Raw genomic sequence first — 56,530 nt, 5'->3', positions numbered from 1 at the left:
GGCTGGCTGATGGCCAAGAGCAGCAGCGCTGCCAAGGCCATGGGCCGTGGTCTGATTGCTTTTACCCCGTGGCTGATGCGCGGGCTGTCCATCGTGGGCACGGCTGCCATGTTCATGGTGGGCGGTAGCTTGCTGGTGCACGGCATAGAGCCTGTCGAACATTGGATAGAGCAGGTGATTGTGCCCACGGGCGGTATTGTTGCAGCGCTGGGACCGGTGTTGGTACATGTGCTGGTTGGGGCCGTCATTGGCGGTGCGGTTGTGGTGTGCATGGAGTTGTGGCACAAGCTGCGACCAGCCAGGGTGGCTCATCCGAATTGACGACTACCATCACTGCTGAAGCAAATTTTTGCGCTTCATCAGTGTCCTGGGCGGACGTGGCCGATGGGCAACGTCCGCTTTTTTCTTTGCGGTGTTGGTGTGCGGGTTGACCTGGGACAAACCCGTGTGGCAGTGGCTTTGCTTCAATGGATGCCAAGGGATGCAAAGCATTGCACTCACCCAATTCTTCAAGGAAAGAACCCATGAAAAAGACTCTGATCGCGATTGCTGCTGTTGCCAGCGCCCTGACGGCCGGTACCGCTTTTGCCCAATCTTCGTTTGACGGCTCCAGCCCTTGGCAGGTTCGCGTGCGCGCTCTGCATCTGGACAGCGACAACGGTGGCGCTGCCGGAGACGCAGGCGTGAGCATCAACAACAAGTGGATGCCTGAGCTGGACGTGTCCTACTTCTTCACGCCCAACATTGCGGCAGAGCTGGTGCTGACCTATCCCCAAAAGCATGATGTGCGCCTGAATGGCGGCAAGATCGGTTCGCTCAAGCATCTGCCCCCCACCTTGCTGGCGCAGTACCACTTCACCAACTTCGGGGCCTTCAAGCCTTATGTGGGGGCAGGCGTGAACTACACACGCTTCTCGAACGTGGACATCCTGGATGGTGCCGTGACCGTGAAGAAGAACAGCTTTGGCGGCGCGCTGCAGGTCGGCTTCGACTATGCGCTGGACAAGAACTGGTCGCTGAACTTCGACATCAAGAAGGTGTATCTGGGTACCAAGGTCACAGGTGCAGGCGTGTTTGAAAACACCAAGTTCAAGGTTGACCCATGGCTGGTGGGTGTGGGCGTGGGCTATCGCTTCTGATAGCTTCACGGCAAAGAGTGTTCTTGTCTGCGGCCTTCTTCCCGCAGGCGAGGCACGCACCGCAGGCTCTGCGGTGCATCGGAGTCAGCAGGTCGGCATGGCCTGATGACTTCGGAGGCTAGGGTGTATGTTTAGATCGGTATTCCGCCAGCGCGGGGTACCGATTTTTTTTGCTGAATTCTTTGGCCAATATTGACTTTGTCAGCATTGCTGCATGCGCATGCAGTAAAAGGATCGCTGGCTTCAGTCCTACTTCTGCCGATTGCCGGCCGCGCTAGGCTGAGGGCCTAAGAACGTGTTTACGATCTCCTTGCACTCCAACGCGGTAAGCACGTTCTAAAGCAGGCTTGGCAGTGATGGCGCGGGCAATGGCTGCATCGCGCGATCAGCTCATCAGGAGGATCAGCATGCGCGCGACACCGGACAGGCAGGCAGCATCGATAGAGTTTGCATCACGCGCAGGGCGCATTCCATTGCCTCTGGCGTCCTCGTTGAGACCTCCACCGCTTCAGGACGAGGGTTGCAGCTTCATGGACGCGTATGCCCCCCCGACGCATCTGCGCTATGAGCTGGCGCAGGGGCTGATGCAGCGGCAGGCGCAGATTTCTCCCAAGTTCCTATATGACGCGCATGGCTGCGCCCTGTTTGAGCAGATAACCGAGCTGCCCGAGTACTACCCCACAAGAACCGAGGCTGCCATCATGGCCCGCTACGACCTGGAGATCGCCCAGGCCATGGCGGGTTGCCAGGTGTTGATAGAGCTGGGAGCGGGCAATTGCGAAAAAGTGCGACGCCTGTGCCGCAGCGTGGGGCCGCAGCAGTTTCTGGGAGTGGATATTGCGGTCGAGTTTCTGCAGGCCGCTGTGGCCAGGCTGGAGCATGACTTCCCGCGACTTACGGCTCGTGCGGTTGCGGCGGATTTCACGGGGGACTGGCATTTGCCTTCAGGCGTGCCACAGACACGGCGTGAGCTGTTCTATCCTGGCTCCTCGATCGGCAACTTCGATACGCAGCAGGCTTTGCATATGCTCGGACATATGCATTCACTTCTGGGGGGCGACGGCGGGCTGCTGATTGGCATTGATCTGCCCAAGCCGGTACCGGTTCTGATAGCCGCTTACGACGATGAGCAGGGCGTCACAGCCGAATTCAATCTCAATGTGCTCAATCATGTGAACCGTCTGCTGGGCAGCGATTTCAATCTTCAGGACTGGGCGCATGAGGCGCGCTTCGACAGTCGGACATCGCGGATAGAGATGCATTTGCGCGCCCGTCGCCCCGTCATGGTGTGCTGGCCTCAGGGCCTGCGCTATTTTGCTCAGGGCGAGACCATCCATACGGAGAACAGCTACAAATACCCGCTGTCCGATTTCCTCTCCATGCTGGCATGCGCGGGATTTGCCGAACCCAGGGTCTGGACCGATGAGCAGCAATGGTTTGCCGTCATTCATGCCCAAGCCTGAAACCATGGTGCGGCCATTTTTCATGGCACCTGCTGCCAGGGACTGGATAGTGCTGGCGCAGCAGTTCGAGCGGGTGAGGGCCTGCACGCAAAAGCTGGCTGCGCCCTTGTCTGCAGAAGACGCCTGCGTGCAATCCATGCCGGACGCCAGTCCTGCCAAATGGCATCTGGCCCATACCAGCTGGTTCTTTGAAACCTTTGTACTGGCCGTGCACCAGCCAGGGCTTCAGGCTTTTGACGGCAGTTTTCGCATGCTGTTCAACTCCTACTACCAGCAGGTGGGTGAACGCCATCCCAGAGCCCAGCGGGGCTTGCTGACCAGACCGGCTCTGGCGCAGGTCATGGCCTATCGCGCTGTGGTGGATGAGCAGATGCTGGCGCTGATGGCCGCCATGAAAGAGAAAAGTCCGACGACGCAGCAGGTCGTTGCTCAGCTCGTCGCATTGGGCTTGCAGCACGAGCAGCAGCATCAGGAGTTGATGCTCACCGATATCAAGCATTTGCTTTCTTGTCACCCGCTCTGGCCTGCTTATGCGTCAGATGGGGTGGCAGAGGAGAATTGCGTGCAGGCCTATGCCGATCTCACATGGCTGCCACTTGAGGCGGGCATCTACAGCATAGGTCATGGCGGCGGCAGCTTTGCGTTTGACAATGAAATGCCCAGGCACAGTGTCTATGTGCAAGCTGCGCAGATTGCATCGAGGCCCGTGAACAATGGCGAGTTTCTGCGCTTTGTGCTGGATGGTGGCTACAGCCAGCCTCAATGGTGGTTGGCCGAAGGCTGGGACTGGTGCCAGGCCCAGCAACTGAGCCACCCCTGGTACTGGAGGCAAGCTGAGGATGCTGCGGGTGATGCGGGCTGGCAGGAGTTCAGCCTGTATGGCGTGACGGCTCTGCATGCGCTGAGGCCTGTCTGCCATATCTCCTATTTCGAGGCTGATGCCTATGCGCGCTGGGCCGGTGCGCGCCTGCCGACGGAGATGGAGTGGGAAGTGGCAATGGGCTTGCATGAATGGCCTGCGTCCCGGTCTGCGGGCCATGCCAGCCTGCACCCTGAAGCCACGGCCGGCTGTCATGGAGCGGCAATCGGCCAGGTCTGGGAGTGGACGCATTCGTCCTATGCTGCCTACCCGGGCTTTCGCGTGGCCGAGGGTGCCGTGGGTGAGTACAACGGGAAATTCATGGTCAACCAGTATGTGCTGCGCGGAGGTTCCTGCCTCACGCCTGCCGGTCATGCGCGGCTGACCTATCGCAACTTCTTTCCCGCAACGGCTCGCTGGCAGATGACGGGGCTGCGACTGGCGCGCGATGCCTGAAGTCGCGCGCCGGAGTCTCAGCCCGCTTCAGACCTGTTCCAACGCCTGGTTCAGGTCGGCCAGCAGATCGTCAATATGCTCGATGCCCACGGACAGGCGCACCATGCCTTCGGTCACGCCGGCCTTGGCCAGTTCGTCCGTATCCAGCTGACGGTGCGTGGTTGAAGCAGGGTGGGTGGCCAGCGACTTGGCATCGCCGATATTGACCAGGCGCGTGAACAGCTGCAGCGCATCCAGGAAACGCGCACCGGCCGCACGGCCTTCGCTGCCCTTGAGGCTGAACGACAGAATGCCCGATGCGCGGCCGCCAGACTGTTTTTGCACGATGGCGTGGTCGGGGTGGTCTTTCAGGCCTGCATAGCGCACCCATTCCACCTTGGGGTGTTTTTGCAGCGTTTCTGCAATCTTCTGCGTGTTTTCGCAGATGCGGTCCATGCGCAAGGCCAGGGTTTCGATGCCTTGCAGAATCTGGAAGGCGTTCTGCGGCGAGATGGCGGCGCCCATATTGCGCAGCGGAACGACGCGGGCGCGGCCGATGAAGGCGGCGGGGCCCAGTGCTTCAGTGTAGACCACGCCGTGATAGCTGACGTCGGGTTCGTTCAGGCGCTTGAAGCGGGCCTTGTGCTCCGCCCAGGGGAACTTGCCGCTGTCCACGATCGCCCCGCCAACGCTGGTGCCGTGGCCGCCCAGGTATTTGGTCAGCGAATGCACGACGATGTCAGCGCCATGCTCGAACGGGCGCAGCAGATAGGGAGAGGGCACGGTGTTGTCGACGATCAGCGGCACGCCGTGCCGGTGGGCCACATCGGCCAGAGCGCGGATATCGGTCACATTGCCCAGCGGGTTGCCGATGGACTCGATGAATACCGCCTTAGTCCTGGCGTCGATCAGCTTGCCGAAGCTGGCCGGGTCGCGTGGATCGGCAAAGCGCACCTCGATGCCTTGCTGCGGGAAGGTGTGGGCAAACAGGTTGTAGGTGCCGCCGTAGAGCGTGCTGGCCGACACGATGTTGTCACCCGTTTCGGCCAGGGTCTGGATGGCGGCGGTGATGGCTGCCATGCCCGATGCCACGGCCAGCGCTGCAATGCCGCCTTCGAGCGCCGCGACGCGCTTTTCCAGCACGTCGGTGGTGGGATTCATGATGCGCGTGTAGATATTGCCCGGGACCTTCAGATCAAACAGATCGGCGCCATGCTGGGCGCTGTCAAACGCGTAGGCCACCGTCTGGTAGATGGGCACGGCCACAGCCTTGGTGGTGGGGTCGGGGGAATAGCCGGCATGTACGGCGAGTGTCTCTATGCGCATGTGTGTGTCTCTTTGGCAAGTTATTCGAACGCCACAGCCAGAGCTTTGGCGTCATTGATTATGGGCAGGACGCTGACTCGGGAGAACGACCTAATGGCTATGTGCTTATGCCAGAGTGAAAGCGAGCGATGTATTGGAATATTGGAGATACTTCTCGCCGGAGAATGGACGACGTTGAATTCACAGTTTCCTGCGCGGAGAACCTCAATTGGGCCAGCCTGCAGATTTGTACTTTGCCTTGATTGCGCCGGCTTGCGTGGTGTTGTTCGGGTTTGCCTTGTTGGCTTGCTGGTATGTGCAGCGCCGACAGCCGCGTGCGCTGTTCCTGCTCTGGCTGGTGGGCGGTTATGTGCTGCTCGCGACAGCTCTGGCTGCGCAAAGCCTGATGAGCAATGCGCAACTGAGTCATTTCGCCCTGATGACGGCATGCCTGTATTTGCTGGGAACCTGGTCGCTGGCGCAGGGCATGTCCTTGCGGCTGGGGTCGGCAGGGGCAAGCGTGGCCGGCGGCCTGTTGATCGCTGTCGTCGCCCTGTCCGTGCTGTTCTATTTTTCCCGGATCGAGAATGATTTATGGGTCCGCGTGCAGTGCCTGGCTCTGGCCATGGCCTTGCAGCTGACCCTGGCCATGCCGGCGTTTCTCAAGGCCGATTCGTCAAAGGACTGGCTGGAGCGTGGCGTGCGCTGGGCCTATGGGCTCAACGTCTGCTATGCCTTGTTCAGGCCGGCGGCCGTAAGTCTGTTGCCCGTTCACGAAGTGCAGGAGCTGACCCGATCTGGATACTGGTTGCTCACCCAGGCCATAGCGCTTCTGTTTGCGATGTGGTTTGCCGTTGGATTGCTGGCCTGCTCGGTCAGGGATGTGATGACGACATTGCGCGAAGAGCGCAACCGTGACTCTTTGACGCGCCTGCTCAATCGCCGCGCCTTCATGGAGGCCGCAGAGTCGCGCTTGGCCGATCAGCGGCTGGTGCCCTGGGCCGTGGTTGCCGTGGACATCGATCATTTCAAATACATCAACGACAACTGGGGCCATGCGGCCGGCGATCAGGTGCTACAGCAACTGGCACAGTTGCTGACTCAGCAGGTCAGAGACTGCGATCTGGTTGCCCGCTTCGGCGGAGAGGAGTTTGTCTTGCTGCTCTCGCGAGTACAGCTGTTCGAAGCGCAGGCCATTGTGGAGCGTGTGCGTGAGCGCTTGCAAAGCCAGGTGCTCGGAGGATTGGCTGCGCAACTCAAGGTAACAGCCAGTTTCGGCATTGCTGCACTCAGTTCCGCACAGGATTTCGAGCAGGCACTGGCTCGGGCCGATGCGCTGCTATACCAGGCCAAGAAGGCAGGGCGGGATTGTGTCATGAGCTCTGCGCAGGACGAGAGCGAGCTGCAATGGAGAATGATTGCCTGAATCCCGCTGTCGGGCGCAGAGCTTATGGTGCTTTGACGATTGGCTTCTTTTCGCGATCTGAGGGCTGAACGTTTACGACCTCGGACTCCTGGGGCCGCGTCGGGGAAGGACTGGTTGTGTGCTTTCCCAGGCGGGAAGGCGGGCATAGATCACGACCGGAGCATGGGCGTCATTGGCGGCATAACGTCGCTGGGCCGGGCTGAGTTCTGTGGCAGCCCAGTTGGAGGTGGTGGTGCGCTTGGACTTGCGAAAGCTTTGCTGGAGCACCAGCGCTGCGGCAGCGCGCACACCCACTGATGGGCCATAGCCGAGCCGCTTGAAGCGGCTGTCAAGATCCTGAATATTGATCAGCGGCGCCCCCAGCCTGCGGGGCAGGGAGTGTTTATCGTTATCGAGCCCGAAGCCGACCTTGCAGATATGTTCTGCAGCCAGCACCATGCGCGACACTTCCAGAGCCATGGGCCTATGCAGTTGCAGCAGCCAGACCTGACTGGCCGTGGCAAGCTGCACCAGATGAGGGCCGCTGTCTTGCTGGCCAATATTGAAGATGGGTTTGCTTTCAGTGTCAAAGCCGAGCACGGGCTCGGCATTCATGGCCTTGAAGGCGGCTTCAAATTCGGTTTCGGACTGCGGTATGTGGATTGCATGTTCGGGCAATTCCAGAAACGGAGGGAGCAGGGCACTTTCGTCCTTGCTGGGTGCAATCAATCGGGGCATGTCGGTAATTACACACCAGCTTCGTGCTTATCCCCAGAACATGTGGTCTGGCCTGTGGGTAAATATCGGAATAGATGCGCAAAGCCTTGACTGGCAAGGCTTTGCCTGTTGCGCCTAAAAAACAGGCAAACGATTTAGCGACGCTGAAACACGGGCTTGCGCTTTTGCAAAAAGGCAGTCACGCCTTCGAGGCTGTTGCTGGAGCGGGCGCAGGCCAGCATGGCTTCGCGCTCGGCACCCAGTTGCTGCTGAAGATCTTGCCGATGTGCCGAGTCACAGAGGCTTTTGATGCCCGCCAAGGAGTTTGTGGGGCCGCCGGCAAGCTCTTCGGCCAGCGCGGTTGCCGCGGCCAGCAGCTGTTCGGGCTCGTGCAGCTCGTCGACCAGGCCCATGCGCAGACAGTCCTCGGCCGTGACGGCGCGGTTGCTCATCAGAATGTATTTGGCCCTGGCAGCACCGGCACGGCGGGTGAGATAGCCCGATACACCAAGATCCGGGCTCAGGCCGATGGCGGAGTACCCTCCGCGCAAAAACATGTGACGGCTGGCCAGTACCAGGTCCGCACACAGTGCGAGCCCGATGCCACCACCTCCGACAGGGCCTTGCACGGCACTGATGACTGGCAGCGGCAAGCTGGCCAGCTGATGCATGACAGGGTTGAGCACATCCAGCATGGCGCCGATCAGCGGTGCCAGTCGCTCGCGATGTTCGCCAAACTCGCTGATATCGCCCCCGACGCAGAATTGCTTACCGCTTGCGGAAATGAGCAGGGCACCGATATCCGCGTTGCAGGCCCGCCCTACCACCGCCTTCAGGCTGTGAGCCATGGCCGTACTGATCACGTTGCCCCGCTCGGGCTGGTTCAGAACCATATGACCTACGCCGTTGCGAACTTCCCAGAGAACCAGATCAGACATCAGGTGGCCTTTCTTTCATGATGGGCCCAGAACGGGGCCCGCAAGCTGGTCTTGAGGATCTTGCCTGCACCGGATAGCGGCATGGCCTCGACAAAGGAAACATCACGGGGACATTTGTAGCCGGCGATGCGCTCCTTGCAGAAATGGATCAGCTCCTGGGCTTCCAGGCTCTGTCCGGGCTTAAGCACGATGAAGACATGGACCTGCTCGCCCCAATGTTCATGGGGAATGCCTATGACGGCGCACGAGGCCACGGCAGGATGGGTGGCAATAACGCTCTCCACTTCAATGCTGTAGACGTTCTCGCCACCGGTAATGATCATGTCCTTGATGCGGTCCACGACAAAGACGTAGCCTTCGTCATCCATGCGGCCGCCATCGCCCGTATGCATCCAGCCATCACGGATGGCGGCTTCGGTTTCGGCAGGCTTGTTCCAGTAGCCCAGCATCACTCCGGGGCCCCGAACCGCAATCTCACCGACCTCGCCACGCGGCACCTCTCGCCCTTCGGGATCGACGATGCGCACCTCAGTGCAGGCCGTGGCGCGTCCGGCGCTGCGGTGGCGGCCCTTGGCCCGGCCTGGTTCGCGGTGCATCTCGGGGGAAAGAATGGTGGCGATGGGGGATACCTCCGTCATGCCATAGGCCTGCACAAAATCCACGTCGGGGATGGTCCGCATGGCCCGGTCCAGCAGGCCCTCGGAGATGGGTGAGGCTCCATAAGCCATCTGACGCAGCGACTTCAGATCATATTTGTGCAGATCGGGGTGGTCCACCAGCATTTGAATCATGGTGGGCACCAGCAGCGTATCGGTCACGCCGGTGCTGGCGATGGCCTGCAGTACCGCGAGAGGATCGAAGCGCGGCACCATGACATGGCAGCCGCCTGCGGCGAACAGGGCATTCATGAACGCACCGTCAGCCAGATGGAACATGGGGGCTGCGTGCAGGCCAATGCTGCCTGCGCGCACGATCTGTGACGACACGCTCGAGATGGCATTGGTATAGAGATTGCGATGGCAGAGCATGACCCCCTTGGGGGAGCCCGTGGTACCACCGGTATAGAAGACGCCGGCCAGATCGTCGCCGTTGCGCATGGCGTCTTCAACCGGGCTGCTGTCTACCACCAGCGCTTCATAGGAGAGCATGTTCTGCGGGGCAGGACCATCGCCCAGGTGGATCAGCGTTTGCAGAGAGCGGGATAGCTTGAGGAGTTCCGGTGTCAAAGGCGCAAAACTGTCATCCACCAGCAGAATGCGGGTGTCGCAATCATCGAGGGAGTAGGCGATCTCGTTGGCGCTCCAGCGGATATTGATGGGATTGACGGCCGCGCCTGCCCAGTAGCAGGCCATGTAGTACTCCAGATACCAGTCTGAGTTGAGGCTCAGAATCCCGACCCGGTCCCCGGCCTGGGTGCCCAGCGCTTGCAGCGCACCGGCGAAGCGGGCGACTCGCTCCCCTAGCTGCGCAAAACTGCGTTTGCGACCGTTGTAGATGCTGGCTGTGGCATGAGGCGTCTGCTGCACGGCGCGACGCAAGCTTTGCGTGAGATACATGACTGGCCTTTCTTGAAACAGAGAAAGCGATCAATGCGAGAGCTATTGGGCGAAAAGGCGTCTGGCGATCAGGTCCTTCATGATTTCGTTAGCGCCTCCGTAGATCTTCTGGATCCGGGCATCGGTGTACAGCCGCGCGATGGGATATTCCTCCATATACCCGTAGCCGCCGAACAGCTGCAGGCATTCATCCATCACCTTGCACTGCTGCTCGCTGCACCACCACTTGGCCATATAGGCGGCCTCGTTATCCAGAGTGCCGTCGAGCAGGCGCTGTATGCAGTCGTTGACAAAGCTGCGCACCACATGGGCCGTGGTGGCGCATTCGGCCAGCTTGAAGCGCGTGTTCTGGAAATCTGCAATCGTCTGGCCGAATGCCTTGCGTTGCTGGGTGTAGTCCACGGTCAGTGCAACAGCCATCTCGATGGCTGCAGCGGCGCTGACCCCCAGCAGCATGCGTTCATAGGGCAATTGGCTCATCAGCTGCTTGAAGCCTTGCCCCTCGGTGCCTCCCAGCAGGTGGCTGGCGGGTATGCGCAGGTCTTCAAAGAACAGCTCGGCGGTGTCCGAAATATGCTGGCCGATCTTGCCTAGCCTGCGACCCACGCGAAAGCCGGGCAGGTTTTCCGTCTCCAGCACCACCAGCGATACGCCGCCGCTTCCGGCATCTCCGGTGCGCACGGCCACCACCAGCAAATTGGCCGTGTAGCCATTGGTGATGAAGGTCTTGGAGCCATTGATGACGTAGTGCTCGCCATCGCGCTGGGCCCGTGTGCGCATGGCCTTGAGGTCGGAGCCCACGCTGGGTTCGGTCATGGCAATGCCGGCCAGCAATTCGCCGCTGCAAAGCCTGGGCAACCAGCGCTGCTTTTGTTCTTCAGTTCCATAGGCCAGCAGGTAGTGCGAGGCGATGGTGTGCACGCTGGTGATGGCATGTACTTCGGCCTTGGTCAGCTCTTCCTGAACCACCAACTGGTAGGCCAGATTGCCGCCACCGCCGCCCCATTGCTCGTCCATCTCGGGCAGCAGAAAGCCATGCGCGCCAAAGCCGCGCCAGATCTCGCGCGGCACATAGCCCTGAGCGCGCCAGGCGGGTACATGGGGTGTCAGTTCGCGCACTATGTAGCGGCGCACCTGCTCTCTGAAAGCATCGATATCTGCATTCATCCAGGCATGTTGAAAGGGTTTGGGCAGCAGCATGTTCAGACCCCGGTCAGGCCGCCGGTACACATCAAGGTCTGGCCGCTGATGTAGTCCGACTCGGGTTGGCAAAAGAGGTAGACGGCACCCGCCGCTTCGTCGGGCGTGCCAGCGCGACCCAGGGGAATCGTCTGTTCCATGGCTGCCATCAGGCCGGGGTTCACGCCTACCTTGATGTCGCGGCCTTCGATGTGGGCCGTCTCGCCATTGGCGGCGGAGTTGGTCAGCCTGGTCTTGATGAGTCCGAATGCCACGCAGTTCACATTGACGTTCATGCGTCCCCACTCTTTGGCCAGAGTCATGGTCATGCCCGTGATTCCGGCCTTGGCCACGGAGTAGTTGGTCTGGCCCGCATTGCCGAACAGGCCCGCCACCGAGGAGATATTGACCACCTTGCGCATGACGCGCTGGCCAGCTTCCAGCTCGGCCTTGGACAAGGCCTTGATGACGGGCTGAGCCGCACGCAGTATGCGAAACGGGGCGGTCAGATGGCAGTCGAGAATGGTGTACCACTGCTCGTCGCTCATCTTCTGGATGACGTTGTCCCAGGTGTAGCCGGCGTTGTTGACGATGATGTCCAGTCCCTGGTATTGCTGGACGGCGGTGCCGACAAAGCGCTCGGCAAAGTCGGTGTGGGTGACATTGCCCACGCAGGCAATGGCCTCGCCGCCCATCTCGCGTATCAGGGCAAGGGTCTCATTGGCGGGTTCGGCATCGAGGTCGTTGATGACCAGGCGTGCGCCTTCGCTGGCCAGCTTGAGGGCGATGCTGCGGCCTATGCCGCGGCCCGATCCTGAAACCAGGGCTACCTTGCCGTCGAGTTTTCTTGTCATTGCAGTCTCCTTGGGCGAATCAATACGTTCTCAGGGCAGGCTGATCCAGGCATCGCCCGCGATCTTGGTCTGGCCATGCTGGTTGCTGCTTTGCACCTCGACGCGGACGCTGCGGTCTGCATCGCGTTTTTCCATAACGCAGCCCGTGCATGAGATCGCATTGGCCAGATGGGTAATGCCCTGAAAGCGCACGTCGAAACGGTGCAGCCTGGATTGCGGCGCCCAGTTGGTCAGCAGTCGCCCCAGCCAGGCCATGCCCAGCATGCCGTGGGCAAACACATCGGGCATGCCGGCCTTGCGCGCGAAGTCGGTATCGATGTGAATCGGGTTGTGGTCGCCCGAGGCTCCGGCAAACAGGGCCAGCGTGGTGCGGCTGATCGGGGACAGTTCGAGGGTCGGCAGTGCATCTCCAACCTGGACCTTGTCGTAGCGAGGGATGTTCATTGCCGGTCCTTTCTAGTTGCGAACCACGATGACGGAGCGCATCTCGGCCACCAGCTCGTTGTTCTGATTGATGGCGCGCGATGACTTCACGACAAATTCCAGTGCGCCGTTCTTCTTGCTGTAGATGTCATCGATCCTGGACTGCACCGTGATGCGGTCTCCGGCGCAGGCGCTCCGGTGATAGCAAAAGCTCTGCTCGCCATGCAGGATCTTGGTGATCGGGATGTTCAGGGTTTGCAGGAGCAGGTCGGACGCGCCGCTGTCCATCTCCGCCGCAAACAAAAAGGTGGGGGGCACGGGCAGGTCCGGGTAGCCCGCTGCGCGGGCGGCCTCCAGGTCGGTATAGACGGCGTTGTTTTCACCGATGGCCTTGGCAAAGAAGCGCAGGCGGCTGCGGTCCAGGCTGAGCTCAGAAGAGGGCAGGTCATGCCCTATCCATTGGGTGTCAATCATTGGCCGCTCCTTCAGACGCGCTCGTAGAGGGTGACCACACAGGCGCCACCGAGGCCGAGGTTGTGTTGCAGCGCCAGGCGGGCATTGGCAACCTGGCGCTGATCGGCCCGGCCGCGCAGCTGTTGTACCAATTCTGTGCACTGGGCAAGACCGGTGGCGCCCAGCGGGTGTCCCTTGGATAGCAGACCGCCCGATGGATTGGTCACAAACTTGCCGCCGTAGGTGTTGTCGCCGTCGCAGACAAATTTTTCCGCACCGCCCACAGGGCACAGGCCCAAGGCCTCGTAGGTCAGCAATTCGTTTTGTGCAAAGCAGTCGTGCAGCTCCACTACATCAACGTCCTCGGGGCTGATGCCGGCCTGTTCATAGACCTGACGGGCAGCGTCCTGAGCCATGCCGAAGCCCACCACTTCGCGCATATCGTGGGCCTCGAAGGTCTTAGGGCTGTCCGTGGTCATGGATTGGGCGCGGATGCGCACGCTGTGGTCCAGGCCATGCTTGAGCGCATAGGCTTCGGACACCAGCAGGGCCGCCGCCGCGCCGCAGGTAGGTGGGCAGGCCATGAGCCGGGTCATGACGCCCGGCCACATCACGGGAGAGGCCATGACCTCCTCCTCTGACACCTCGGTGCGGAACAGGGCCAGGGGATTGCGCGCTGCATGGCGGCTGGCCTTGGCGCGGATCTTGGCAAAGGTGGAAAGCTGCGTGCCGTACTGGTCCATATGGGCCTTGCCTGCTCCGCCGAAGTAGCGCAGGGCCAGTGGCACGCCGTTGTCGCCGACCAGGGCATCGGTTTCCGCTTCGAATCGGTCAAAGGGGCTGGGCCGGTCGCTAAAGACCGAGCCCAGTGCGCCAGGGGTCATCTGCTCGAACCCCAGGGCCAGCACACAGTCGGCAGCGCCGCTGGCCACGGCTTGACGTGCCAGGAACAGTGCGGTGGAGCCGGTGGAGCAGTTGTTGTTGACATTGATGATGGGAATGCCGGACATGCCCACCTCATACAGCGCTCTCTGACCGGCGGTGGAGTCACCGTAGACATAGCCCACATAGGCTTGCTGCACTGCGTCATACGCGAGGCCTGCATCTGCCAGCGCCAGGGACGTGGCGCTGGAGCCCATCTGGAAGTAGGGATCACTCTTTCCGGGCTTGGCAAATGGAATCATGCCTACGCCGGCAACAAACACATTGCGACTCATGGGGGCTCCTTGGGAAAGTGGCAAACAGGTGTTGGGCAATGAGAGCCATCGTAGGAATTACCGATGCGCAAACCCATTGCCGAGCGCATCTTTCGTATGTCAAAAGACCTCAATGTGATCTGTTCATGGCTGCTGCTTCCATCATTCCTTTCACGATCTCCATGGCGCTGGTGCGGGGTATTGCTGCCGGGGTGAGAAGACGCGGCCATGACTGCGAGGAGCTGCTGCTGCGTGCCGGCATAGCCCCTTTGCTGCTGGCGCAGGACGGCGCCAGAGTCACGGCAGACCAGTATGTGGCGCTGATGTGGCGAGTGGTGGAGATGCTGGGGGATGAGGCCATGTGCCAATTCTCCAGACCGCTCAAGCGCGGCAGTCTGGAGCTGATTGCGCGTCAGGCCCTTTCAGGGCACGGGATGGAGACCGCGTTGCAGCGCATGTGCCAGGCCCATGTGCTGCTGCAGGATCAGGTGGATGTGCAACTGGTGCGTGATGGAGCGCTGGCAGGCATTGTGCTGCGCCCTGTGGGCGATGAGCCCTTGCCCAATTTCCTCTATGAGTTTTCCCTGCGCGTGCTGTGGCGGCTTACTGCCTGGCTGATGGGCGGTACGCTCAAGGTGCAGCACTTTGACTTTGCCTTCGGCCAGCCTGATTACGCCAACGACTACGGCGATACCTTTCCGGCGCCATTGCATTTCGGTCTGCCGTTTTCGGCATTCTGGTTTGATGCGCGCAAGCTCGCCCGTGTCTGCAGTCGCGACGAGCAGGCACTGCAGACCTTTGTGGCCAGCTGGCCGGCGGCAGCCATCATGCCGCCGCGTACGGGAGAAGGTGTGGATGCCCGTGTGCATGCCCATTTGCTGCAGTCGCGTCCGCAGTGGGCGGGGCTGGAAGCCACGGCCGCTGAGCTGAACATGTCGGCCCCTACGCTGCAGCGCAAGCTGGCGGCTGCGGGCACCTCCTTTCAGGCCATCAAGGATGAGCTACGCCGGGATATCGCGGTCTCCCGACTGGGAACCAGCAAAGTCAGTTTTACGGAGCTAGCGGCAGACCTGGGGTTTGCCGACGCAGCGGCGTTTCAGCGTGCCTTCAAGGGCTGGACGGGCAGCTCGCCAGGCCTTTACCGTGCCAGGCCGGTTGAGAGCTGATTTCTTGAAAACCCTTGCGTACAAGCCCTAGTTATTTTTACAAAGCAAATGATTGGTAAAAATAGCAAAGGCCGATATGCTGCGTCTCATGCAAACAAGTCATGAAGCAGTCATAGTAAAAAAGCGCGGTCGCGGCAGGCCTCCGAAGTCGGCCGATGAGCGCAATGAAAGCATGCGTCGTGGCGAGCTGGTGAAGGTCGCGGCGCAGCTGTTCAGGCAGCGCGGATTTCACGGCACCAGCACCCGTGACATCGCCGCCGCTGCAGGTATGCAGTCGGGGTCTATCTTCTATTTCTTTGAGAGCAAGGAAGCCATTCTGCACGCGGTGATGCAGGATGGAATGACTCAGGCTGCGGTGAGTCAGAACGCTGCGCTGCAAGCACTGGGGGCACGTGCCAACGGCGTGGAACGACTGAGCGCTCTGGTGCGCAATCATCTGCAAATCATGGTCGGCGGCGAGAGCGACTTCATCCCCGTGATGCTCTACGAATGGCGCTTGCTCAGCGATGCGCAGCGCATGGAGGTGAGCGCACAAAAGGATGCCTACGAAGCGCAGTGGATGCCTGCACTGCAGGCGCTGCACCGCACGGGCAAGCTCAAGGCCCGTCCCGAAATCGCGCGACTGCTGATCTTTGGCGCATTGAACTGGACGGCTCAATGGTTTACCGAGGGCCGGGGGCTGACGCTGGATGAGCTTACCGAGCAAGCCCTGGCTTTATTCATTGGAGAGCGTTGATGTACCAATCCGTATTCCGTGCCGCATTGTTTGCGGGGCAGGTGGTTGTGGTGACCGGTAGCGGCTCGGGCATCGGCCGCTGTGTTGCGCACGAGCTGGCATCCCTGGGCGCCACAGTTGCCCTGGTGGGACGTAATCAGGACAAGCTGGTTGCTGTCCAAGCCGAGTTGCAGCAGGCCGGAGTACCGGCAGACAGAGTCAGCCGGCACGGAGCGGATATACGGGATGAGGCTGCCGTCAAAGCGCTGGTGGCCGAGGTTCTGGCCCGCCACGGGCGCATCGATGCCCTGGTCAATAACGCGGGTGGGCAATACATTGCGCCCCTGGCCAGCATCGGAGCCAAGGGATGGCAGGCCGTGCTGGACACGAACCTCACAGGCGGCTTCCTCATGGCGCGCGAATGCTTTGTGCAATACATGGCAGAGCATGGCGGCTCCATCGTCAATATGGTGGCCGATATGTGGGGCTCCATGCCGGGCATGGGGCACAGCGGCGCGGCGCGCGCAGGCATGGTCAGCCTTACCGAGACGGCGGCTGCGGAATGGGCGCCCCATGGCGTGCGTGTGAATGCCATCGCACCCGGCTACATCGCCTCCAGCGGCATGGATCACTATCCACCCGAAGCGGCTGCCATGTTGCGCAAGATGCCCGCTACCGTGCCTGCGGGGCGCTTTGGTAACGAGGCCGAGGTTTCCGCCTCCATCGTGTTTTTGCTCAGTCCCGCAGCCAGTTTCATCAGCGGCACGGTGCTGCGCGTCGATGGCGCCCGTCCCCAGGTGCGCATGGGCATGGGGCCGGTGGCCGCCAGTGCCGAGGTGCAGCAACGCGGCGCAGTGCGTGCATTTGATGGCTTTTCTCTCTACCAGACTCCCAAGGTGTTTCAGTCATGAGCGTCTTTGCATCGCAATGGAATGCAGCTGGCGAGCAGGCGCAGCAGCGCCGGGCCGCCACGCTGGCGCGCATCGCCGCGCTGCGTGAGCTGGAGCAGCGCGCCGCGCAGGCATCGCAACGCTCCAAGCCGCAGTTTGAAAAGCGTGGCCAGTTGCTGCCGCGCGAGCGCGTGGCCTTGCTGCTGGACCCGGGGGCCCCCTGGTTGCCGCTGTGCTCACTGGCAGGCTATCTGCAGGACAGGGCAGACCCTGAAAAATCCGTGCCCGGCGGCGGCATGCTAGCCGGCATTGGCTTTGTCAGCGGCGTGCGCTGCATGGTCGTGGCCAGCGACTCGGGCATCGAGGCGGGAGCCATCCAGGAAAAAGGCTTGGACAAGATGCTGCGCGTGCAGGAGATCGCGCTGCAGAACAAGCTGCCCTTCATCCATCTGGTCGAAAGCGCGGGAGCCAATCTCATGCGCTACCGCGTCGAGGGCTTTGTGATGGGCGGAGCCTTGTTTCGCAACCTGGCGCGGTTGTCGGCCGCAGGTTTGCCTGTCATCACCGTGCAGCATGGTTCGGGCACGGCTGGCGGTGCCTATATGCCGGGGTTGTCGGATGTGGTCATCATGGTGCGCGGTCGCTCGCGTGCCTTTCTGGCTGGACCGCCCTTGCTCAAGGCGGCGACTGGTGAAATTGCGACCGAGGAAGAGCTGGGTGGTGCCGAGATGCACACCAGTGTCTCGGGGCTGGGCGAGTATCTCGCGGAGGACGACCGCCAAGCCCTGGGCATGGCACGCGCTGTGGTGTCTCAGCTGTCCCAGTGGAAAAGGCCTGAAGCGCTTGATATATCCAAACGGGAGGCTGCCGGTTCAGGAATCGTCGAGCCGCGTTACGAGGCCGATGAGCTCTTGGGGCTGATGCCGGCGCACCATCGCGAGCCAGTGGATATGCACGAAGTCATGGCGCGGCTGGTCGATGGTTCCGAGCTGCTGCTGTTCAAGTCCGGCTACGGTGCGGCCACGCTGTGTGCGCAGGCGCATATCGGGGGCCATGCCGTGGGCCTGATCTCCAACAACGGTCCCATCGATGTGGCTGGTGCCAACAAGGCTGCGCATTTCATCCAATGGATGTGCCAGCTCGGTCATCCCATCATCTATCTGCAGAACACCACGGGCTATATGGTGGGCAAGGACAGCGAGCAGGCCGGCATGATCAAGCACGGCAGCAAGATGATCCAGGCCGTGACCAATGCCACCGTGCCGCAGATCACTATTCAGTGCGGGGCCAGCTTCGGTGCGGGCAACTACGGAATGTGCGGCCGCGGCTATGCGCCGCGCTTTCTTTTCAGCTGGCCCGGTGCCAAGACGGCGGTGATGGGCGGCGAGCAGGCGGCCAGCACCATGCGCCAGGTCACCGAGGCCGCCATGGCACGCAAGGGCTTGCCCGTCGATGCCGAGCTGATGCAAAAGCAGTACGACCAGATCGTGGCCATGTTCGAAGCCCAGGCCGATGCGCTGGTCACCAGCGGCTTGCTGCTGGATGACGGCGTGATCGATCCGCGCGACACGCGCGCAGTGCTCTCCTTCTGCCTGCAGACCTTGCACGAAGCGCAGCAGCGCACGGTGCGCCCCATGCAGTTCGGGGTCGCACGCATGTAGTGCCGCGCCTCTTCCCCCACTTCTTCCAAACAGAACTCGACGGAGACAAGCCATGCAATGGACCCATGAACATCTGGAAGTGCGCAAGACCCTCAAGCGCTATATCGACGAGAAGATCAATCCCTATGTCGACGCATGGGAGGAAGAGGAAATCTTTCCCGCTCACCAGGTCTTCAAGGGGCTGGGCGATCTGGGCCTGCTGGGCCTGACCAAGCCCGAAGCCTATGGCGGCTCGGGGCTGGACTATTCCTACAGCCTGATGATGGCCGAGACTCTGGGTCATATCCGCTGCGGCGGCGTGCCCATGGCCATTGGCGTGCAGACCGATATGTGCACGCCCGCGCTGGCACGCTTTGGCAGCGACGCCTTGCGCGATCAGTTTCTGGCGCCCGCCATCGCGGGCGATATGGTGGGCTGCATCGGCGTGAGCGAGCCCGGTGCGGGCAGCGATGTGTCGGGTATCAAAAGCCATGCCCGCAAGGATGGCGATGACTACATCATTAGCGGCCAGAAGATGTGGATCACCAACAGCATTCAGGCGGACTGGATGTGCATGCTGGTCAACACCGGTGATGGACCGGTGCACAAGAATAAAAGTCTCATCATGGTGCCGCTGCGGGAGGGCCCGCGCGGCAAGCTGACCAAGGGCGTGGAAGTGGCGCAGAAGCTGCGCAAGATCGGCATGAACTCCTCGGACACGGGCCTGCTGTTCTTTGACGAGGTGCGCGTGCCGCAGCGCTATCTGGTGGGTCAGGAGGGGCAGGGCTTTATCTATCAGATGCAGCAGTTTCAGGAAGAGCGGCTCTGGGCCTCGGCCAGCGGCTTGCTCGCCATGGAGGACTGCATTCAGCAGACTATCGAGTGGGCACAGCAGCGACAGATGTTCGGCAGCACCCTGATCGATCAGCAATGGGTGCAGTTCAAGCTGGCCGAGCTGCAGACCGAAGTCGAGGCGCTGCGCGCGCTGACCTACCGTGCCGCACAGATATATATGGCGGGCCAGGATGCGCTGCAGCTGGCCAGCATGGCGAAGCTGAAGTCGGGGCGGTTGACGCGCGAAGTGGCCGACACCTGTCTGCAGTTCTGGGGTGGCATGGGCTTTACCTGGGACAACCGCGTCTCGCGCCTGTACCGCGACGGGCGTCTGGGCTCGATAGGCGGCGGTGCCGACGAGGTCATGCTGGGCATCATCGGCAAGACCATGGGGCTGATCAAGCGCCAGGCGCACTGAGGAGCGGCGCATGACTCAGGTGCTTGAAATCGAACGTCTTCCCTTGGGCAACGGTTTTGTGGAATGGTGGCGGCTGAATTCGCCGCAAACCCGCAATGCCCTGACCGACGAGCTGGTGCGGGCCTTGCGCGAACACGCCGCCAGAGCGCAGAAGGATTCACTGCTGCGCGTGGTCGTGCTGTGCGGCAACGGCGGGCATTTCTGTGCGGGCGGCAGCCTCGGAGGCTTTGCCAGCAGCATAGGCTCTCCGCTGCCTGCGGGCGCGCAGGACCCGCTGGTTCAGGTCAACCGCGAGTTTGGTCATCTGCTGCAGCAGTTGGCAGAGCTGCCCCAGTTGCTGATCGCTGCCGTGCAGGGCGCAGCCATGGGCGGCGGTGTAGGGCTGGTCTGCGTGGCCGACTGGGTGGTGGCGGATCAGCAGGCCGTCTTTGCCACACCCGAGGTGACGCTGGGCATTGTGCCCGCGCAGATCGCGCCGTTTGTGCTGCGCAGGCTGGGCGATGGCTGTGCGCGTCAATGGCTGCTGGGCGGGCAGCGCTGGTCCGCAAGTCAGGCGCAGCAGGCAGGCCTGGTGCAGACCGTGATCCAGGCCACAGACGCTGCCCACTGGCAGAGCCAGCTGCAGCAGCAGCTCGAGATCTGCGCTCGGGCCGCACCGCAGGCGGTGGCCGCCACCAAAAAGCTGCTGGCAGCCATTGGCGGGCAAAGTCTGGATGCGTCGCTGAAGCAGGGCGCGCAGGCCTTTGCCAGTGCACTGCGCAGCGCCGAAGCGGGGGCGGGGCTTAAGGCCTTTGCCAGCAAGCAGCCCGCTCCCTGGACCTGCCTTGCAGGAGGTACATCATGAAGCGCATTCTGATTGCCAATCGTGGAGAGATTGCGCTGCGCATCATGGCCACCGCCAGGTGCATGGGCATAGAGACCGTGGCGGTGTATTCGGATGCGGATGCGGGAAGCCTCCATGTGCAACAGTCCACACAGGCCTATGCGCTGGGCGGGCTGACATCGGCACAGAGCTATCTGGATGTGAACAAGCTGCTGGCGGCCGCCAAGGCGACAGGGGCCGATGCCGTTCATCCCGGTTACGGTTTTCTCAGTGAGGATGCGGGCTTTGCCCAGGCCGTGCAGGAAGCGGGCCTGATCTGGATTGGCCCGCCGCCGGCAGCGATTCGCCAGCTCGGCAGCAAGGCGGCCGCCAAGCAACTGGCCAAGGCCCATGGCGTCCCCTGTCTGCCGGGCTATGCAGGCGATGACCAGAGCGATGCGCGCTTTGCCGACGAAGCAGCCATGATTGGCTACCCTGTCATGGTCAAGGCCGTGGCAGGTGGTGGGGGGCGCGGCATGCGGCTGGTGGAAAGTGCCCAGCAGCTGCATGCCGCTCTGAACAGTGCGCGTTCGGAAGCCCTGGCGGGCTTCGGCAATGGTGACTTGCTGGTGGAGCGTGCCGTCATGCACCCGCGTCATGTGGAAGTTCAGGTGTTTGCCGACGGGCATGGTCATGTGATTCATCTGGGGGAGCGCGACTGCTCGGTTCAGCGTCGCCACCAGAAGATCATTGAAGAGGCCCCCAGTCCGGCCGTCAACGCCGAGCTGCGCGAGCACATGGGCAGCTGTGCCGTGGCCCTGGCCAAGGCGGCAGGCTATGTGGGTGCGGGTACGGTGGAGTTTCTGGTCGAAGGCCGACAGTTCTATCTGATGGAGATGAATACCAGACTGCAGGTCGAGCATCCTGTGACCGAGGCCTTGACGGGCCTGGATCTGGTCGAGTGGCAGATTCGCGTGGCGCGCGGCGAGGCCTTGCCGTTGACGCAGCAGCAGGTTCAGTTCGACGGCCATGCCATCGAGGTGCGACTGTGTGCCGAAGACGAGAACTTTCAGCCCCATACCGGCGTGGTGCGGCATTTCTCGGCACCCGAGGCCGCCGTCTTCAGTCGCGCGCCGCTGCGCTTTGACCACGCGTTGCACACCGGCAGCGAAGTCACTCCCTATTACGACGCCATGCTGGGCAAGCTGATCGTCCATGCGCCAACGCGAGAGCAAGCCATCGACCGGCTGATTCATGCGCTGGGCCGGCTCACGGTGCTGGGCTTGCCGACCAATCGCGCCTTTCTGATTGAGTGCCTGAACGACGAGGTGTTCAGGCGGGGTCAGGCTCTGATCTCCTATCTGGCGAGCGATGCGCAACGCTTGCAGCAGCAGCAGCGGGACAAGGAAGTCCTGGCACACCAGCATTGGGGAGCGCTGTGCGCCGTGGGCCAACGGCCGGGGCCGCTGGCCTGCAGCTATGCCCAGTTGCGCAAGCTGCAGCACCGAGGCCGGACGCAGGAGCTGATGCTGCGGCCCGAGACCGCAGACAGCTGGCTGCTGCAGCGGCACGGCGCCGAGCCTGCGCTGCTGCAGGTCGACGAGTTGCTGACCTATGGCTGGCGAGCGAGAGCTGCGGGCATGACCCAAACCGTGCAGGCCGTAGAGCTGCCCGCCGGGCAGGGCGGCTCGCGCTGGCATCTGCAGGCTGGGGGCGTGGACTGGTGGGTCGAAGATGCAAGCTATGCCCCGCCCGAGAATGCCGCAGCAGCGGGCCAGACTGCAGAGCTGCGCGCCCCGTTCAACGGCCGGGTGGTGCAGCTGGGCGTGGAGATCGGGCAGGCGCTGAAGGCCGGCGATGTGGTCGTGGTCGTCGAGTCCATGAAGCTGGAGCACAGCCTGAGCGTGAAGGCCGACTGCAGGGTGGAGGCCGTGCTGGTCAATGCCGGCCAGCAGGTGGCGCCGGGCCAGGTGCTGCTGAAACTGGCGCCCATGTCTGGAGGCACTGTATGACTGATGCCACTGAACGCGAAATGCTCTATGACATGGTGCGTCGCTTTGCGCGCGAGCAAATCGCTCCTCATGTCACGGCCTGGGACGAGGCTGGCGAGTTCCCGCGCCAGCTCTATCGGCAGGCCGCCGAGCTGGGGCTGCTGGGCATCGGCTACCCCGAGGAGCTCGGCGGTACCGCGGCCACGCACGGTCTGCGCGCCGCTTTGTGGCTGGCGCTGTGCCGCTATGGGGGCAGCGGTGGCGTGCTGGCCAGCCTGTTGTCGCACAACATCGGCCTGCCGCCCGTGGTGGCTCTGGGTAGCGATGCGCTCAAGCAGGAGGTGGTGCCCGATGTGCTCCTGGGCCGCAAGATCGCGGCGCTGGCGATTACCGAGCCCGGCGGCGGATCGGACGTAGCGGCGCTGCGTACCAGGGCCAGGCGCGATGGCCACGAGTATGTGATCGAGGGCGAGAAGACCTTCATCACCTCGGGCATGCGTGCGGACTGGATCACGGTGGCGGTGCGCACGGGCGAGGAGAGAGGTGCATCCGGCATCTCCCTGATCCTGGTGCCTGGCGGCAGCAAGGGTTTGAGACGCAGCCCGTTGCACAAGATGGGCTGGCAATGCTCGGACACGGCCCACCTGTTATTTGATGGTGTGCGCGTGCCGGCCAGCCATTTGCTCGGCGCCGAGGGTGAGGGTTTTCGCGCCATCATGCAGAACTTCAACGGTGAGCGCCTGGGCATTGCCTGTGGTGCACTGGGCTTTGCCCAGGCCTGCTATGACGAGGCGCTAGCCTGGGCCCAGCAGCGCCAGACCTTTGGCGTGACGCTCAATCAGCATCAGGTCATACGCCACAAGCTGGTGGACATGCAGCAGCGCCTGCGTAGCACCGAAGCCTGGCTCAACGCCGTCTGCGCACGTGCCGATGGCGGCGATAGCGGTGCGGATTGGGTGGGCGAGGTCTGCGTGCTCAAGAACCACGCCACCCAGACCATGCAGTTCTGCGCCGATACGGCGGTGCAGATTCTGGGTGGCATGGGCTTTATGCGCGGCACGCTGAGCGAGCGCATCTACCGCGAAGTCAAGGTCCTGACGATTGGCTGCGGCACCGAGGAAATCATGAAAGAGCTGGCCGCGCGCCAGTGGCGTATCTAGCGCGGCTGTTGCAGCGGCCTCAGCCGTTACCGGGAAATTTGAGCGAAATCAGCCTGAAACGCTTGTGAATGAAGCGTTATCAGCTTCTATCCAAGGAGCGATATGTCCGACAAAGCCATTATTACCTGTTCCATTACCGGGGTACTGACCGATCCGAATCAGCATCATGTGCCCGTGACGCCAGAGCAACTGGCGCAGGAGGCGCGCCGAGCCTATGACGCAGGCGCATCGGTGGTTCATGTCCACTTCAGGCGCCAGGAGGAGGGCAAGGGTCATCTGCCCAGCTGGGATCCGGCAGTGGCCAGGGCCTGCGTGGAGGCCATGCGTGCAGCCTGCCCCGAGCTCATCATCAATCAGACCACCGGCGTGGTCGGCCCCGACTACCAGGGACCGCTGGACTGCCTGCGTGCCACGCGACCCGAGATGGCGGCCTGCAATGCGGGCTCGCTCAACTATCTCAAGACCCGCAGCAATGGAAGCTGGGCCTGGCCACCCATGCTGTTCGACAATCAGCCCGCCAAGGTGCAGGACTTTCTCGATGTGATGGCAGAGACCGGCACATTGCCCGAGTTCGAGTGCTTTGACGTGGGCATCGTGCGCTGCGTGGGCATGTATGTGGAAACCGGCATGTACCGAGGCCTGCCCGAATACAACTTCGTGATGGGGGTGGAGTCCGGTATGCCGGCAGACCCCGATCTGCTGCCCATACTGCTCAGGCTCAAGATCAAGGACGCGCCCTGGCAGACCACGCTGATCGGGCGCAGCGAGATCTGGCCCACCCATTTGCGCACAGCCGAGCTCGGCGGACATCTGCGCAGCGGACTGGAAGACACCTTCTATCTGCCCGACGGCAGCAAGGTCACATCCAACGCTCCGCTGATCGAGCAGCTGGCTCGCTATGCGCGTGATGTGGGCCGTGAAGTCGCCACTCCCAGGGAGGCCAGGCAGATGCTGCACCTGGCAGCCTGAATCAGGGAGAAGTTACAGATGAGCGCTTGTACTCTTCCTCGGACCGTGGCGCAGGCACTGGCGCAGACCGTGGCCGACCATCCCCACAGGAATGCCTATATCGACCAGAGGCGCGGCTACAGCTGGCAGCAGGTGGATGTCATGGCCAGCGCCTGGGCCGCCCATCTGTCCTCGCTGGGCCTGCGACCCGGTGAACGCATCGGCATCATCCTGCCCAACGGTCTGCCCTGGGTGCTGAGCTATTTTGCGGCGGCGAAGACGGGGCTGGTCGTGGTGGGCCTTAGCGTCCGATACCGCGATGCCGAGCTGGACTTCATGCTGCAGGACAGCCAGGTCAAGGCCGTGCTTGCGCCGCGCGAGTTTGCCGGCTTCGACTACCAGAACTATCTGGCGCAGGCCCGTCGGCGTTTTGCGGCGCTGGAGCATCTGCTGTGGGTGGATGAAGGATTCGAGCAAGCGCTGCAGTTCGGCGCACAAGCCTTGCATGAAGGCGACGGTCCTGCACCGGATGACCTGCTGATGATCATCTACACATCCGGCACCACGGGCAGGCCCAAGGCAGCGGGGCTGACGCATCGCTCTCAATTGGGCTCAGCGCTGGCGCAGTATGCACATGTGAAGGCTGCGGCGCACGACATGGTGCAACTGGCCATGCCACTTAACCATGTGGGCGGCATTACCTGCGGCGTGCTGACCATGTTGCTGGCGGGCGGCTGCTGCGAGCTGGTGCCCATGTTCAGCCCCGAAGCCGTGTTGAGGATGGCGCAAAAGCATCCGCCGACCTGGCTGGTGGGCGTGCCCACCATGCTGACGCTGCTGCTCATGCATCCGCTTCTGGTAGAGGTGGATATGAGCCGGCTGCGCCTGATTGTGGTGGGCGGATCGAATGTGGAGCCGGTGTTGCTGCAGCGGCTGCAGCGGCAGTTTCCGGGCGTGAACATCATGAATCTCTACGGCCTGTCAGAGACTTCCGGGGCCATCGCGATGACACCCTGGCAAGCGGATCAGCAAGCCCTGCTGCACAGCATAGGCAAGCCGCTGCAAGGGGTACAACTGCGCGTGGCCGGGGCTGATGGAGAGGAGCTGCGCAGTGGTGAGGTGGGGGAGCTGTGGTTTCGTGGTGCAGGGGTGATTCCGGCCTATGTGGGGCAGCAGCAGGACGAAGAGGTGTTTGCCGGCGGCTGGCTTCATTCGGGTGATCTGGGGTTTGTGGATGAGCAGGGCCTGATCCATCTCAAGGGGCGGCAAAAAGACATGTTCATACAGGGCGGCTTCAACGTCTATCCCAGCGAGGTGGAGGGCGTGATTGCCGGTCATGCGGGCGTGCTGATGGTCGCCGGCATAGGCGTGCCGGACCCCGTGCTGGGCGAGGTGGGGCGCTATTACATCGTGATCAGACCCGGTGCCAGCGTGAGCGAGGAGGAACTGCTCACGCATTGCCGCCAGCAGCTCGCTGACTACAAGCTGCCGCGCCAGCTGGTGTTTCGCACCGAGTTGCCGTTGACCCCGGCAGGAAAGATCCAGAAAGCCTTGTTGCGAGCAGAGGAGTGCTGTTCATGAATGTGCAATTTGATTTTTCGGGCCGCCATGTGATGGTGTTTGGCGGCACCACAGGCATCAACCTGGGCATTGCCCAGCACTACGCGATGGCAGGAGCCCGGGTCTCGGTCGTCAGCCGCAAGCAGGCCAATGTGGACGCGGCCCTGGCGACGCTGGGGGCGCAGGCCTTTGGCGTGGTAGCCGATGTGCGCGATGAACCGGCGGTGGCAGCGGCGCTGGCGCAGGCCGTGGCTTGCCACGGGCCGCTCGACGTGCTGGTGTCTGGTGCGGCAGGCAACTTCCTCGCACCTGCGGAGCAGATGTCGTCCAACGCTTTCAGGGTGGTGGTGGACATCGATCTGCTGGGCAGCTTTCATGTCGCGCGTCAGGCTCTGGCGCACTTGCGGCAGCCGAGGGCGAGCCTGATCTTCATCACCGCGCCGCAGTCCACCGTGCCCATGATGTACCAGGCCCATGTCTGTGCAGCCAAGGCAGGAGTGGACCATCTGGCGCGGGTACTGGCACTGGAGTGGGGTGCCAGGGGCATTCGTGTGAACGCCATTTCCCCCGGCCCCATCGAGGGCACGGAAGGCATGCGTCGGCTGGCCCCGCAGGGAGCTGAAGGAGACGCTCTGGTACGCAGCATGGTGCCGCTGGGACGCATGGGCACGATCGCGGATATTGCCCGACTGGCCATGTTTCTGGGCAGCGATGCGGCCAGCTATATCTCCGGCACGGTCATTGCCTGTGACGGCGGGGCGCAGGGCCAGCTTTCGCCCATGGTTGCTGCCGCCGCGATGGCCATGCCGCAGCAGAATTAGAGACACAACAAGAAAAAGCGTGGGTTATGGGTTCCGGGTTGCACACTATCAAGGAGACAAACCATGATCGAGATGAGTCTGACGAAGGAGGCACGGCGCATCCGGCGCATTGCGCTGGGCGACCTGCTCCACCGCAGTGCGCGCAAGTCTGGCAGCCGCACGGCGCTGGTCGATGGTGCTGAGCGCATCAGCTATGCCGAGCTGGATGCGCGAAGTTCGCGCTTCGCGCATTATTTGCTCTCGACGCTGGGGACGGGCAAGCAGATCGGCATGCTGTGCGCCAATTCCATAGACATGGTGGTGGCCTGCAATGCCATTCACAAGGCGGGGCAGGTGTGGGTGCCCGTCAATATCAAGCTGGAGGTATCGAGCATCGACTACATCCTGCGGCATGCAGAGGTGTCGGCAGTGGTGGTCGATCAGGAGTTGCTGGCCCTGCCCGGGCTGGCCGAAATTCTGCAGCAATTGCAGGTGCCGCTCATCATCACGCGCCCGCAAACGCAGCAAGTACAGCCAGGACTGCCGGGCATATCGTTGGCACAGTCCGAGGCAGGCCAGTCCGATGCTTTGCCCGAGGTTGATATTGACGACAACCAGGCGGCCTTGCTCATGTACACCAGCGGCACCACGGGCAATCCCAAGGGCGTGGTGCATTCCCATCTGTCGGTATACGCGTCGGTCAAGGGCAATATCGACGAGATGAAATATGGCGAGGCCGATGTGCTCAGCGGCTGGTTGCCTCTGTTTCATTGCGCTCAGCATGCACTGGTGCAGACTGCGCTGGCGGCAGGTGCTTGCACCGTGCTCACGCGGCAGTTTGTGCCGGCGGAGGTGGGGCAACTGGTGATGAAGGAAGGTGTGACGATCTTTGTCGGGCTGCCCCTGATGTATGCAGCGGTGCTGGCCGATCCGGGTTTTGCGCCCACCACCATCCGGCAGTGCATCTATGCCATGGCACCCATTCCCAAACCCTTGATCGCCCAGATTGCGCAGCGCATGTGCCGCAATATCTCTCTAGCCACGGGGCAGACCGAGATATATCCGGCCACCATGACTTTCTACCCCTTGCTCAATGCCGAATGCGATGCCAATTTCTGGGGGCGCTCTCTGAGCACGTGTGAGACCGCCGTTATGGACGACGATGGCAATCTGCTGGGAGCGGGCCAGGTCGGCGAGATCGTGCATCGCGGCCCCAATGTCATGCTGGGTTATTTCAAGGACCCAAAGGCGACGGCAGAGGCACAGAAGTTTGGTTGGCACCATACCGGCGACCTGGGCATGTGGGACGCGCAGGGGCGCATGGAGTTCATAGATCGCAAGAAGGACATGATCAAGACCGGCGGTGAGAACGTCGCCAGCGTGAAGGTTGAGGCCGTCGTGCTGGCTCACCCGGACGTAGCTGCCGCTGCCGTGTTTGGCCTGCCGCACCCTCACTGGAGCGAGGCGGTCTGTGCCTTTGTCATGCGCAAGCCGGGGGCTCAGGTGGATTCGGAGTCGATACTGGCCCATTGCCGCAATCATCTCAGCGGCTTTGAAGTGCCAAAGCTGGTTCATTTTGTGGAGGCCTTCCCGTCCACGGCGACGGGCAAGGTGCAGAAAAACGTGATGCGACGCCAGTTCGAGCAGGTGGCCAGAGAGCTTTGGGGCACCTGATATCCGGGCGTGTCCGCAAATGCTGCCAGGGCCTGCAAAAGCAGGCCCTGGTTTCACTCTGCGATCTCCTGCGTCCAGGACAGCACCGGGTCGGTGCGCGTCTCGATGAGCTTGTTGCGGGCCTTGAGCAGCGGGTCCAGCATTTCCGGCTGAGGCACGATCCAGTATTCACCACGGTCAATGGCTGCAAAGACGCGGTTGGCGAACTCCTCGGTGTCCATACCGTTTTCGTCGAGCAAATGGGTCATCATGCCGTGAAACTTTGCCGACGCTGCGCCAGGTGCTTCTCGGAAGATGGCTGTCCTGACGGGGCCTGGTGCCAGCAGCGAGACCTTGATTTGCGGATCAATGGCCGCGAGTTCGCCAGCCAGACCTTCGGTCAGCGCGACCACTGCGAACTTGGTGGCGGAGTAGGGGGCCATCATGGCGCTGGGCAGAAAGCCGCCTACCGATGCTGTGTTGATGATGCGGGCAGGCCGGTTGGCCTTGAGCAGACGCGGCACAAAAGCGCGCAGGCCATTGACAATGCCGTTGACGTTGACTTGCCAGGCCTGCTGCCACTTGGCATCGCTGATCTCCCAGCTATTGCCGGTGCTGAGAACGCCTGCGTTGTTGAACAGCAGATCGACCTGACCGAAAGCTGCATAGGCCTTGTCGGCCAGTGTATCCAGCGACGCCTGGCTGGTGACATCGGTGGCCACGGCCAATGCCTGATTTCCCAGTTCCAGCGCGACTTTCTCAAGACCCGCCTGGTCGCGGTCTGCAACCACGACTTTCATTCCAAGAGTGACTGCCTTTTTGGCAAGGCCTGCACCAATTCCGCTGGCTGCACCGGTGATGACTGCAACTTTCATGATTTCCTCATTGGCTAAATACGAATGAATTAAAGCATTTCCGGCTTATCTATATTTCTCACGAATTCCCGCTTGACAGTTATTGAAGGTGTTTACAGTCTTTATTGATTTATTCAATGAAGAGACCTGCTTGACATATAAAAAATCCGGGCACAGTACGTCCAAATGAATTAATGGTTTCCACTAGGGACTGTAAACACAAACTTATTTTGTAAAGAGGAAAACTCAGAGTGATTTGAATTTGAAAAGAACAAAGAATCTCAATCCTCATCGCCAATTGGTGGCGGTCAGTCAGTATTGAGGTTTGAAAATGAATCCATTCATCAGTGGTTTGGAAGGAAAAGTGGTTCTGGTCACAGGTGGTGCTTCGGGCATTGGCCTGGCCAGTGCCCAGGCCCTGGCCGCCAGCGGAGCAAAGGTAGTGTGCGCCGATCTGCAGCAAAGCCAGGATTTGCCGCAGGGCTGCGAATTTCGCAAGCTAGACGTGAGCAGCGAGAAGCTGACCAATGAGTTGGTTGCTTACATGCTGGACCGCTACGGGCAGATTGATGGACTGGTGACTTCGGCTGGCATTTCCCGCGTAGGTGATCTGGAGAGCATGCCCTTGCAGGAGTGGGAGCAGGTACTGCAGGTCAATTTGACGGGGACCATGCTCAGTGCACGTGCTGTGGCCAGCCACATGAAGCAGCGCGGTCGGGGCTCCATCGTCGCCATCGCCAGCATCAACGGCATGCTGGGCAACCCGACCAATCTGGCCTATTGCACTTCCAAGGGGGCGGTGATCCAGATGGTGCGCAGTCTGGCATCGGATCTCGGTCCTTGCGGCGTGCGGGTCAACAGCATCAGCCCCGGCTATATCCATACGCCCATGACCACCATGCTTGATGAACTGCCTGTAGGCCAGGCTTTCGAGGCCATGCATCTACTCAAGCGGGCGGGCAAGCCGCAAGAAGTGGGTAATGCCGTGGCATTTTTGCTTTCCGATATTTCTTCATTTATTACCGGAGTCAATCTTCCCGTGGATGGTGGATTTTCTGCGGCCAAAGTAATTAATATTTAAGGAATTCCAATGAAATATGATGTCATAGTGATTGGTTGCGGAATGTCCGGCATTCTGGCAGGTATTCACCTGAAGAATAGCGGGAAGAAATTCATTATCCTGGAGAAGGCCGGGACATTGGGAGGAACCTGGCGGGATAATACTTATCCAGGCCTGACTTGCGATGTGCCATCGCACGCCTATACCTATTCTTTCGAGCCAAACCCCGAATGGTCTCGGGTGCTGCCGCCCGGAGCCGAGATTCAGCAGTATTTCGAAGGCGTTTTCCAGAAATACGGTATTGCCGATTTTTCGCAGTTCGGCACCGAAATCACGCGTGCCGAATGGACGGGCGATGCCTGGACGCTGCAGGATCAGCATGGCAAGCAATACCAGGGCAAGGTGGTGGTTGCCGCCACAGGTGTGCTGCACCACCCCAACTATCCGCAGCTCAAGGGCCTGGAGGAGTTCGAGGGGAACACGATTCACAGTGCGCGCTGGGATCATTCGGTACCGCTGGACGGTAAAAGGATTGCCGTCATCGGCACCGGATCAACGGGCGTGCAAATTGTCTCGGCACTGGCGTCGCGTGCCAGGGTGCGGCATTTTCAGCGCACGGCCCAATGGATTTTCCCGGTCGAGAATCCGGCTTTCAGCGAAGAGCAGCGTGCCGAATTCCGCAGCAACCGCGATCTGCTGGTTTATCTGCAGCGCGAACCTACTTATGTGGCCAATGTTGAACGCTTTACCGAGGGTGTGCTGGATCCGAATTCGGAACAGATTCAGGAAATTCAGAAAATCTGCCAGGACAACCTGGATGGTTCTGTTGCAGACGCAACCCTGCGTGAAAAACTGCAGCCTCATTACCGGGCTGGTTGCAAACGCCTGATTTACTCGCCCGACTACTACAAGGCGATCCAGCACCCCGATTCCGAGTTGATCACCGAAGCTATTGCCAAGGTCGAGGAAAAGGGAGTGCGTACCAGCGACGGCGTGCTGCATGAGGTGGACATCATCGTCCTGGCCACGGGATTCAAGGCCGACCGCTATGTGCGCCCCATGAATGTGACGGGCCTGAACGGAGCCACGCTGGAGCAGGCCTGGAGCGATGTGCCCACGGCATACAAGTCCATCTCGGTGCCGGGCTTTCCCAACTTTTACTTCATGAACGGGCCGACCTCTCCCGTGGGCAACTTCTCGCTGATCGATACCTCGGAAATGCAGTGGGGGTATATCTCGCAGCTGATAGAGCGTGCTCAGCAGGCCGGCGTGGCAGGGCTTTCGGCCAGGCCCGAAGCTCTGGCTCAGTACGACCAGGAGCGCTTGCAGGCCGCCAAAGGCTCGGTCTTCGGCTCGGGTTGCAATAGCTGGTATCTGGACAGAAACGGTGTGCCCAACACCTGGCCTTGGTCGCAGTCGCGCTTCAGGCAGGAGATGAGTGCGCCGGTGTGGCAGGACTATATCCACCACCAGACCGAAGAGCTTGTGGCCTGAGTGCCGCCTTGCGCCCGTCCTGGTCGGGCGCGCTCCATCAACTTCAAGGAGTCCCAATGCAGATACACCCCGAAATGGCTGCCGTGCTGGAGCAGTTCAAGGATGCTCCGCCCATGGATTTTGTGGCCACTCCGGTGCCCGAAATCCGCAAGCTCATGGATCATATGGCCTTCCCGCCTGCCGACCTGCCCATGCATGAGGTGCGTGAGATCGATATCCCCGGTGGCGACGGCCAGCCGCTCAAGCTGCGCCTGTACCGTCCCGGCACCGCGCAGGCAGCGCCGGTCATGGTCTATTTTCACGGTGGTGGCTGGTGCATAGGCACGCTGGAAACGCATGACAACCTGTGCCGCCACCTGGCGCGCCTGACCGGCATGAATCTTGTGTCGGTCGATTACCGTCTGGCTCCCGAGCATGTCTTTCCCGCCGCGCTGGACGACGCCTATGCAGCCACGCGCTGGGTGGCATCGCATGCGGCCGAGCTGCATTGCGATGCGCGGCAGTTGATGGTGGCGGGCGACAGCGCGGGTGGCAATCTGGCCGTCGCCACCTGCCTGCGCGCAAAAGAAGACGGCTGGAGAGGCATATCCCAGCAACTGCTGTTCTATCCGGTCTGCGATGCGCATATGGATGCGCCATCGCATGCGCTTTATGGGCAGATGCCGTTTCTCACCACCGAAGCCATGGCCGCGATGTGGCATCACTATCACCCTGCCAGGCCTGCACATCCACTGGCCTCCATCATGCAGTACCCCGATCTCGCTGGTTTGCCGGCAGCGGTGCTGGTGACGGCGGAGCTGGACATATTGCGCGACGAAGGAGAGGCCTTTGGCCTGCGCCTGCAGCAGGCTGGCGTACCCGTTTCCAGCCTTCGTGCGAAAGGCATGTTGCATGGGTTTGCCAACTTCAGCACCCTGGTGCCGGCAGTGGCAAAGTTGCTGCAAGAGGCTTGTACAAAGCTGTCTTTTGGCAAGATATCGGCTGTTGGACAAGCCTGATACATGCAACTGTTCATGTATACAGTTATGTGTGGTGGATGCCTCAGTTTTATCCCCGCATCATGTGGACGCTCTTGTGGAAAACTATGCTTTCAAGCCTTGAAACCCGCGCCAGATGGTGATTTGCACGGATTGCCTAAAAAATAGACGATTTGAGCAAAGGGATTGAACCGAGGGTTTTTACCAGTGGTTCTGAGGCTGTAAAAAAGCCCGCCAACCGTTGCCGGTAGCGGGCTTTTTTGTGGGCTCAAACGTGCTCAGGAAAGTTGCTGAGGCGTGGGGCGTGTACGGTAGAACTGCATGGGAGACTCTTTCATTTCCTTGGCATGCTGGTTGAGCACCGATTTCTTCATCTTGCCAACCACATGCATCTCGCAGGGCTTGCAGTCAAAGCGCAGCGTGAGCTTTTCCTTGCCGTTGATCAGCTGCAGCGGCTCTGCCTTGATGGTGCCCTTGACGCCGATCACGCCCTTGGCCTGTTTGGGACACAGGCTCATCGAGAAGCGCACGCAGTGCTTGGTGATCATCAGCGAGACTTCGCCTTCCTCTTCCTTGCTCTCGTAGGCGGCGTCGATGATCTTCACACCATGCTTCACATAGAAGTCATGGGCCTTCTGGTTGTAGACATTGGCCAGATAGGTCAGCGTGTCTTCAGGAAAAGGCACGGGCGGCTCCACGGGCTTGGCGCGGGGCAGACGCACAAAGCCGTCGGCGCGGGCCTGTTCCAATGCGGCAACGGCATCGCGACGCAACTGGTTGAGCACGGAGGCGGGTACAAACCAGGGCTGACTCAGGCTCAGTGAAATATCGTTCACCTCGAAAACCGTCGCGCCAAAGCGTCCCAGTTGCTCGCGCAGCGTGGCTTCTGCCTTGGCTGGGTCGGTGGCGCTCTGGTGCTCATGCGCGATGGCGGCAGCCCCGACAAACCCGTCCTCGTCGGTCAGCGTCAGCGCAAAGCCGGCAGCAGCTTCCTTGAACTCGGCCCATAGACCGATACGGCGCTCGCTGGACTTCTTCTCCAGCGTGCGTACCCAGTCCATATCGCGGTTGCGGTTGATTTCCAGGCCCTTGCGCAGATCCTTGAATTCGGCGATCTCGTTTTTGGGGAAGACGCGCCAGATGCCTTTTTTGGCGCTCACGCATTCAGCACGGTTGATGTGCACGCCCACCAGTTCCTTTTGCAGATCGTAGTAGCACAGACCGTCGCCGTTGTGCAGCTCGGCGGTCTTGTCGCTGGTTTCGATCTCGAACCATTTGTCGCCGACCTGTGTCACCCAGCCGATGGCACGACCCGGTGTCTTGGGCGTGTCGAAGGCGCCGATGTCATCCTTGCGGCCATTGACGAAGTAGTCTGTGAACTCGCGGTTGAAATTCTGGTCCGGATCGGGTTCGAACGAGAAAGTGGTGCGGCCTGACGACGAGCGCGCCAGCGGCTGATCGGAGAACTCGCGCTCCTCGATGATTTCGTCGAGCAGCTTGCGGTAATGGGCCGTGATGTTCTTCACATAGCCCATGTCCTTGTAGCGGCCCTCGATCTTGAAACTGCGCACGCCGGCGTCGATCAGGGCGCGCAGGTTATCGCTCTGGTTGTTGTCCTTCATGGACAGCACGTGCTTTTCATGCGCGATGATGCGGCCGCTGGCGTCCGTTACTTCATAAGGCAGGCGGCAGGCCTGGTTGCAGTCGCCACGGTTGGCGCTGCGTCCGGTATGGGCATGGCTGATGAAGCACTGGCCCGAGTAGGCCACGCACAGCGCGCCATGCACAAAGTATTCGATGGTGGTGCGGCTCGGGTCTGTCGCGGCGCGCACGGCGGCAATCTGTTTCAGATCCAGCTCGCGCGCCAGCACGATCTGCGACAGACCGGCGTCCTGCAGAAAGCGGGCCTTCTCGGGCGTGCGGATATCGGTCTGGGTGGACGCGTGCAGCTGGATGGGTGGCAGATCGAGTTCCAGCAGACCCATGTCCTGGATGATCAGCGCATCGGCGCCGGCGTTGTAGATCTGCCAGGCCATATCGCGTGCGCCCTGCAGCTCATCGTCGCGCAAGATGGTGTTGAGCGTGATGAAGATGCGGCTGCCAAAGCGGTGGGCGTGCTTGATGAGCCGCTCCAGATCGCGGATGTCGTTGCCTGCAGTCGCTCGCGCGCCAAAGGCCGGTCCGCCGATATAGACGGCGTCCGCGCCGTGATTGACGGCTTCGATGCCGATATCGGCGTCGCGCGCCGGGGACAGGAGTTCGAGCTGGTGGGGCAGGAGAGACATAGGGGCAGGATTATCTCAGCAAGCCCCGGTTTCGGCACAGCGGCGGGTAATCGCCTGTATCAATGGCCGCGTGGGCTGAATGTGCGCGGAAATACCACGGGCCCGCTGCGGTCCGCCAGCCGGTAGCCCATGGCGGGGCGGTTCGACACGCCTTCCACATGGCCGGCTTCGACCAGAAAGTTCGCTGCCAGCATGCGGGTGCGAAAGCCGCTTTTGTCCACGCTGCGACCCAGCACGGTTTCATAGACTTGCTGCAACTGGGGCAGGGTGAAGGGCTCGCTCAGCAAAAAAGCGGGCAGCGAGGTGTATTCGACCTTGCTGCGCAGTCTCTCCACCGCCGTCTGCAAGATGCTGCCATGGTCAAACGCCAGTGCAGGCCGGCGCAGCAATTCATCCACTTCGAACCAGGCCACATCGGCCGCATTGGCGCCTTTGGTCAGTTGCAGCTCATGGGCGGGAATCAGCGCAAAGTACACATGGGTGGCCGACCAGCCACGCGGATCACGTGCCGCGCCGCCCCAGCTGCCAAGCTGTTCCAGATAAGGGCTGTCCACACCCGTCTTCTCCTTGAGCTTGCGCGCGGCGCAGGCCTGCAGATCGGCATCGAGATCCACATTCACAAACCCCCCGGGCAAGGCCCAGAGGCCGGGAAATGGATCATCGTCGTGACCTGGGCGTTGCACCAGCAATACATTCAAGCGGCCTTGCGCAATCGTGAAGATCACCACATCCACCGTGGTGTAGGGGCGAGGAAAGTCCGGCGCTGGCTTGGAGTGACGCTGTGTAACGCTCATAAATCAGGCTTGACGGGATGAATGATGGGTTGTATTGTACAACTTGCATAAGTTGTTCAATGCAACTTATATCCTGTAGCTGGAGCCCGTTCCAAGCATGCAGACGCATGCCGACAAAGCCGGGCCTGGGTTTGCGACCAGGCTGTGGCACCGTGGAAAGTACGCCAAGGTCGGGCGCTGGGCAGCGCTAGAGCCTGTCATGAGCCAGGTCGACAGCTTCAAACAAAGAGAACAAGAAAATGAAAAATCAAAACACCACCGCACGCAGCAAGTTCCTCAGCCTGGTGCTGAGACACAGTCCCGAGACCATAGGCCTCAAGCTCGACGATGCGGGTTGGGCTCAGACCGATGAACTGCTGGCCTGTCTGGCGCGCTCCGGCCGACCCACCAGTCTGGAGGATTTGCAGACCATGGTGGCTGACAACAACAAGCAGCGCTATTCCTTCAGCGCAGATGGCAAGCGCATACGCGCCAATCAGGGCCATTCCATCAAGGTCGAACTGGGTCTTGAGGCAAGGCGCCCTCCGGCAGTGCTCTACCACGGCACGGCCACGCGTTTTCTGGATGCGATCTTTCATGAGGGCCTGAACCGGCAGTCACGCCATCATGTCCACTTGTCCGAAAGCCAGGCAGTGGCTGCTCAGGTCGGCAGTCGTCACGGCAAGCTGGCCTTGCTGCAGGTGGACGCCGCGCGTATGCAGGGCGAGGGCCATGTGTTCTATCGCTCCGACAACGGCGTGTGGCTGACCGATGTCGTCCCGGCCCGGTATCTGCTGAAGCTGCCGTCATGAAAGTTTCAAAAATCATAGCTATCGACGCCGATGGCGTGCTGCTGGACTACAACCTCGCCTATGCCTCAGCCTGGGAGAGGGTATTTGGCGAGCGGCCTGTGTTGAAGCAGCCTGACGCCTACTGGGCCATGGAGCGATGGGGTGTCGCCAGCTTGCAGGGCGAGGCTCTGAACCGTTTCCGCACCAGCCTTGATGCGCAGTTCTGGTCAAGTATTCCCGCGATTGCAGGTGCGCTCCAGGCTTGTGAGCAGCTGTGCGCTGCGGGGTATGAGCTGGTCTGTGTGTCGGCGATCCAGCCGCAGTTCGCCGAGGCTCGGCAGACCAATCTGCGCAAGCTGGGCTTTCCCATATCGCGTGTGATCGCCACCAGCAGCCGTACTGATCCAGGCCTCAGCCCCAAGGCTCAAGCCCTGGCCCAGTTGCAGCCCCTGGCATTTGTCGATGACTTTCTGCCGTATTTCGAAGGCGTGGGCGAGCGGATTCACAAGGCACTGGTGCTGCGCGAGCAAGGCGGGTCGCCCAATACCGGGCCGGGTCTGCAGGCTATTGACTCCACTCACGCCACGCTGGCGGGCTTTTCCCGTTGGTGGCTGAACCATTATCAAGAAGAACAGACATGAACCGAGATTACGAAATTCGATCCGTACCCGATCTGGTGGCCCAGCTCGATCAAGGCTACCGCCCCAAATACCTTTGCTTCTGGGGCCATCAACCCGAAAAGAATGGCTCAGCGGGAAAAGGCTGCCTGAGCCAGTGGTTTCCTGCTCCATTCACCGTCGAAGGAGACCGCTTTGCTACGGCAGAGCATTTCATGATGGCAGCCAAGGCGCGGCTGTTCGGGGATGAAGAGGCGCGCGCTCAGGTGCTGACTTCGCCGTCTCCGGCCAGTGCCAAGCAGATAGGGCGCAGCGTGCGCAATTTTGACGAGGCACGCTGGAAGGCGGAGTGCTTCGATATCGTGGTGCGCGCCAGTGTGGCCAAGTTCTCGCAGAACCCGGCCATGGGGGCGTTTCTGCTGAGAACTGGTGAGCGTGTACTGGTCGAGGCCAGTCCGCGCGACCGCATCTGGGGCATCGGCATGGGCGCGGCCAATCCCGACGCCGAGCAGCCGCGCAAATGGCGCGGACAGAACCTGCTGGGTTTTGCGCTGATGGCCGCGCGTGCGCAGCTGAGGGCCGGACAATGAACACGCTGGACCGTTTTGAAGGCGCTCTACTGGGCCTGGCCTGCGGCGATGCCGTGGGCACGACGCTGGAGTTCCGGGCGCGCGGCAGCTTTGCGCCGCTGACCGATATGGTGGGGGGCGGGCCGTTTTCACTGAGGGCCGGACAATGGACGGATGACACATCCATGGCTTTGTGCCTGGCCGAGAGCCTGGTCGTCAAGGGAGGTTGCGACCCCGGGGACCAAATTACGCGCTACGCCAACTGGTATCAGTGGGGTTACTGGAGCTCCACCGGTCACTGCTTTGATATCGGCACGGCAACGCGCGAGGCGATACAGCACTATCTGCGCACCGGCAATGCGCTGGCGGGAAGTGAAGATGCGCGCAGCGCTGGCAATGGCTCGCTGATGCGGCTGGCTCCGGTGGCCATGGCGTATGCCCATGACGAGCAAGAGGTGCAGGAGATGGCGGCGCTGAGCTCCCGCACCACACATGCCGCTGCGGAGTGCCTGGATGCCTGCCGTCTGTTTGCCGTGACATTGAGCCGCGCCCTGCTGGGCGCCAACAAGGCGCAGGTACTGGATCTTGCCGCGCTGCCGTTTGGCAGCCCACGCATTGCCGAGATTGCACAAGGCAGCTGGCGCGGCAAAAGCCGCGAGCAGATCCAGAGTTCGGGCTATGTGGTGCACAGTCTGGAAGCAGCTTTGTGGTGTTTTGACAGGCTTGAGAGCTTTGAAGCCGTCGTTCTGGAGGCGGCCAATCTGGGTGACGATGCCGACACCACAGCGGCCATTGCCGGCCAGATCGCGGGGGCGTTCTGGGGGCGCAGCGGCATTCCTGCGCACTGGCTGGAAAGACTGCATCAGCAGGCTGATATTCGCGCGCTGGCGCAATCGATTTATGCGCTGAATCAGGTGCTGGCCCGATAGATTGCGCGTGGCCATGCTCCCCATTGCGGGACCTGCTCACACCGTGCAGGCGGGTCACAGATCCTTGATTGTTACCGCGGAGGTCGCGAAAGCCGTACCGGGCCTGCACGGTCTGCGGGTGCCTGTGGCCGTGGTGAACTTGCCGGCCTTCAAAAAAAGGCTTTCCCTGCAGCCAGGAAAGTCCGGCCAAGCGTGCACCATCCCTGTCAACGCGGCACAATCAAGGCCGCTGAGTCGGCGACGGTGCGAGAGCCAGGTCGGCAGCTTCAGCCGAAATCCGAAATATCCCCAGCAGCCGGAGTCTGTGCTCAACGCAGGAAGAGTCGGGCCTGCTCGGGCTTGCTAGCAATTGCTCCAATGGAGTTCTGGTCCCTAGACTCCAAGGTTTGCCCCTTCGCTTGCACATCGAGCTGGTATCGCAGGCTTTGCCGCTACGCTTGAGGCTTTGGCCTGGCGTAGGCTTGCGTGCCACAGCCTTCCGCTTCATCAAGGAGAAAGCATGTCCATGACTGATCGCTCGGTCCAGAGCCGCTGTGTTCGCACCTCGTCTGCCCTGAGCCTGGCCCTGGTCGCCGCATCCCTGTCGTCCGCTTACGCGGCGGATGCGGAAAAGCCTCTGGTGGTGCGCATTGCCCATGGCGGCCCGGTCTCCGGTCCTATCGCAGCCCTGGGCAAGGATGAGGAGAACGGCGTGCGCATGGCGATTGACGAGCTCAACGCCCGCAAGCTGCAACTGGGCGGCCGTCCCGTGCACTGGAAGCTGGAGGCCGGTGACGATGTGGGCGACCCCGGCCAGGCCACGGCGCTGGCACGCCGCTTCTGCGACAGGAAGGTGGCGGCCGTGGTGGGGCATCTTCAGTCGGGCACGACCTTACCGGCTGCCAAGATCTACAACGACTGTGGCATTCCCAATATCACCCCCGCAGCCACCAACCCCGCGATTACCGAGGCAGGCTATGACGACACCTTCCGCGTCATCGCCAATGACCGGGCCATGGTCAATGCTCTGCTGGACTATGCCGTCAAGCACCAGGGCGTCAAACGCATCGCGATCGTGGACGATCGCACGGCCTATGGGCAGGGCATCGTCAAGCTGTTTGAAGCCGCTGCGGCCGAGCGCGATGTGCAGATTGTCGACAAGCAGTACACCAGCGACAAGGCCACGCAGTTTTCGTCCATTCTCACGGCCATCAAAGGCCGCAAGCCCGATGCGATCTTCTTCGGCGGGCTCGATGCGCAGGCCGGTCTCATGCTGCGTCAGATGTCGCAGCTGGCCATGAATCAGGTGAAATTCCTGGGCGGTGATGCGCAATGTTCGGAGCGCCTGCCTGCCATGGCCGACAAGGTGCCGGCGCTCAAGAACGTGGTTTGCGTGATGAGCGGTAGCTCCCTGGGCAATATGCCCGGCGGTCTGCTCTGGAAGCAGAAATACGACCAGCATTTTCCCGGCCAGTATCAGGTTTACAGCCCTTACGCTTATGACGCGACCATGGTGCTGGCCAAGGCCATGCTGAGTGCCGATTCAGCCCAGGCCGAGGCCTATTTGCCCCGCTTGCGCCAGACGCGCTACGAAGGGGTGACGGGCACGATTGCCTTTGATTCGCAGGGCGAGTTGCAAAGCCCACGGGTCACGCTCTACGGCTATGACTCTGGCGAGCGCAAGGAACTGGTGATCAGCGGTCATTGAGCGGTATCGGTGTTTCTTGAAGGAATATCTGCCAAGCCTTTGTCTGTCAGGCACATATAGCTATGGATTCTGATGCTTCCGTGCACGAACACTTCATGCGCCAGGCGCTGGAGCAGGCGCGCCGCGCCGCTGCCTGTGGCGAGGTGCCGGTGGGGGCCGTGGTCGTCAAGGACGGGCAGGTCATAGGCCGCGGTCATAACAGTCCGCTCTCTGCCCAGGACCCCACGGCCCATGCCGAGGTGCTGGCCCTGCGCGAAGCAGCTAGGACTCTGGGCAATTACCGGCTTGAGGGCTGCACGCTGTATGTGACGCTGGAGCCCTGCACCATGTGCAGCGGCGCCATGCTGCATGCGCGTGTGGATGCCGTGGTCTATGGCGCGGCCGAACCCAGGACCGGCGCCGCCGGTTCGGTGCTCGATGTCTTCGGCTACCCCGCCATCAATCACCAAACGCGGGTGCTGCGTGGCGTGCTGGCCGCGCAATGCTCGGCGCTGATGGCAGAGTTCTTCCAGCAGCGACGCCAGGAAAAAAAGGCGCAGCAGCCGCATCCGCTCAGGGACTGGGCGCTGCGCAATGCCGATGAGGCGTTTGCCGACCTGCCCGCCTGGCCCTGGCGGCCGCAGTGGCGCAGCGACCTGCCGGCGCTGCAGGGCCTGCGTCTGGCGGTGGTCGATGAAGGGCCAGAGGATGCAGCACTGACCTGGCTGTGCCTGCATGGCAGCCCAGGCTGGGGCTATGGCTTCCGGCATCTGCTGCCCGATTTGCTGGCCGCCGGTCATCGTGTGGTGGTGCCCGATCTGCCAGGGTTCGGGCGCAGCGACCAACCCAAGAAAGACAAACGGCACAGCGCGCAGTGGCATTTGCAGGTTATCGCCGAGCTGATCGAAGCGCTCAACCTGCGGTGGCTGGTCCTGGTCGGGCAGGGCGATGGCGGCCGCCTGGGTCTGGCTGCAGCGCAAGCCCTGTCAGAGCGCTTTGCCGGCGCGTGGCTGATCGATACCTGGCCGCTGAATGCGCAGCCAGAGCCGCGTCGGCAATGGTTTGAGCAGGCAGCGCGCAAGCCCGGCTGGGATGTGGCCAGGGCCATGGCCGAATTGGAAGGGCGCAGCAATGCCGAAGAGGACCGCGCCTGGAATGCACCGTTTGCGCAGCCCGGCCATCGGGCCGCGCTCAAGGCCTGGCCGCGTCTGCAGACCGAGCTGGCTGCGCCGCCCGCCGATCTGCTGCAGCAATGGGCGCAGGCCGGCAGGCTGTGGCTGCAGCCCGCAGCCACGCAGCAGCCCGTGTCTGCTGCGCAATGGCAGGCAGCCTGGCTGCAGGCCGTTCCGCAACTGGCGGTGCAGGCCGGGGTCTGGCGGCAAACCCGGCCTGGCGCTCCGGTTCCTGCAGCACAGCAGGGCGGTGGTGCAGCGGCTGTGGAATACTTTGCGCCGTAGCCCGATCGGTCAGACCGGCGGAGCAAGAATTTGAACTAGGACTTACGCAAACAAGAATGCAACAAGGGCTCGCCTTCTGAGGCAGTCGCCCGGCCTGAACCTGTTTTGCGGAAGTCGTATGAACTTCTGAATCTGCGGATTCACCCACTTTTCACGGAGCATGCGGCCGATGGCCGCATGAAAAGGCTTTGGCAACCTCGCGCAAATCCCCTGGATCCACTACAGCGCCCCAGCAGCAAGATCCCCACCACGCCCACTCGCACGGGCAGGAGCCGGACTACCAGGCTCATGTGCATGACGAGCACTGCAGCCATGAGCACGGTCACCACGATCATCACGACCATGTGCACAGCGCCGATGGCAGCTGCTGCGGCCATGATCACAGCCATGGCGGCAAGCATGTCTATATCTATTCGCCCTCGGGGGCGGTGCGCGACAAGGCAGCCTTCAAACGCGGCATCAAGCAGCTGGAGGCCCTGGGCCACGAGGTGGAGGTCGATGCCGATGCGCTGGCCAGCAGCCAGCGCTTTGCGGGTGACGACGCCACCCGTCTGGCTGCTATCCACCGTGCAGCGGCCAGCGGAGCCGACGTGGCGCTGATTTCGCGCGGCGGCTACGGTCTCACGCGCATTCTGCCGGGCATCAAGTACAAGACCGTGGCCAAGGCGATTGCGGGCGGCACCAAGTTTGTCGGCCTGAGCGACTTCACGGCTTTTCAGCTGGCCATGCTGGCACAGACCGGTTCGGTCACCTGGGCGGGTCCCGCGCTCAACGCCGACTTCGGTGTGGACAGCAAAAAGACCGGCGAGCCCGTGGACGACATCATGCTGGACTGCTTCGAGGACCTGCTCAGCGGCCAGGGCGAGGGCGCGGGCTGGCAGATGCCCAGGATTGGCGAGCTGCCCAATGGCAAGCCGCAACTCAAGGACTTCTATGTTCCTGGCGGGGCCACCTTGTGGGGCGGCAACCTGGCGGTGCTGGTGTCCTTGCTGGGCACGCCTTACTTCCCGCAGGTCGACGGCGGCATTCTGTTCATCGAAGACGTGGGAGAGCACCCCTACAAGATCGAGCGCATGCTGACCCAGCTGCTGCTGGCGGGCGTGCTGCAAAAGCAAAAAGCCATCATCTTTGGCCAGTTCACCGACTTCAAACTCACCACCCACGACAAGGGCTTCAAGCTGCAGACCGTTGTCGACTGGCTGCGCATGCAGCTCAAGCGCCCCGTGCTGCAAGGCCTGCCCTTCGGCCATGTGCCCACCAAGGTGCTGCTGCCCGTGGGCGCGCAGGTATCGCTGTCTGTGGAAGGGCGGGATGCGCTGATCTACTGGGGACATGTCTGACGGCAGACTGCCGCTGAGGTTGAGCCGCCAGCATGGCTTGCGCCTCGTGTCTGTGCCTAAGATGATTCAGTTTTAATAGCTGTTAACGTAGACTGAATATAGGCTGAGTGCCAATCTGGTTTGTATTTTTGAGATCGGGAAGGACGCACGCATGGGCAAGGCTGCACTGCCGTGGACCGAGGAAATGCTGGCCCTGCTGGGCCAGGAAAAAGACGCCGTGCTGGCCGAGCGCTGGGGCACATCGGCCAAGACGGTCAACCTCAAGCGCAATGCGCTGGGCATTCCCGCCTTCGGGCATTTCCAGTGGACGCAGCCAGCGCTGGCTCTGCTGGGCCGGGAGGCCGATGCCGAGGTGGCGAAGCAGCTGGGCATCAGCAAGGCCAGCGTGGTGGCCAAGCGCACCGAGCTCGGTATTGACTCGATGACAGGAGCTGCTGCCAGCAGCGCTTTCGACTGGAGCGACGAGGCCGTGGCCTTGCTTGGCACCGCATCCGACGCCAAGATTGCCGAACAACTGGGCCTGAGCCGCCTCACGGTCTACAACGCTCGCATCGCCAGAGGGATTGCTGCTGCAGGCCGGGGGGCAGCGGGCAAGAGCCGCGAACCATGAACCGTGCTGGCGCGCCAGCGACCGAGCTTGGGCCGACCCGGCCGCGGACTCTGCTGCGCGCGGTACTGCTGGGCTGGCTGTGGCTGGCGGCCCTGGCCGGCTTTTCTCATCTGCTGACGCGCCTGCCGCCCTGGGGCTGGCTGCTCGCAGTCCTGCTGCTGGTGCTGTTGCCAGCCTGGGGACATTGGCTGCTCCTGATGCTGCGCAAAAAGCTGCTGCGCTTGCAGTTCGCGCCGCAGGGGCATATCGGTCGCTGGCTCGGCGGCGGTTGGTGGCCGGCCTGCAAGGCATTGACACTGGCCTTGCTGTTGTGCACCAGCTCACTCTGGCAGGCCTGGTTTCTGGCGCCCTGGGAATGGGCGCTGCTGGCGCTGGCCCCCTTGCTTCATGCCTTGCTGGCCTGTGGCATGCAGGCGGGCCTGAAGCGAGAGTTTTCATCGCCAGCCTTTGCCTGGGCCTTCACCCAGCGCGCTGCCACCTGGCTGCTGCTGGTGCTTCTGGGCGGTGGCTGGCTCTATGGCATGGCCAGTCAGCAGGATATGGGACGGGCGCTGGCGGCCGGTATGGAGCCTGAAGCGCTGAATCTTGCTCTGGCCCAGATTCATGCTGCGCCCTCGGGGCTGGTGCGCTGGGGGCTGGATGCCCTGCTGGCAGTGCAGCTGGCGAGTGGCGCCATGGCCGACCTGCCCCAGTTGCCCGTGCTGCGCCTGTTGCTGCTGGCGCTGTTCGGCCCGGTAGGCGTGCTGCTGTGCCTGGGGCGCGCCATACAGGGGGCATCGGCTTCCTCGGCCCTGCTGCTGCAGGCCAGGCCTTCGGGGGCAGTGCGCAATGCCGCGCCTTCGCCGGCCGCGCCTTTGCCTGCCGCGCCTTTGCTGGCCCTGGTTGCCGTGCTGGTGCTGGGCATTCTGGTGCAGACCACGGCCGCCCTTGACGGCCTGGCGCGTGCGCAGGAGAGCCCGCTGGCGCTCAAGCGCCTGCCCGAGTGCGAGCGCATCGGGCAGCAGCTCTACAGCCTCGGCACGCTGGACGCCACACGCCAGCAGGTTCTGCAACTGCTGGGCCGGGCCCAGGCCGGACAGGCCCTGTGCCAGAGCATCCCGCAGATGAACCAGCAACTGGATGCCGCCGTCGAGCGCTATCTGGACTGGTATTTCAGTCTGGGGGCGGAGTGGGGCCGCATCCTCAGTCTGCTCACGGGCGATGTGAGTCAGTTTCTGCAGAACAAGCTCAGCGAAACCCTGGGAGCCACGCCAGGGCTGGAGGGCTGGGTGCAGACCCTGCAAAAACAGGCGCTGACCAGCGGCGCTGCTCTGGCCGAGGGCCAGCAGCGCATCGAGCAAACCCTGGCGCGTCATCATCTGGCCCTGAGTCCCGAGCAATGTCTGGTGCGTGCCGAGGTTGCCAGCCTGCCTGCGCTGGAGCTGCTGGGCGATGCACGCCAGCGTCTGACGGCCAGTGCCCTGGTGGGCACGGGGGGCGGTGCTTTTGCCGCGGCCGTCGCGGGCAAAGCCATGGCCAAGGCCTCGATGAAGGCCGCCAGCAAGGTGCTGGCCAAGGCGGCTGCCAAGCAGGGTCTGGGCAAGGCCGGGGCAGCGGTAGCCGGTGCGGCTGTGGGCTCTGTCGTTCCCGGTGTCGGCACGGCAGTGGGGGCGGTGGCGGGAGCGGTCGCCGGTGTGGTGCTGGGCGTGGGGATTGACTGGGCGGCACTTTATGCCGAAGAACTGCTGACACGCGATGCCATGCGCGCCGATCTGCGTGTCGCGCTGGGCGAGCAGATGCAGAGCCTGAGCCGGGCCATGGGCTGCCAGTAAGCGAATCAGTCGCGTTTCAGCAAGTCCGTACAGAGCGGCGGCAAGAGCTGAGGAAAACCTGTGCTGCGGGTGCTGTCTAGGGCTGCATTCCCGCGAGCGCAGGCGTACAGTGAAGTTTCGCTGCAGGAGTTGCATATGCTCAATTACTCCCTCATGAAACCCGAAGGCATCTTGCTGCTGGAGCCCCATGGGCCCCTGACCGAGCAGGATTTTGACGGCGTCAGCCAGGATGTGGACGAATTCCTGGCCGAGCATCCCAAACTGCATGGGGTGATGATTCAGTCCAAGGACTTTCCAGGCTGGGAAAACTGGGCCGGCTTCAGCGCCCATATGGGCTTTGTCAGAGATCATCGCCATCAGGTGGAGCAGATCGCTCTGGTGACCGACAGTCATCTGGCGGGCATGGCCGAGTTCGTCGGCAGGCATATCACGCATGCCGAGGTCAGGCATTTCCCCTTTACCGAAGATGCCATGGCCATGCAGTGGCTGCATGCGGCCTGAGTCGTCTGTCTGAACCCGCCCGGCAACTCTGCCGCCGAGCTGCGACAGAGTTGCCTGGATCCGCCTAGCCCTGTTTTCGGTGACCGGTCGTCGCGGTCGCCGCGGCTGCCGCCTGCTGCGGGGCCTGTGCGTAGCGCTTGAACTCCATGGTGTAGGTGGCGCGGCCCTGAGTCATGGAGCGCAGATGCGTGGCATAGCCGAACATTTCCGATAGCGGCACCTCGGCCCTGATGGTCTTGCCGTCGCCTGCGATATCGTCCATGCCCTGCACGGCGCCGCGGCGCGAGGACAGATTGCCCATCACGGCGCCTGCGTATTCCTCGGGCGTCTCCACCTCGACGGCCATGATGGGCTCCAGGATCACCGGGTCGGCTTTCTTGCAGGCTTCCTTGAAGCCCAGGATGGCGGCCATGCGAAAGGCCTGCTCCGAGGAGTCCACCTCGTGGTAGGAGCCGAAGATCAGCCGCACCCGCACATCGACCACCGGGTAGCCGGCCAGAACGCCCGAGTTCATGGCTTCGCGCAGGCCTTTTTCCACGGCGGGGATGAACTCGCGCGGAATCACGCCACCCTTGATTTCATCGACAAATTCAAAGCCCTTGCCCGATTCCAGCGGCTCCACGCTCAGCACCACATGGCCGTACTGGCCCTTGCCACCGGACTGGCGAACGAACTTGCCGTCCACATCGCTGACTGTTTTGCGAATGGTTTCGCGGTAGGCCACCTGGGGCTTGCCCACATTGGCGGCCACATTGAATTCACGTTTCATGCGGTCGACGATGATTTCCAGGTGCAACTCGCCCATGCCGGCAATGATGGTCTGGCCCGATTCCTCGTCGGTGCTGACTCTGAAGGACGGGTCTTCGGCCGCGAGGCGCGCCAGTGCCAGGCCCATTTTTTCCTGGTCGGCCTTGCTCCTGGGCTCCACCGCCTGGGCGATCACGGGTTCGGGGAAGGAGATTTTTTCGAGCACGATGGGCGCTTGCGGATCGCACAGCGTCTCGCCCGTGCTCACGTCCTTGAGGCCCACGCAGGCCGCAATGTCGCCGGCGCGGATTTCGTCGATCTCCTGGCGTGCGTTGGCATGCATCTGCACGATGCGGCCTATGCGCTCCTTTTTACCGCGGGTCGGGTTGTAGACCAGATCGCCCTTGGCCAATACGCCCGAGTAAACGCGTACAAAGGTCAACTGGCCCACGAAGGGGTCGGTCATGAGCTTGAAGGCCAGGGCGGCGAATCTTTCGTCATCGCTGGCATGGCGTATCAGCGTGGTGCTGGCGCTGTCGTCCTCGCTATGACCCTCGATGGCAGGAACATCGAGCGGCGAGGGCATGAGCTCGACAATCGCGTCGAGCAGGCGCTGCACGCCCCGGTTCTTGAAGGCCGAGCCGCAGAGCATGGGCTGAATTTCGGTGGCGATGGTGCGCAGGCGCAGGCCGGTGATGATGTCCTCGGCACCGAGGTCGCCGCTGTCCAGGTATTTCTCGGTCAGGGCTTCATTGGCCTCGGCAGCGGCTTCCACCATCTTCTGGCGCCATTCCTGTGCGCTGGCCAGAAGTGCAGCGGGGATCTCCTGGTACTCGAACTTCACCCCCTGCGACTCGTCGTCCCAGAAGATGGCTTTCATCTTGATGAGGTCGACCAGACCATGAAAATCGGCTTCGGCTCCGATGGGGATGACGATGGGAACCGGGTGGGCTTTGAGGCGGTCCACCATCATCTGGCGCACACGAAAGAAATCGGCGCCCACGCGGTCCATCTTGTTGACGAAGGCCAGGCGCGGCACCTTGTACTTGTTGGCCTGGCGCCAGACGGTCTCCGACTGTGGCTGCACGCCGCCCACGGAGTCGTAGACCATGACTGCGCCGTCGAGAACGCGCATGGAACGCTCGACCTCGATGGTGAAGTCCACGTGGCCGGGTGTGTCGATGATATTGATGCGATGGGCCGGGAAGTTGTGCTCCATGCCCGACCAGAAGGCCGTGGTGGCCGCCGAGGTGATGGTGATGCCGCGTTCCTGCTCCTGCTCCATCCAGTCCATGGTGGCAGCGCCGTCATGGACTTCGCCCAGCTTGTGGTTGACCCCGGTATAGAACAGTATGCGCTCGGTGGTGGTGGTCTTGCCGGCATCGATATGCGCGGAGATGCCGATATTGCGATAGCGTTCTATGGGCGTGTGGCGAGCCATGATGACCTCCCTGAAACACAGTTCTGAAACTGAAGCGCCGGCACCATGTTGCGGAGCCGGCAAGCAGAGGAAACGCATCGGAAATACTAGAGAGATGGCTACAAACTCACTGCCAGAGTGGGTATGGCTCGCGGCATAAAACACAAGCAGCAGGCCAGGGCGCAAGGCCTGGAGCCTGGCGGGCACCCGGCTTTCCCTTCATTCAAGAACAAGGACTTGTGAACATGACAGAGCAGAGCATTCAGATCGCAGCCCACAAAATGGTCTACATCCTGGTGGTGGAGCAAAGCCTGCGTGCCGGCGAAGGAATGAGCGAGAAAGCGCTTGCTGCCGACCTGCAAAAGCATGGCATCTTCGACGGCGAGCGTCAGTCCGCGCTGGACTGGGCCGTCACCAGGGGCTGGCTGCAAAAAGCAGGCGGCGAGGTACGCTTGACCGAAGCCGGTTTTGACATGAATTTCACGCAGTAGCGGCAGGCGTCGGGCAGCAGCCGCCGCCCCGGCGTCTATTCCAGATAGACGCCTTTTTCCTTCTTGCGTGCCCGCATGCCGGTGCGCAGGAACAGTTCGCTGCCGCCCTGCACGGCCAGGGGCTGACTGGGCTTGCCGGCTGCTTTGGCCAGATGGGCATCGGCGCGCGCATTCCAGTGCTCCAGCAGATCCTGCAGGGCAAGGCGCTCTGTTTCGGTCAACTGCGGATGCTGCTCCAGGAAATTCTGCAGATACTGGCGCGCATCCTGCTCCAGCTGCTCGCGCGTGGTGGCCAGCGAGATATAGCTGATGTCATCGTCGCGCCCGCTGGTATGCGTGCCCAGCAGATAGCAGCCGATATAGTCGCCCCGGGTCTGACCCACGGCGGGGTCCTGGCTGAGTTTCTTGAACAGACTGAAGGGCCACATGCGTTGAATTCCTTGGGACTGACGCGAACAGGGAAGCACGACAGGCATGGAGCGCCATGCCTGATCCGAATCTGCGTAAGTCGTTTTACTAAGAACGTGTTTACGATCTCTACGCAGCCGCGTTGGAGCGCAATCGGGATGAGTTCGAAGCGATGGCTCGCCGCTTGCACCGGGGTGCAAGCAAGAGACAGCGCGCAGTAAATCGCCCGATTTCGCTCCAACCCTTCGGGACAGTGTCTTTGCGGACGCCCGGTCAGGGGCGGTCTGCGGCGTTGCCTCGCCGGCCGCGCAAATCCTCGCAATAGCAGAGCTATTGCTGCGGTATCGCGCGCGGGGGGGCGCCCCCTAGCATTCCATCCCGCAAAGCCACTGTCGCGGCGCGAGGAGATCGTAAACACGTTCTACGGGCCGTGGCCCAAACAGGTATTGTCGCCCATGGCTGGACGCGATCAGCATGTGGATGTTGCGCACCGGACGCATGACAAGAGGCGATATGGGAGACATCACTTCGGCGGCAGAACCCTCTGCCGGTCCCTGGCTCAGGCGCACACTGCATCTGGCGGCTGCGGCCACCGGGCTGGTTTTGCTGGCAGGGGCCGCGTTGGCGGTCTATGGCATGCGGGCCCAGCCGCGCATGGATGGCAAGCTGGTCCTCGCCGGGCTTGAGCGCAGCGTGTGGGTCAGGCGCGACGAGTCCGATATCACGCATATCAGCGCCCGGTCGCCGCAGGATGTCTGGCGGGCCCTGGGCTTTGTCCATGCGCAGGAGCGCGGCTGGCAGCTGGAGTTCAACCGTCGTCTCATGCAGGGGCAGCTGTCGGAGATTCTGGGGCCGGCCACGCTGGAGCTGGACAAGCTGATGCGTGCTCTCGATATTCATGGCGCGGCGCGTCGCCAGTACGCGGCGCTGCCGCACTCGGTGCAGGAGGCCTTGCAGGCCTATAGCCAGGGTATCGCCGCCTTTTATGCCAGGCCTTCGCAGGCTGCAGCGCCGGAGTTCCTGCTGCTGGGCACCAGGGCCGGAGCAGGAGGGCCATCGACCTGGGAGCCTGAAGACACCGTGGGCTGGGCGTTGATGATGGCGCTGGATCTGGGTGGCAACTGGGGCAACGAGTTCGCACGGCTGAATCTGCTGCAGGTCCTGAGCACCGAGCAGCTGTGGCAGCTGATGCCTGCCTATCCGGGCGAGCAGCCCGCGACGGCCGTTGATCTAGCCCAGCTTTACCGCCAGTTGGGCGTGTACCGCGAGGCCGATGCGTCGCAGAAGCTCTCTGTCCCGGTGCAGCAGATTGAATCTGCCCTACAGCAATGGGCGGCCTCCATGGCGAGGGACATTGGCAGCAACGACGGACTGGGCAGCAATAACTGGGTGGTGGCCGGCAGCAAGACCCGAAGCGGCAAGCCCTTGCTGGCCAACGACCCGCATCTGGGGCTGAGCGCTCCGGCCATCTGGTACTTCGCGCGTCTTCAGTCGCCAGAGGGCCGGGCCGGTGACGGCAGTGCCCTGAGCGCGCTGGATGTGACAGGGGCCACCTTGCCCGGCATGCCCTTCGTGGTGCTGGGCCGTACGGCTCAGGTGGCCTGGGGCTTTACCAACACCAACCCCGATGTGCAGGATCTGTATCTGGAACAGATCAACCCGGCCGATGCCAGCCAGTACCGCACGCCCTTGGGCTGGGAAAAGTTTGTCGTGCGCGAGGAAGTCTTCAAGGTCAAGGGACAGAGCGATGTCAGGGTGACGCTGCGCAGCACGCGCCACGGCCCGGTGATCAGCGACGCGCAGCAGCAATACGGCAAGGTCATCAATACCGATCGCTATGCGCTGGCCCTGCGCTGGGCGGCGCTGGACACGGACAACCGCACGGTGGAGGCCGGTATCAGGGCCAACGGGGCGCAGACTGTGTCCGAATTGTTCGAGGCATTTTCCATCTACCACTCGCCCATGCAAAGCATTGTGGCGGCCGATGTGCAGGGACATATCGGCTTCAAGGCCGCAGGCAGGGTGCCTGTGCGTGCGCCGGGCAATGACTTGCGCGGCGTGGCGCCGGCGCCGGGCTGGGATGCGCGGTATGACTGGCAGGGCTGGCTGGGATACGATCAGACGCCGCAGGACGATGGCGGCACGCGCGGCTTTGTGGCCACGGCCAACCAGCGCGTGACGGATGCCGGCTATGCGCATTTTCTGACCCAGGACTGGAGCCTGCCTTATCGCCACCAGCGCATAGAGCAGCTGCTGGCGGCAGGCCGCCAGCATGACGTGGCCAGCATGGCGGCGATTCAGAACGATGTGCAGTCCCTGGCCACCCGGGCCTTGCTGCCCGTGCTGCGCAAGGCGCAATCGAGCCACGCCCTGGCAGAGCAGGCGCAGCAACTGCTGGCGGGCTTTGAGGGGCAGATGGAGCGGGACAGGCCCGAGCCGCTGATCTTCTCGGTATGGGTCGACGAGCTGACGCGCGGCCTGGTGATTCCGCGCATTGGCGAGCAGCGCTTTGCCATGAGCTACGGCAAGCGTGACTTCCGTGCCGGGCTGGAGGGAATGCTGGCGCGCAATGACGCCTGGTGGTGCGCGCCGCTGAGCTGCGAGCAACAGGCCGGACAGGCGCTGACCCGCACGCTGGACAAGCTGCAGTCGGCCTACGGCAATGATCCGCGCCAATGGCGCTGGGGCGCTGCGCACCCGGCGCTCAGCGCGCACAAGCCGCTGGGCTCGGTGGCGGCACTGGCGGGGGTCTTCAATGTGAGTGTGGCCTCGGGCGGCGACACCTATAGCGTCAATGTCGGGCAGTACAACGCCAACCCGCCGCCCTCCGATGCCAAAGGTCCGCTGGGAGGGCGCTTTGTCAGCCGCCATGCGCCCTCGCTGCGCGCCATCTACGACCTCAGCGATCCGGAGTCCTCGCAGTTCATCTACCAGACCGGGCAGAGCGGGCTGGCGCTGTCGGGCCGCTATGCCGACATGAGTGCGGAATGGGCCGACGGCCGCTATCGCCCGCTGCGGATGCAGCCCGGGCGCTGGCGCCATGTGCTGGAGCTGCAGGCGCGGTGATCCAGAGTTTGCTATTGTTAAATGAGCTAATGGCGCATGTATTCAATTGATTTAAGAGGTAAATAGATCTGAAATCATTTAATAACATGCGCCAAAAGCTCTTTTTTATATAGCAATCGGTCAGCGCAGAAACTCTTCGATCAGCCTGGCCACGGCCTCGGGCTGGTCGTGGTGCAGCATATGGCCGGCGTCTTGCACGCGGGCGATCTCGCATTGCGGGATGTGGCGAATGCGCTCGTGGTACTGCTCCAGCGTGTAACGGCCCTGGTGCCAATGGCCCAGGCTGTCGTCCGATGCTTCAACCGACAGGGTAGGCGCGCTGATGGCAGCCAGGCAGGCCAGGGCCTCGTCCACGCGGTAGAGGTAGGGGTTGGAGAGCTTGTGTGCGGCGTCGCCCAGAATATGCCAGCGGCCCTGGGCATCCGGGGCCGACCAGTGATGAGCCAGCCATAGGGCCTTGTCGCGGGGCAGGCGGCGATTGGTTTTCTGCAGGCGATTGGCCACGGCCTCCACGCTGTCGTAGGGGGCGAGACCCATGCCGCCCGCCCGCTGCTCGCGCAGCTGATCCATCCATTGGGCCAGACGCCCGGGGGCCTGGTCGGGCCTTGTGGGCGCCATGCCGAAGCCCTCGAGATTGACAAAGCGGCGTATGCGCTCGGGCCGCGCTCCGGCATACATGCAGGAGATATTGCCGCCCATGCTGTGGCCGACCAGGTCGATGGGCTGATCGGGTGAAATCTGCTCCAGCAGCATGTCCAGGTCGGCCAGGTAGTCGGTGAAGTAGTAGCTGTCGCAGGGCTCGGTGCAGCGGCTCAGGCCGAAGCCGCGCCAGTCGTGAGCAAGGATGCGGCGGCCCTGAACAAAGGCGTCGCTGAAGGCATCGACTACAAACTGGTAGGAGGCGGCCACATCCATCCAGCCATGGGCCAGCACCAGCACGGGCAACTCGGGATCGATTCCAGAAGCCGGCTCGGGCTCCCAGCTTCGCTGGTGGTAGTGCATATTGCGCACGGGCAGCATCTGCGAGCGCCACTGGCGGCGCGGCTGATAGGGCGGGATATCGGTGAGCTGGCCGGTCTGCGCGGGGTTGTGCGTTGTCATATTGTCTCCGTTGTTTTGATTATTGCTGCGCTTGCAGCATGGCCCGTCGTGCGCGGGACAGCGGTGTCAGCAAAAACAAGGAGTCTGCCCTGATCTTGTACTGTCAGGCTCTAAACTTGGAAGCATGACTTCTGCTGCATCCACCTCCCGTCTTTCCATGAATCCCGTTGCTCTGGGGCAGAGCGATCTGCGCGTCAGCCCCATCTGTCTGGGCACCATGACATTCGGCGAGCAGGTCGATGAGGCTCAAGCCTGGCGCATCATGGACCGAGCCGTGGAGCGCGGCGTGGAGTTCTTCGACACGGCCGAGATGTATGCCGTGCCCGCCCGTGAGGCCACCTTTGGCACGACGGAATCCATCATCGGTCGCTGGCTCAAGGCTCGCCCCGGCATGCGCGAGCGGATCACGCTGGCCAGCAAGGTGGCCGGTCCATCGCGCGGCATGCCCTGGATCCGCGAAGGCTCTGGCATGTCGGCGGATGACATTGTTCGTTCCTGCGACGCCAGCCTTGAGCGCCTGCAGACCGAGGTGATCGACCTCTACCAGATTCACTGGCCCGAGCGCCATGTGCCGGCCTTCGGCACCATGTATTACGACCCGCAGAAGGAAAGCTCGCTCACGCCCATCCACGAGCAGCTGCAGGCGCTGGCCGGCCTGGTCAGGCAGGGCAAGATTCGCCATATCGGTCTGTCCAACGAGACGCCTTATGGCGTGCACGAGTTTGTGCGCCTGGCCGAGCAGCATGGGCTGCCGCGTGTGGCTGCGATCCAGAATCCTTACTGCCTGATCAACCGCAGCTATGAGAACGGGCTGGACGAAACCTGTCACCGTCTCGAGGTGTCGCTGCTGGCCTATTCGCCACTGGCTTTCGGCCTGCTTACGGGCAAGTTCGATCAGTTTGCGCCGACCGAGGCCGGTGCGCCCAAGGAGGCACGCATTGCCAGGTATGAATCCGTGCAGAAACAGCGCTGGGGTCGCCCCGATGCGCTGGCCGCCGCGCGCCGCTACAACGCGCTGGCGCGCGAGCACGGCCTCACTCCCACGCAGCTGGCATTGGCCTTTTGCTACACCAAGTGGCAGGTGGCCAGCACCATCATCGGTGTGACTTCGGTGGCCCAGCTCGACGAGGATCTCGATGCCTGGGGAACCGAGCTGTCTGCCGAGCTGCTGGCTGAAATCGACCGCATCCGCTGGGAGATGCGCGATCCTGCTGTCTGATTGCTTTATTGAGGGAAAATGGCTAGTGGCCCATATCGGGTATGCGCCACTAGCTATCAAAATTGAATCATGGCAAAAAAAGACAAAAACGCCCATGTGAGCGAGACTCCGGCCACGCAGATGCTCAGGGCCCACAAGGTGGAGTTCACCGAGCACCCCTATGACTATGTGGAGCATGGCGGTACCGAAGAATCAGCGCGTCAGCTGGGACTGGACGAGCATGCGGTGGTCAAGACCCTGGTGATGCAGGATCAGGATGCCAGGCCGCTGATCGTGCTCATGCATGGCGATTGCAAGGTATCGACCAAGAACCTGGCACGCCAGATCGGGGCCAAGAGTGTGGAGCCCTGCAAGCCCGAAGTGGCCAACCGCCACAGCGGCTATCTGGTGGGCGGCACCTCGCCCTTCGGCACCAGGCGCGAAATGCCGGTCTATATCGAGGAAACCATACTCGCGCTGCCACGCATCGCCATCAATGGCGGGCGGCGCGGCTATCTGGTGCAACTGGCCCCTGAGGTCTGCACCCGTTTGCTCGATGCCCGGCCGGTGCACTGCGCGCTGGCAGAATAGGGGGCTGGTCAGCCGGGGCAGACGCTGGCTGGCAAAAAAGCAAACAACTAAAACATACGCAATCAAGGATCTACAACGGCATTGCTATCGACAAGACAGCATGCACGGTCCGAACTTGCGTAAGTCGTGACAACAATCGGCTCCGTCGACTTGGGTTGGCGGGCCTAAGGGCCAGTCTCTGGCCGAGGAATTCCTTTGAGCGCCCTCTATCCCGTTATTGCCGTCATCGCGGCCTATCTGATTGGTTCGCTGTCTTTCGCCGTCATCGTCAGCCGCGTCATGGGCCTGAACGATCCGCGCACCTATGGCAGCGGCAACCCCGGTGCCACCAATGTGCTGCGCTCGGGCAGCAAGGCGGCTGCGGCTGTCACGCTGCTGCTGGATGCGCTCAAGGGCCTGGTGCCCGTGGTGCTGGTCAAAGCCTTCGGCGCGCAGTTCGGGCTGGGCGACAGCACGGTCGCGTTGGTCGGCCTGGCGGCTTTCCTGGGCCATCTGTACCCGGTGTTCTTCGGCTTCAAGGGTGGCAAGGGCGTGGCCACGGCCTTGGGCGTGCTGCTGGGCATCAGCGGCTGGCTGGGTCTTGCGACGGCGCTGACCTGGGTCATAGTGGCCGTGTTCTTCCGCTATTCCTCCCTGGCCGCGCTGGTGGCATCGGTGTTCGCGCCCGTGTATTACGTGCTGTGCAGCGGCATCGTCTGGGATGCGGAAACGCCCATTACTGCCGCGATTGTCGTGATGGCGATCCTGCTGGTCTGGCGTCATCGCGAAAACATCCAGCGCCTGATCGCCGGCAAGGAATCCAGGCTGGGACAAAAAAAGACCGATGGCTCCAAGCCTGCAGAGGGCGCGGCCCGCAAGAACGGCAAGAGCAAGCATCGCTAGGACGCGGCTGCTACATTTCGCCGAGGCCGCCTTCAGGCCTCTTCCATTCAAGCGCAAGAAGCTCCTGATTAAATAGCAAAAAGATATGGCTTCCAGCCCATCGCAGCGCGACTACAGCGCTCCCTGCCCTGGTTGTGGCGCGCCGGTCCACTTCGCCAGTGCGCAATCGAGTTTTGCCGTCTGCGAGTTCTGTCGCAGCACCGTGCTGCGCGATGGCGAGACGCTCAAGCGCATTGGCTCCATGGCCGAGGTGTTCGAGGACTACAGCCCGCTGCAACTGGGTGCCTCGGGCATGGTCAAGCGCAACGGCAAGCCCGAGCCCTTCACCATCGTGGGCCGCGCGCAGTACAAAAGCGCGGCTGGCAACTGGTCGGAATGGGTGGCTGCGCTCAG

51 protein-coding genes (2 of these 51 only partly in view) are annotated in these 56,530 nt (G+C 62.2%); 36 read left to right on the top strand and 15 right to left on the bottom strand.

The genetic code is table 11. The features are described 5' to 3' along the window. From AAIL67_RS02550 to egtB, 4 genes are all read left to right on the top strand, one after another. Window positions 1-321 carry the end of a DUF808 domain-containing protein gene (locus AAIL67_RS02550; protein ID WP_034351669.1) on the top strand. 699 nt of this gene lie to the left of the window's left edge, so 321 of the gene's 1,020 nt are visible here — the last part of the coding sequence; its start codon lies off the left edge, out of view; it ends in the stop codon at window positions 319-321. 203 nt (window positions 322-524) lie between these two features. Next, window positions 525-1,139, top strand: coding sequence for an OmpW family outer membrane protein (locus AAIL67_RS02545; protein WP_003080665.1), 615 nt, complete (start codon window positions 525-527; stop codon window positions 1,137-1,139). Between the two features lie 530 nt (window positions 1,140-1,669). Then, entirely contained in the window at window positions 1,670-2,602 is a 933-nt protein-coding gene (egtD, locus tag AAIL67_RS02540; RefSeq protein WP_034351672.1) for an L-histidine N(alpha)-methyltransferase, read from the top strand. After that, window positions 2,589-3,917, top strand: coding sequence for an ergothioneine biosynthesis protein EgtB (gene egtB, locus AAIL67_RS02535; RefSeq protein WP_343483324.1), 1,329 nt, complete (start codon window positions 2,589-2,591; stop codon window positions 3,915-3,917). Before egtD ends, egtB begins: the two co-directional genes overlap by 14 nt. 27 nt (window positions 3,918-3,944) lie before the next feature. On the opposite strand, the gene AAIL67_RS02530 is transcribed toward egtB, so the two are convergent. After that, a complete protein-coding gene (locus AAIL67_RS02530; protein ID WP_343483323.1) occupies window positions 3,945-5,222 on the bottom strand; it encodes an aminotransferase class I/II-fold pyridoxal phosphate-dependent enzyme in 1,278 nt (425 codons plus the stop codon). A 208-nt stretch (window positions 5,223-5,430) separates the two neighbouring features. Here AAIL67_RS02530 and AAIL67_RS02525 point away from each other — a divergent pair, with 208 nt between their 5' ends. Beyond that, a complete protein-coding gene (locus AAIL67_RS02525; RefSeq protein ID WP_034351676.1) occupies window positions 5,431-6,627 on the top strand; it encodes a GGDEF domain-containing protein in 1,197 nt (398 codons plus the stop codon). Between the two features lie 72 nt (window positions 6,628-6,699). On the opposite strand, the gene AAIL67_RS02520 is transcribed toward AAIL67_RS02525, so the two are convergent. From AAIL67_RS02520 to AAIL67_RS02485, 8 genes are all read right to left on the bottom strand, one after another. After that, a complete protein-coding gene (locus AAIL67_RS02520; protein WP_034351677.1) occupies window positions 6,700-7,344 on the bottom strand; it encodes a 3'-5' exonuclease in 645 nt (214 codons plus the stop codon). A 134-nt stretch (window positions 7,345-7,478) separates the two neighbouring features. Beyond that, on the bottom strand, window positions 7,479-8,261 hold the full coding sequence (locus AAIL67_RS02515; RefSeq protein ID WP_343483322.1) for an enoyl-CoA hydratase-related protein: 783 nt from the start codon (window positions 8,259-8,261) through the stop codon (window positions 7,479-7,481). Continuing rightward, window positions 8,261-9,817 (bottom strand): long-chain fatty acid--CoA ligase, encoded by a 1,557-nt coding sequence (locus AAIL67_RS02510; RefSeq protein ID WP_343483321.1) that lies wholly within the window; start codon window positions 9,815-9,817, stop codon window positions 8,261-8,263. The genes AAIL67_RS02515 and AAIL67_RS02510 overlap by 1 nt, the downstream gene beginning before the upstream one ends. 42 nt (window positions 9,818-9,859) lie before the next feature. Further along, window positions 9,860-11,017 (bottom strand): acyl-CoA dehydrogenase family protein, encoded by a 1,158-nt coding sequence (locus AAIL67_RS02505; protein WP_080746247.1) that lies wholly within the window; start codon window positions 11,015-11,017, stop codon window positions 9,860-9,862. Between the two features lie 2 nt (window positions 11,018-11,019). Beyond that, window positions 11,020-11,850: an SDR family oxidoreductase gene (locus tag AAIL67_RS02500; protein WP_343483320.1), complete on the bottom strand. Its 831-nt coding sequence runs from the start codon at window positions 11,848-11,850 to the stop codon at window positions 11,020-11,022. Between the two features lie 30 nt (window positions 11,851-11,880). After that, entirely contained in the window at window positions 11,881-12,294 is a 414-nt protein-coding gene (locus AAIL67_RS02495) for a MaoC family dehydratase (protein WP_343483319.1), read from the bottom strand. 12 nt (window positions 12,295-12,306) lie between these two features. Next, window positions 12,307-12,747, bottom strand: coding sequence for a MaoC family dehydratase N-terminal domain-containing protein (locus AAIL67_RS02490; RefSeq protein ID WP_034351687.1), 441 nt, complete (start codon window positions 12,745-12,747; stop codon window positions 12,307-12,309). Between the two features lie 11 nt (window positions 12,748-12,758). Then, window positions 12,759-13,943, bottom strand: a complete 1,185-nt coding sequence (locus AAIL67_RS02485) for a lipid-transfer protein (RefSeq protein WP_063660819.1) — start codon at window positions 13,941-13,943, stop codon at window positions 12,759-12,761. Window positions 13,944-14,068: 125 nt separating this feature from the next. Here AAIL67_RS02485 and AAIL67_RS02480 point away from each other — a divergent pair, with 125 nt between their 5' ends. The 12 genes from AAIL67_RS02480 to AAIL67_RS02425 all read left to right on the top strand — a co-directional run bounded on the left by AAIL67_RS02480 (window position 14,069) and on the right by AAIL67_RS02425 (window position 28,520). Further along, entirely contained in the window at window positions 14,069-15,088 is a 1,020-nt protein-coding gene (locus tag AAIL67_RS02480) for an AraC family transcriptional regulator (RefSeq protein ID WP_012837849.1), read from the top strand. A gap of 76 nt (window positions 15,089-15,164) precedes the next feature. After that, window positions 15,165-15,824, top strand: coding sequence for a TetR/AcrR family transcriptional regulator (locus tag AAIL67_RS02475; protein WP_343483317.1), 660 nt, complete (start codon window positions 15,165-15,167; stop codon window positions 15,822-15,824). Beyond that, entirely contained in the window at window positions 15,824-16,714 is an 891-nt protein-coding gene (locus AAIL67_RS02470; protein WP_034351693.1) for an SDR family oxidoreductase, read from the top strand. The genes AAIL67_RS02475 and AAIL67_RS02470 overlap by 1 nt, the downstream gene beginning before the upstream one ends. Next, complete coding sequence (locus AAIL67_RS02465; protein ID WP_045839103.1) at window positions 16,711-18,354, top strand: carboxyl transferase domain-containing protein; 1,644 nt, start codon at window positions 16,711-16,713, stop codon at window positions 18,352-18,354. The genes AAIL67_RS02470 and AAIL67_RS02465 overlap by 4 nt, the downstream gene beginning before the upstream one ends. A 52-nt stretch (window positions 18,355-18,406) precedes the next feature. Next, window positions 18,407-19,585 carry an acyl-CoA dehydrogenase family protein gene (locus AAIL67_RS02460; RefSeq protein WP_045839102.1) on the top strand — a complete coding sequence of 393 codons (1,179 nt, stop codon included), beginning with the start codon at window positions 18,407-18,409 and terminating at the stop codon, window positions 19,583-19,585. A 10-nt stretch (window positions 19,586-19,595) separates the two neighbouring features. Then, on the top strand, window positions 19,596-20,429 hold the full coding sequence (locus AAIL67_RS02455) for an enoyl-CoA hydratase/isomerase family protein (RefSeq protein WP_343483316.1): 834 nt from the start codon (window positions 19,596-19,598) through the stop codon (window positions 20,427-20,429). Then, entirely contained in the window at window positions 20,426-22,399 is a 1,974-nt protein-coding gene (locus AAIL67_RS02450) for a biotin carboxylase N-terminal domain-containing protein (protein WP_343483315.1), read from the top strand. Before AAIL67_RS02455 ends, AAIL67_RS02450 begins: the two co-directional genes overlap by 4 nt. Continuing rightward, complete coding sequence (locus AAIL67_RS02445) at window positions 22,396-23,538, top strand: acyl-CoA dehydrogenase family protein (RefSeq protein WP_343483313.1); 1,143 nt, start codon at window positions 22,396-22,398, stop codon at window positions 23,536-23,538. Before AAIL67_RS02450 ends, AAIL67_RS02445 begins: the two co-directional genes overlap by 4 nt. Before the next feature lie 102 nt (window positions 23,539-23,640). Further along, entirely contained in the window at window positions 23,641-24,507 is an 867-nt protein-coding gene (locus tag AAIL67_RS02440) for a 3-keto-5-aminohexanoate cleavage protein (protein WP_343483312.1), read from the top strand. Window positions 24,508-24,525: 18 nt separating this feature from the next. Next, on the top strand, window positions 24,526-26,067 hold the full coding sequence (locus AAIL67_RS02435) for a class I adenylate-forming enzyme family protein (protein ID WP_343483311.1): 1,542 nt from the start codon (window positions 24,526-24,528) through the stop codon (window positions 26,065-26,067). Continuing rightward, entirely contained in the window at window positions 26,064-26,867 is an 804-nt protein-coding gene (locus AAIL67_RS02430) for an SDR family oxidoreductase (protein ID WP_343483310.1), read from the top strand. The genes AAIL67_RS02435 and AAIL67_RS02430 overlap by 4 nt, the downstream gene beginning before the upstream one ends. 63 nt (window positions 26,868-26,930) lie before the next feature. Next, on the top strand, window positions 26,931-28,520 hold the full coding sequence (locus AAIL67_RS02425) for an AMP-binding protein (protein WP_063660826.1): 1,590 nt from the start codon (window positions 26,931-26,933) through the stop codon (window positions 28,518-28,520). A 53-nt stretch (window positions 28,521-28,573) separates the two neighbouring features. Here the strand turns inward: AAIL67_RS02425 and AAIL67_RS02420 are convergent, their stop codons facing one another. Beyond that, window positions 28,574-29,374 (bottom strand): SDR family NAD(P)-dependent oxidoreductase, encoded by an 801-nt coding sequence (locus AAIL67_RS02420; protein WP_063660827.1) that lies wholly within the window; start codon window positions 29,372-29,374, stop codon window positions 28,574-28,576. Window positions 29,375-29,684: 310 nt separating this feature from the next. Here AAIL67_RS02420 and AAIL67_RS02415 point away from each other — a divergent pair, with 310 nt between their 5' ends. The 3 genes from AAIL67_RS02415 to AAIL67_RS02405 are packed head-to-tail and all read left to right on the top strand — an operon-like array spanning window position 29,685 to window position 32,905. Then, window positions 29,685-30,434: an SDR family oxidoreductase gene (locus tag AAIL67_RS02415; protein WP_343483309.1), complete on the top strand. Its 750-nt coding sequence runs from the start codon at window positions 29,685-29,687 to the stop codon at window positions 30,432-30,434. 9 nt (window positions 30,435-30,443) lie between these two features. Then, the gene (locus AAIL67_RS02410; protein ID WP_343483308.1) at window positions 30,444-31,907 is read left to right on the top strand and encodes an NAD(P)/FAD-dependent oxidoreductase; all 1,464 of its coding nucleotides are present in this window, start codon (window positions 30,444-30,446) and stop codon (window positions 31,905-31,907) included. A 56-nt stretch (window positions 31,908-31,963) separates the two neighbouring features. Next, window positions 31,964-32,905 carry an alpha/beta hydrolase gene (locus AAIL67_RS02405; protein ID WP_343483307.1) on the top strand — a complete coding sequence of 314 codons (942 nt, stop codon included), beginning with the start codon at window positions 31,964-31,966 and terminating at the stop codon, window positions 32,903-32,905. Between the two features lie 257 nt (window positions 32,906-33,162). Here the strand turns inward: AAIL67_RS02405 and AAIL67_RS02400 are convergent, their stop codons facing one another. After that, the gene (locus AAIL67_RS02400) at window positions 33,163-35,169 is read right to left on the bottom strand and encodes a U32 family peptidase (RefSeq protein WP_003063288.1); all 2,007 of its coding nucleotides are present in this window, start codon (window positions 35,167-35,169) and stop codon (window positions 33,163-33,165) included. Window positions 35,170-35,228: 59 nt separating this feature from the next. Beyond that, window positions 35,229-35,963: an NUDIX domain-containing protein gene (locus tag AAIL67_RS02395; protein ID WP_034351716.1), complete on the bottom strand. Its 735-nt coding sequence runs from the start codon at window positions 35,961-35,963 to the stop codon at window positions 35,229-35,231. A 239-nt stretch (window positions 35,964-36,202) separates the two neighbouring features. Between AAIL67_RS02395 and AAIL67_RS02390 the strand changes: the two genes are divergently transcribed. The 10 genes from AAIL67_RS02390 to AAIL67_RS02345 all read left to right on the top strand — a co-directional run bounded on the left by AAIL67_RS02390 (window position 36,203) and on the right by AAIL67_RS02345 (window position 46,233). Beyond that, window positions 36,203-36,754: an RNA 2'-phosphotransferase gene (locus AAIL67_RS02390; protein WP_034383754.1), complete on the top strand. Its 552-nt coding sequence runs from the start codon at window positions 36,203-36,205 to the stop codon at window positions 36,752-36,754. Further along, window positions 36,751-37,374 (top strand): HAD family hydrolase, encoded by a 624-nt coding sequence (locus AAIL67_RS02385; protein ID WP_343483306.1) that lies wholly within the window; start codon window positions 36,751-36,753, stop codon window positions 37,372-37,374. The genes AAIL67_RS02390 and AAIL67_RS02385 overlap by 4 nt, the downstream gene beginning before the upstream one ends. Then, the gene (locus AAIL67_RS02380) at window positions 37,371-37,940 is read left to right on the top strand and encodes an NADAR family protein (RefSeq protein WP_343483305.1); all 570 of its coding nucleotides are present in this window, start codon (window positions 37,371-37,373) and stop codon (window positions 37,938-37,940) included. Before AAIL67_RS02385 ends, AAIL67_RS02380 begins: the two co-directional genes overlap by 4 nt. Then, the gene (locus AAIL67_RS02375) at window positions 37,937-38,848 is read left to right on the top strand and encodes an ADP-ribosylglycohydrolase family protein (RefSeq protein WP_343483304.1); all 912 of its coding nucleotides are present in this window, start codon (window positions 37,937-37,939) and stop codon (window positions 38,846-38,848) included. Before AAIL67_RS02380 ends, AAIL67_RS02375 begins: the two co-directional genes overlap by 4 nt. A gap of 499 nt (window positions 38,849-39,347) precedes the next feature. After that, window positions 39,348-40,535, top strand: a complete 1,188-nt coding sequence (locus AAIL67_RS02370) for a branched-chain amino acid ABC transporter substrate-binding protein (RefSeq protein WP_343483303.1) — start codon at window positions 39,348-39,350, stop codon at window positions 40,533-40,535. 62 nt (window positions 40,536-40,597) lie between these two features. Then, window positions 40,598-41,971, top strand: a complete 1,374-nt coding sequence (gene tadA / locus AAIL67_RS02365; RefSeq protein ID WP_063660836.1) for a tRNA adenosine(34) deaminase TadA — start codon at window positions 40,598-40,600, stop codon at window positions 41,969-41,971. A gap of 290 nt (window positions 41,972-42,261) precedes the next feature. Beyond that, on the top strand, window positions 42,262-43,311 hold the full coding sequence (locus AAIL67_RS02360; protein WP_003063276.1) for an LD-carboxypeptidase: 1,050 nt from the start codon (window positions 42,262-42,264) through the stop codon (window positions 43,309-43,311). Between the two features lie 151 nt (window positions 43,312-43,462). After that, entirely contained in the window at window positions 43,463-43,921 is a 459-nt protein-coding gene (locus AAIL67_RS02355; RefSeq protein WP_034383772.1) for a hypothetical protein, read from the top strand. Beyond that, on the top strand, window positions 43,918-45,732 hold the full coding sequence (locus AAIL67_RS02350; protein WP_063660838.1) for a hypothetical protein: 1,815 nt from the start codon (window positions 43,918-43,920) through the stop codon (window positions 45,730-45,732). The genes AAIL67_RS02355 and AAIL67_RS02350 overlap by 4 nt, the downstream gene beginning before the upstream one ends. A gap of 135 nt (window positions 45,733-45,867) precedes the next feature. After that, window positions 45,868-46,233 (top strand): STAS/SEC14 domain-containing protein, encoded by a 366-nt coding sequence (locus tag AAIL67_RS02345; protein WP_003063270.1) that lies wholly within the window; start codon window positions 45,868-45,870, stop codon window positions 46,231-46,233. Between the two features lie 64 nt (window positions 46,234-46,297). On the opposite strand, the gene fusA is transcribed toward AAIL67_RS02345, so the two are convergent. Then, window positions 46,298-48,421: an elongation factor G gene (gene fusA / locus AAIL67_RS02340; RefSeq protein ID WP_343483302.1), complete on the bottom strand. Its 2,124-nt coding sequence runs from the start codon at window positions 48,419-48,421 to the stop codon at window positions 46,298-46,300. A 224-nt stretch (window positions 48,422-48,645) separates the two neighbouring features. On the opposite strand from fusA, the gene AAIL67_RS02335 reads away from it, so the two are divergent. Then, window positions 48,646-48,891 (top strand): hypothetical protein, encoded by a 246-nt coding sequence (locus AAIL67_RS02335; RefSeq protein ID WP_034407752.1) that lies wholly within the window; start codon window positions 48,646-48,648, stop codon window positions 48,889-48,891. Between the two features lie 35 nt (window positions 48,892-48,926). Here AAIL67_RS02335 and AAIL67_RS02330 read toward each other — a convergent pair whose 3' ends face one another. After that, window positions 48,927-49,319, bottom strand: a complete 393-nt coding sequence (locus AAIL67_RS02330) for a hypothetical protein (protein ID WP_343483301.1) — start codon at window positions 49,317-49,319, stop codon at window positions 48,927-48,929. 493 nt (window positions 49,320-49,812) lie between these two features. Between AAIL67_RS02330 and AAIL67_RS02325 the strand changes: the two genes are divergently transcribed. After that, window positions 49,813-52,365, top strand: coding sequence for a penicillin acylase family protein (locus AAIL67_RS02325; RefSeq protein ID WP_343483300.1), 2,553 nt, complete (start codon window positions 49,813-49,815; stop codon window positions 52,363-52,365). Window positions 52,366-52,485: 120 nt separating this feature from the next. Here AAIL67_RS02325 and AAIL67_RS02320 read toward each other — a convergent pair whose 3' ends face one another. Beyond that, the gene (locus tag AAIL67_RS02320; protein WP_052088889.1) at window positions 52,486-53,466 is read right to left on the bottom strand and encodes an alpha/beta hydrolase; all 981 of its coding nucleotides are present in this window, start codon (window positions 53,464-53,466) and stop codon (window positions 52,486-52,488) included. Between the two features lie 157 nt (window positions 53,467-53,623). On the opposite strand from AAIL67_RS02320, the gene AAIL67_RS02315 reads away from it, so the two are divergent. The 4 genes from AAIL67_RS02315 to AAIL67_RS02300 all read left to right on the top strand — a co-directional run. Then, window positions 53,624-54,685, top strand: a complete 1,062-nt coding sequence (locus AAIL67_RS02315) for an aldo/keto reductase (RefSeq protein ID WP_343483367.1) — start codon at window positions 53,624-53,626, stop codon at window positions 54,683-54,685. Between the two features lie 69 nt (window positions 54,686-54,754). Beyond that, on the top strand, window positions 54,755-55,255 hold the full coding sequence (gene ybaK, locus AAIL67_RS02310) for a Cys-tRNA(Pro) deacylase (protein WP_034351750.1): 501 nt from the start codon (window positions 54,755-54,757) through the stop codon (window positions 55,253-55,255). Between the two features lie 195 nt (window positions 55,256-55,450). Next, window positions 55,451-56,137, top strand: a complete 687-nt coding sequence (gene plsY, locus AAIL67_RS02305; RefSeq protein ID WP_063660843.1) for a glycerol-3-phosphate 1-O-acyltransferase PlsY — start codon at window positions 55,451-55,453, stop codon at window positions 56,135-56,137. A gap of 85 nt (window positions 56,138-56,222) precedes the next feature. Further along, window positions 56,223-56,530, top strand: the start of a protein-coding gene (locus AAIL67_RS02300; protein WP_063660844.1) for a DUF4178 domain-containing protein. 1,219 nt of this gene lie beyond the right edge of the window; the window shows 308 of its 1,527 coding nt (coding positions 1-308); its start codon is at window positions 56,223-56,225; the stop codon falls past the right edge of the window.

Source organism: Comamonas sp. A7-5, assembly GCF_039581385.1.
GTDB classification, from domain to species: Bacteria; Pseudomonadota; Gammaproteobacteria; order Burkholderiales; family Burkholderiaceae_C; genus Comamonas; species Comamonas thiooxydans.
This window is presented reverse-complemented; position numbering and strand designations above follow the sequence as displayed.

Coding starts and splice junctions, on each gene's coding strand:
- tadA (WP_063660836.1), top strand. CDS start 40,598: ATGGATTCTGATGCTTCCGTGCACGAACACTTCATGCGCCAGGCGCTG.
- ybaK (WP_034351750.1), top strand. CDS start 54,755: ATGGCAAAAAAAGACAAAAACGCCCATGTGAGCGAGACTCCGGCCACG.
- AAIL67_RS02490 (WP_034351687.1), bottom strand. CDS start 12,747: ATGATTGACACCCAATGGATAGGGCATGACCTGCCCTCTTCTGAGCTC.
- AAIL67_RS02390 (WP_034383754.1), top strand. CDS start 36,203: ATGAAAAATCAAAACACCACCGCACGCAGCAAGTTCCTCAGCCTGGTG.
- AAIL67_RS02450 (WP_343483315.1), top strand. CDS start 20,426: ATGAAGCGCATTCTGATTGCCAATCGTGGAGAGATTGCGCTGCGCATC.
- AAIL67_RS02375 (WP_343483304.1), top strand. CDS start 37,937: ATGAACACGCTGGACCGTTTTGAAGGCGCTCTACTGGGCCTGGCCTGC.
- AAIL67_RS02475 (WP_343483317.1), top strand. CDS start 15,165: ATGCTGCGTCTCATGCAAACAAGTCATGAAGCAGTCATAGTAAAAAAG.
- AAIL67_RS02410 (WP_343483308.1), top strand. CDS start 30,444: ATGAAATATGATGTCATAGTGATTGGTTGCGGAATGTCCGGCATTCTG.
- AAIL67_RS02420 (WP_063660827.1), bottom strand. CDS start 29,374: ATGAAAGTTGCAGTCATCACCGGTGCAGCCAGCGGAATTGGTGCAGGC.
- egtB (WP_343483324.1), top strand. CDS start 2,589: ATGCCCAAGCCTGAAACCATGGTGCGGCCATTTTTCATGGCACCTGCT.
- AAIL67_RS02520 (WP_034351677.1), bottom strand. CDS start 7,344: ATGCCCCGATTGATTGCACCCAGCAAGGACGAAAGTGCCCTGCTCCCT.
- AAIL67_RS02330 (WP_343483301.1), bottom strand. CDS start 49,319: ATGTGGCCCTTCAGTCTGTTCAAGAAACTCAGCCAGGACCCCGCCGTG.
- AAIL67_RS02530 (WP_343483323.1), bottom strand. CDS start 5,222: ATGCGCATAGAGACACTCGCCGTACATGCCGGCTATTCCCCCGACCCC.
- AAIL67_RS02405 (WP_343483307.1), top strand. CDS start 31,964: ATGCAGATACACCCCGAAATGGCTGCCGTGCTGGAGCAGTTCAAGGAT.
- AAIL67_RS02350 (WP_063660838.1), top strand. CDS start 43,918: ATGAACCGTGCTGGCGCGCCAGCGACCGAGCTTGGGCCGACCCGGCCG.
- AAIL67_RS02485 (WP_063660819.1), bottom strand. CDS start 13,943: ATGAGTCGCAATGTGTTTGTTGCCGGCGTAGGCATGATTCCATTTGCC.
- AAIL67_RS02395 (WP_034351716.1), bottom strand. CDS start 35,963: ATGAGCGTTACACAGCGTCACTCCAAGCCAGCGCCGGACTTTCCTCGC.
- AAIL67_RS02430 (WP_343483310.1), top strand. CDS start 26,064: ATGAATGTGCAATTTGATTTTTCGGGCCGCCATGTGATGGTGTTTGGC.
- AAIL67_RS02455 (WP_343483316.1), top strand. CDS start 19,596: ATGACTCAGGTGCTTGAAATCGAACGTCTTCCCTTGGGCAACGGTTTT.
- AAIL67_RS02440 (WP_343483312.1), top strand. CDS start 23,641: ATGTCCGACAAAGCCATTATTACCTGTTCCATTACCGGGGTACTGACC.
- AAIL67_RS02510 (WP_343483321.1), bottom strand. CDS start 9,817: ATGTATCTCACGCAAAGCTTGCGTCGCGCCGTGCAGCAGACGCCTCAT.
- AAIL67_RS02370 (WP_343483303.1), top strand. CDS start 39,348: ATGTCCATGACTGATCGCTCGGTCCAGAGCCGCTGTGTTCGCACCTCG.
- AAIL67_RS02460 (WP_045839102.1), top strand. CDS start 18,407: ATGCAATGGACCCATGAACATCTGGAAGTGCGCAAGACCCTCAAGCGC.
- AAIL67_RS02400 (WP_003063288.1), bottom strand. CDS start 35,169: ATGTCTCTCCTGCCCCACCAGCTCGAACTCCTGTCCCCGGCGCGCGAC.
- AAIL67_RS02465 (WP_045839103.1), top strand. CDS start 16,711: ATGAGCGTCTTTGCATCGCAATGGAATGCAGCTGGCGAGCAGGCGCAG.
- AAIL67_RS02505 (WP_080746247.1), bottom strand. CDS start 11,017: ATGCTGCTGCCCAAACCCTTTCAACATGCCTGGATGAATGCAGATATC.
- fusA (WP_343483302.1), bottom strand. CDS start 48,421: ATGGCTCGCCACACGCCCATAGAACGCTATCGCAATATCGGCATCTCC.
- AAIL67_RS02380 (WP_343483305.1), top strand. CDS start 37,371: ATGAACCGAGATTACGAAATTCGATCCGTACCCGATCTGGTGGCCCAG.
- AAIL67_RS02335 (WP_034407752.1), top strand. CDS start 48,646: ATGACAGAGCAGAGCATTCAGATCGCAGCCCACAAAATGGTCTACATC.
- AAIL67_RS02325 (WP_343483300.1), top strand. CDS start 49,813: ATGGGAGACATCACTTCGGCGGCAGAACCCTCTGCCGGTCCCTGGCTC.
- AAIL67_RS02500 (WP_343483320.1), bottom strand. CDS start 11,850: ATGACAAGAAAACTCGACGGCAAGGTAGCCCTGGTTTCAGGATCGGGC.
- AAIL67_RS02480 (WP_012837849.1), top strand. CDS start 14,069: ATGGCTGCTGCTTCCATCATTCCTTTCACGATCTCCATGGCGCTGGTG.
- AAIL67_RS02425 (WP_063660826.1), top strand. CDS start 26,931: ATGATCGAGATGAGTCTGACGAAGGAGGCACGGCGCATCCGGCGCATT.
- AAIL67_RS02385 (WP_343483306.1), top strand. CDS start 36,751: ATGAAAGTTTCAAAAATCATAGCTATCGACGCCGATGGCGTGCTGCTG.
- AAIL67_RS02515 (WP_343483322.1), bottom strand. CDS start 8,261: ATGTCTGATCTGGTTCTCTGGGAAGTTCGCAACGGCGTAGGTCATATG.
- AAIL67_RS02470 (WP_034351693.1), top strand. CDS start 15,824: ATGTACCAATCCGTATTCCGTGCCGCATTGTTTGCGGGGCAGGTGGTT.
- AAIL67_RS02345 (WP_003063270.1), top strand. CDS start 45,868: ATGCTCAATTACTCCCTCATGAAACCCGAAGGCATCTTGCTGCTGGAG.
- AAIL67_RS02435 (WP_343483311.1), top strand. CDS start 24,526: ATGAGCGCTTGTACTCTTCCTCGGACCGTGGCGCAGGCACTGGCGCAG.
- egtD (WP_034351672.1), top strand. CDS start 1,670: ATGGACGCGTATGCCCCCCCGACGCATCTGCGCTATGAGCTGGCGCAG.
- AAIL67_RS02545 (WP_003080665.1), top strand. CDS start 525: ATGAAAAAGACTCTGATCGCGATTGCTGCTGTTGCCAGCGCCCTGACG.
- AAIL67_RS02315 (WP_343483367.1), top strand. CDS start 53,624: ATGAATCCCGTTGCTCTGGGGCAGAGCGATCTGCGCGTCAGCCCCATC.
- AAIL67_RS02355 (WP_034383772.1), top strand. CDS start 43,463: ATGGGCAAGGCTGCACTGCCGTGGACCGAGGAAATGCTGGCCCTGCTG.
- AAIL67_RS02320 (WP_052088889.1), bottom strand. CDS start 53,466: ATGACAACGCACAACCCCGCGCAGACCGGCCAGCTCACCGATATCCCG.
- AAIL67_RS02495 (WP_343483319.1), bottom strand. CDS start 12,294: ATGAACATCCCTCGCTACGACAAGGTCCAGGTTGGAGATGCACTGCCG.
- AAIL67_RS02445 (WP_343483313.1), top strand. CDS start 22,396: ATGACTGATGCCACTGAACGCGAAATGCTCTATGACATGGTGCGTCGC.
- AAIL67_RS02415 (WP_343483309.1), top strand. CDS start 29,685: ATGAATCCATTCATCAGTGGTTTGGAAGGAAAAGTGGTTCTGGTCACA.